Origin of the sequence: Solemya velesiana gill symbiont, assembly GCF_002020805.1 — a bacterium.
Classification (GTDB): domain Bacteria; phylum Pseudomonadota; class Gammaproteobacteria; order Chromatiales; family Chromatiaceae; genus Sedimenticola_A.
Genome location: NZ_MPRJ01000023.1, coordinates 1 through 48,604, shown reverse-complemented (window position 1 = coordinate 48,604; position 48,604 = coordinate 1). Strand labels below are relative to the sequence as shown.

Here is a 48,604-nt window from a genome sequence, read left to right as displayed (position 1 = left end):
CTGGAAAAAGAAAGTAATCTCAGGCCATAATCCGGCTATCTAGGCGGGTCAATATTAGATGCAAAACCTGGGTCAGTTTTAACTGCAAATCAACAGATAGGTGTCTTCGTCGACTTTTACGGTTGAACTGTCGCCAGTGCCGACAGGCCAAAAAATAAAACCTTGGGATGGGAGGTCAATGGACATTGGCAGTTCCTTTTCAATGCGCTAACCCCACCATATATATGGAATTGTTTTAGAATTTAAAGGGGTATTCCTGAATTTTATCGCTCACGAAAGAATAATTCCCAAAATACAATAGGTTACGAGTATCTTGCTCTAGACTCGGTCTCTTATTCGCCTCTTTATACCTTAAAATGCAACATATTGATCTGACCCTTGTTCGCGGTGCTCGCGAACAAGGGTCAGGTTATTTGTGACGTTACTGAATGGCCGTTTCGGGGCGTCAACTGTCTATTGCGTGCGCAAATCAAACGTCTGCTTTGGAGTGTTCGGATACTCCAGCCATAAGGGCTTCGAATTTCCGCTCCTGGCCGAAAATAGCAATAAAACCTGAGCTCATCTAACACTCACTGTGAGGACAAATCACGATCTCTACAATTTATTCGTATTCTGTTCAGTGCTATCAACTGTGCTTGAGCCAGAGACTTATCAATTTCCAAGATAGTCCAATGACTCCCAGGGTGGTGGCAATGAGCATGATGCCAACCAGCCAGTTCCATCCCCACGCGATAGCTGTTTTCAATTTTTTGAAGAATCCTTTCTGTTCACTTGGATGTTGCGGGATCTCCTTGAAGCAGTCGATGAGTGCATAGATACTCAAAAACCAGAGAAAGGCAACGATCAGGGGGTAGAGGTAGTATTCTGTTTCATTGGGCTGAAGTGCCAGAACAATGATGAGCACCGCAATGATTGAGACGACTGAGAAGAGCAGGGCGATACCCTGGTAAGGTAGAAGAAGCAGGGCCAGTCTGTTCAGTCTTTCCAGCATGTTTGAGAAGCGGCCTTATCCATTTATACCTGTTGTCGCTTATCCAATGATCCTGGAAAGAATCACTCTGAACTCTTCAAGATCATTAGGTATGTTTTCAGTGAACTCTGAAATCATCGAGCGGTAATGATCGACGGCTGCGCCCCCCACAATTACCGGCATCTCTTCGGGAAGAATCATTTTTATCTGTCTCAACTCATCCGAGAGAAGCGCTTCGTCGGAAATGCACTGCAGACTGAGTCCTACAGCACTGGCGTTGGATTGAATGGCAATTGCGGCAATTTCTACGGCAGGGAGGTTTGGTCCCAGGTAAATTGCATTCCATCCTTCGGACTCTGCAATGATGGCAGCCATCAACGCCCCCATTTCATGGTCCTGTCCGGTAGGGGTGGTCAGTATCATGACGGGGCCTGACTTGTTCAGTCCCTTTAACATGCCAAGCAGGTGGTGCCGCACAATGACGCTTGTCATATGCTCCTGGGATACCCTGACTGTTCCTTTTTCCCAGGCTTGGCCAATCTGTTTCAGAAAAACCGATACAACCTGATCCAGAAAAACCGGTAAAGACAATTCCGCTTCGGCTACAGCGAGTGTGCACCGCAACAGCGCCTGGTCGAGGCTGCGAAGGGCCTGAAAACACTTCTCCACGTGCCCTGCCGGGCCTTGCGCACCGGTGGGTGATACCAGCAGATCGGTTATGCTGCTCTCATCTTCCTGGACAAGACCACCCAGGGCCTCGTCATCAAGTTCAGACACCTCGCTGATTCGCCTGCCGGCACTGGTGACCTTCTGCAGCAGTGCAAGGCGCTTGATGTCACTGTCGGTATAGAGCCGTCTCCCTCCGCTGACCCGGGTGGGGCTGACCACGCCATAGCGCCTTTCCCAAACCCGTATTACATCAGCGCTGAGCCCTGTTCTCCGGGACACTACCTGGATTGGGTGCCTTGCCTCTTCGGCGCTGTTTTGTGGGGATTCGATATCCATCATGATTTTATTGTAATCCAACTTTTGTCTAAGACAAGTCTTGACAAAAAATAATTGTCGGCTATTGTCTAGGGCAGGAATTAGACAAATGTGCCTATTTTTCATCTAATTTTGAGAGGAATGGGATTATGAAAACGCACACTTTTCCTGGAATTAAGCAGCTTGGCGTTCTGGCGGTAGCACTCCTGTCTCTGTTGGTTATCGGTTGTCAGTCAACCGGACATGCGCGTGCTCAGAAAATGGATATTGTGGAAACGGCAATGGCGGCGGGTGACTTCGATACCCTGGTCACTGCTGTAAAGGCCGCGGGTTTGGTAGAGACACTTAAAGGGGATGGACCATTTACCGTCTTTGCCCCGACGGACGAGGCCTTTGCCAAGATACCATCAGACCAATTGAATGCACTGATTGCCGACAAGGAGGCCCTTGCCAAGGTACTGACCTACCACGTGGTTGCCGGAAAGGTAATGGCATCCGATGTAGTTAACCTGTCATCTGCAAAATCTGTTCAGGGACAGTCGATCTCCATCGATACGAGCAATGGCGTCAAAGTGGACAACGCCAACGTAATCAAGACCGATATCCTGACAAGTAACGGCGTTATTCACGTCATTGACTCTGTGATACTTCCTATGTGACAGGTGTAACAAGAAAGGCCGGGTGATTGCCCGGCCTTTTCTTTTATTGATACGGGTAGTGAGTACTGCTAAGGCTTGGTTTTTGTCCAGACCAGGATGCGGTTGTTCACCGGCATTTCGATGTCTTCTTCAAGTCGCAGACCTGACTCAGCCGCAATTTCTTCCAGCCAGTCCACGTCACGAATGCCCCGGTGGGGCTCGCAGGTTCTTAGCCATTGGTCGAAACGCCGGTTGCTTTCGCTGGTGTGCTCGCCGTGATACATGAAGGGACCGTAGATCAGAAACTGTCCCCCGGCATTCAAGCGTTTTCCGACACCTCTGAACATCGCTTCAACGGCTTCCATCGGCATGATGTGCGCCGTATTGGCACTGAACACGGCATCGTATTGTGCTTCGGGCCATTGATCGCAGGTGACATCCAGGTCCAGGGGAGGCTGTACATTGGGCAGGGCTGCTTCGTCCAGCCACAGTTGGATACCTTCATGCATATCCAACTGGTCACTGGTCTGCCAGGTGATGCCCGGCAGTTCGGCGCCAAAATGGACGGCATGCTGACCTGTGCCGCTGCCAATCTCCAATACCCTGGCATTAGTGGGCAGCCTGGCCTTCAGCACCGCCAGGATGGGTGGGCCGTTTTCATCACAGGCCTCGGCGTGGGGTTTTCTTGTTGCTTGGGTCATCTGGCTGGAATTCTAGTTCAGACCGCCGCGCGCTTTCCAGGCGCTGTAGATCTCGTCGTTCCAGAAGTTTTGCAAATAGGCAATGGCAGCATACTTCTCATCGTCATTCAGCACGGCTTTGAAAAGGGGCATCTTTCCACCCAGGGGGATGCCGCCGTTGTCCACGGTGCGCTTGAGCATTTTCAGGGGGTGGTGCCGTTGAGTGGAGGAGGTGGATAGGAGCCGTCGGGCAGGCTCTTCCGCCAGTCGGCTGCCAGCCCCTGGGCCTTTTGACCGTGGCACACGGCGCAATTGTTCTGGAACACCTTGCTGCCCTGCTCAACCTGGGACTGGGTGTACCAGCGTCCCAGAATCATTGTGTCCCCGCTTTGTTGCGCACACCCTGCAAGCAGTAACAGGCAGCCGGCACTTAACAGTACAGTTCTCATGATCAATCTCCATCCGCGATTTTGTTTTATTTTGTTGGCCGCAGTGTAGCAACCGGTACTGCGTTAGCTGGTTTTACATGTGACAGTCGTGTGGACTGAAAATTCAACGCCGAATGTTGATCAGGCGGTAGACCGAAGGTACCAGTACCAGGCTGACCAGGGTGGAGAAGAGCAGGCCGGAGACGATGGTCACGGCCAGGGGCTGAAGCATCTCGGCGCCTTCACCCAATGCCAGTGCCAGGGGCATCATGCCCACCACGGTGGTGAGCGTGGTCATGAGGATGGGGCGCAGGCGAAGCCGTGCCGCCTGGATGATCGCTTCGCCTACCGCCAGGCCGGTACGGCGCTGTATTTCGATGTACTCCACCAGCACGATGGCATTGTTCACCACGATACCTGCCAGCATGATCATGCCGAGCCATATGGGCATGGAGAGGGGGAGTCCGGTGACCTGCAGGCCGATGGCCACGCCGATCACGGCGAAGGGCACACTGAGGATGATCACGACCGGGTTGCGCAGGGACTCGTACTGCACCGCCATGACCACGAAGACCAGGAAAATGGCCAGGCCCAGAAGCTGGTAGCTGAGACTGCGCCCCTCTTTGAGCGTCTCCAGGCTGCCTGCTTCGTAGACGGTGTAGCCCTTGGGTATCTCCATCTCCCTGACGATCTGTAGGGCGGCCTCGATGGTTTCGTTTAGGGTCTTCTCGCCGCTGAGGGAGGCGCTGACCTCGACCATGCGCTGCTGGAGATCACGCATGATGGCCGACGGGGTGGGGTGCAGGTCCACCTGGGCGATGTCGGAGAGGTGTACCGGTACCCTTGGCGTGGTCTTGCTGAAGAGAATGATGTTTTCCAGGTCGGCGGGATTGGCAATGTCCTCTTCCGCCAGGCGCAGCAGCACATCGATGGAACGGTCCTCGGTGATGAAGTCGGTGACAGTGCTGCCCTGGAGTGCGAAGCGCAGGGCCTTGCCTGCGTCTTCCACTGTCAGTCCGTAGCTGGTCGCCCGGTCCCTGTCCACCTGGACCGAAAGCTCCTGGTTCTTCTCTTCGGCAGAGTGTTGCAGGTTGCTCAGGCCATCCACCGCGCTCACTTTGTCCATTACCTTGTTGGCCAGGGACTCCAGAACCTCTAGATCGGGACCCTTTATCCGCAACGCGAAGTCGCCGTCGCTGCGATTGAGGCGGATACCCCTGATGCCCCGGCTGAAGATGCGTACCTTGATACCAGCCATGCGCTCTTTTGCTACCAGTTTCTTAACACGGCCGATCCAGGCCTGGGTGGGCAGGGCATTGCGCTGGGCCAGGGGTTTCAACTGCACCTTGATACTGGAGCGGTTGGCAGACTCGTGCTGGGAGCGGCCGAATACGTGACCGCCCACGGTGGTGAAGAGCGTCTCTACCTCCGGTTGACCGGAGAGAATGGCCTCGATCTTTTCGGTGATGCGGTTCATGCGGGCGACGCTGGTGCCGCGGTCCGCGCTGATACTGACATAGACCCGTCCCTCGTCCATGCTCGGCAGAAAAATCTGCTTACTGTCCAGAAAGCGGGGGGCAGCAAACGCCAGGCCGGCAATGAACAGGGCAAGAATCAGCCAGTGTACCTTGAGCAGCCACTGCAGCAGCCAGGCGTAGCCGTTCTGCAGGTGGGTGAGGGTGTTGTTGCCCCCCCGGCGCAGCAGCCCTTCACGACCTGCGGGGATGCGCCCGGCCAGGGCCGGAACCAGGGTGAGGGCCACCAGCATGGAGGCGACGATGGCTGCAGAGATGGTGAAGATCAGTTCCCGGAAAAGCAGCCCCACCAGGCCGGTGATGAAGAGAAACGGCAGTACCGCGGCAAGGTTGGTGGAGGTGGAGGCGACAATGGCGCTGTTGACCTCGGAGGCCGCCTCCCGGGATGCCTGGTCACGGTCTTCGCCCTTGCGCTGATGGCGATAGATGTTCTCCAGCATGACGATGGTGCTGTCTACCAGCATGCCGATACCCAGGGCCAGGCCGCCGAGAGTCATGATGTTGAGCGTCAGGCCGGCGCTGCTCATGAGGATGAAAGTGACCAGGATGGCAATTGGGATGGCGCTGCCGATGATCAGGGTGCGGCGCAGGCTGCCAAGAAAAATGTAGACCACCAGCATGGCCAGCAGGGCGCTGCTGCCTGCAGCGGTGATGGCGTTGTCCAGTGAGCGGCGTACATATTGTGCCTGGTTGTCGACGATACGGATCTCCATGTCGTCGGGGATCAGGCCGTCACTTTCCAACTCTTCCAACTTGAGGTTGACCGCGTCCACCACGGCCACGGTGTTGGCCTGGGGCTGCTTCTGGATCGAGAGCTTGATGCCCGGCAGTCCATTGAGACGGATGCGCAGTCGTTCGTCCTCGGCCCCGTCCACCACCTGGGCGACTTCACCCAGGCGCAGCAGTCGGGTCGGGCCGTCTTCGGTTTCCACGGAGATCGGCAGGTTGATGATCTCGTCGACACTGCGGAAACGCCCGGCGGTGCGGCCGCTGATCTCGGCATTGTCCATCACCAGGCGTCCTGCCGGGGTCTCGATGTTGCCGCTCTCCAGCGCTTCGGAGATATCCAGTACGTCCAGGCCAAGGCCGGCGAGGCGGTTCTGATCAGCCAGCACCTGGATCTCCCGCACCAGGCCGCCGCCGACTTCGGCCGCCGCGACCCCGGGTATGTTGAGCAGCCACTTGCCGAGACTGTAGTCCACCCAACTGCGCAGCTCCACCGGGTCGCGCAGACTGGAACTGACCACGTACTCCGCAATGGGAATCTGGGAAGGGTCACGCTTGTAGATCACCGCCGGTTCCACGGTGTCGGGCAGAAAACGCTTGGCCCGGTCCAGCCGGGTGCTGGCGTCGCGCAGGGCGATGTCGATGTCCTTGCCATATTCGAATGAGAGGGAGACGGCGCTGCGCCCCTCGCTGGTCTGGGACTCGATATGAATGGCGTCCTCGGTGATTGCCAACTGCACCTCGAGCTGGCGTGTGATTTCGTCCTCCATGATGGTGGCAGGCACACCGGGGTCCATGATGCGCACCCGGACATCGGGGTAGATGATATGGGGCAACAGGTCGATGTTGAGCCGCTGCAGGGCAAACAGCCCCAGCACCATGATGGCGAGGGTGATCATCACCACCCCGATGGGGTGGCGCAGGGACCAGGCGGCAAGGCCACCGCCGATTGTTTTAGCGGGCTGTTTCATCAGTTTGTCTGAGCAGTGACTGTAGGAGCCCGGTCTTCCGGGGGAACAGCTATAAGCTGAGGGTTATCGCCGAGAGGACTCGGCTCCTACAGTTTTGTTTATATTTACCGCTTTAACCTTCTTGCCCTCGGAGATGCCGAGGAAGCCCCGGGTGATGACCTGCTGTCCGATCTTCAGGCCCTCCAGGATTTCTATTTTGTCCGCGATGCGGATGCCGCTTCTTACCCGGGTCATCCGAGCTTTCTGCTCCGGGCCCATCAGGTAGACATATTCGCCGCTGCGGTCCCGGCGGATAGCGCTGAAGGGTACAAGCAGCCGCTCGGTCTGCGCGGTTTTCAGGGTGACGCGGGCGAACTGCCCGGCACGGGCGCCTTCAGGGACGGGCTCCAGCAGCACCTCGACGACGCCCTGGCGGGTAAGGTTGTCCAGTTCGGGATGGATACGCAGAATGCTGCCGGCAAATTGGCGGTTGCCCAGGGCGTCTATGCGCACCTCCACCGGGTCCCCGATCTTCAGGTGGGGCAGCAATAGTTCGGAGACATGGATCTCGGTGACCAGGGATCCGGGGTCGGTGACGGTCAACAGGTGGCTGTGCTTGGAGACCACGTCGCCGGGCTCTATCTTTCGCTCGCTGATCACGCCGCTGAAGGGGGCGCTGATGTGGGTATAGCCGATCCGCGTCTCCAGCAGTTTCTGTTCAGCCCTGGCCACATCCAGGGCGGTCTGGGCGCGGGTCAGTTCATCTTCAGAGGCAGCCCGTTTTTTCACCAGGCCACGGATCCTTTTCAGATCGATACTGGCCTGGCGGGTGGTGGCCCCGGCTTTCTCCAGTTCCGCCTGAAGCAGGTCGTCTGCCAGCCTGACCAGGGTATCGTCCTGATTTACCTTGTCACCCTCGTAGAAGGGAACAGCCGTTATGCGGCCCTCTTCCTGGTTATGGATGCGAACGGTGCGCCGGGCGCGCAGGCTGCCGGTTCGTTCGTGGGCGCTGTAGCTCTGCTCCTGCCGGACGGTGATCACCTCTACCAGGTGGTCGCTGGCGGGGCGCTTCTTTCCCGTGGGGCCCGCCGCCGGTTTCTCATCACAACCGGTGATGCCCGCTAGAAGCAGTACCGTGATGATGAGAGTGAGGCGGCGGGATATGGTCATGTGCGGCTACTGCAGGGGTATTTCGTTTTCGCCATTGTTGGGCTGGTAAGGCTGGTAGTGCTTCACTTCGCGCTTGATGTTGCGCTGGACGATGACGCCCTCGATTTTGAACGAGGTACCGGTGAGATCGATCTCCGGGTAGGTGCCATTGAGGGCAACCAGCTTCTCGCCACCCTGGCCGTCGCGGACATACAGGCGGAACCAGCGCTCGCCATTTACCGTGGCCACCACGTAGGCGCCGGTGGCGCAGATTTCCGAGGGTTCGATCACGATCACGCAACCGTTGGGAAACTCAGGCTCCATACTGTCGTCCAGTGCCTGGAGGGCGCAGAGTTCGTTGTAACTGCAATCCTGGGTCATAAAAACTACTCTCAAATTTTCGCATCACGGCGATCAGTGAATTCATATAGAATCCGCCGGGTTGCGAAAGTTTCAAACAATTGACACGATTCTAGCATGTCACACATCACTCACGCCCATACCCGTCCCCATGAAGACCGTAGGGATTGGCAAAATCTAAGGGGCATGACGCCCTATCTCTGGGATTACCGTGGCCGGGCCCTGCTTGCCCTGGCCTGCCTGGTGTTGGCGAAAATGGCCAATGTGGGCATCCCCCTGGTCCTCAAGGAGATTGTGGACAGCCTGGAGAAGAGCGAACAGACCATGCTGGTACTGCCGGTCTTCCTGCTGGTGGCTTACGGTGTCCTGAAGGTCGGCAGTTCCCTGTTCAACGAGTTGCGGGACGTGGTCTTCGCCCGGGTGCGCTACCACGCCATGCGTCGACTCTCCACACAGGTGCTGTCCCATCTGCACAACCTCTCCCTGCGTTTTCACCTGGAGCGCAAGACCGGGGCCATCAGCCGGGACCTGGAGCGGGGGACCCGCAGTGTCAGCACCATCCTCAACTACATGGTCTTCAGTATTCTGCCGATGCTGGTGGAATTTGCTTTGGTGGCCGGTGTTCTGCTCATCCAGTACGACATCGTCTTTACCCTGGTCACCTTCGGCACGGTAGCGGTCTACGTGGTCTTCACCCTGGCCGTGACCGAGTGGCGCATGGACTACCGTCTGCAGATGAACCGCCTGGAGTCACAGTCCAGTGGGCAGGCACTGGACAGCCTGATCAACTACGAAACCGTCAAGTATTTCGGCAACGAACAGCTGGAGCTGGAGCGGTTCGACGGCACCCTGGGCGAGTGGGAGGGCAAGGCGGTGATGAGCACCACCTCCATGTCCATCCTCAACTTCGGCCAGGGGGCGATTATCGGCATCGGGGTGATGATCATCATGTTCTTCGCCGCCAACGGCGTGGTGGAGGGCAGCATGTCCATCGGCGACCTGGTGCTGGTCAACGCCTTCCTGCTGCAGCTGTTCATTCCCCTCAACTTTCTGGGCATCGTCTATCGACAGATCAAGTACTCCCTGGCGGACATGGACCTGATCTTCAAGCTGCTGGAGCGTGAACCGGAGATCCAGGACAAGCCTGATGCCTCACCCCTGGATCTGCAGGAGGGAGAGGTGCGGTTCGAACAGGTGGACTTCTCCTACCAGCCCGACCGGGCGATTCTTCACGGGGTTGATTTTACGGTTCGTCCCGGCGAGAAGATCGCCGTGGTGGGCCATAGCGGTGCGGGCAAGTCCACCCTGTCCCGGCTGTTGTTCCGTTTCTACGACGTTAGCGGCGGCAGGGTGACCATCGATGGACAGGATCTGCGGGAGGTGACCCAGGAGAGCCTGCGCGAGGCGATCGGCATCGTGCCCCAGGATACGGTGCTGTTCAATGACACCATCTATTACAACCTGGCCTACGGTCGTCCCGAGGCGAGCCGCGCCGAGGTGGAGGCCGCTGCGGGCATGGCCCATATCCGTGAGTTCATCGAATCCCTGCCACAGGGGTACGAAACGGTAGTGGGTGAGCGGGGCCTGAAGCTCTCCGGGGGCGAGAAGCAGCGTATCGCCATCGCCAGGGCGATCCTCAAGCGGCCGCGCATCCTGGTGTTCGACGAGGCCACCTCTTCATTGGACAGTAAAACCGAGCAGGCAATCCAGAAGACCCTGCGGGAAGTGGCACAGGATCGCACAACCCTGGTCATCGCGCACCGCCTCTCCACCGTGGTGGATGCGGATCGCATCCTGGTCATGGACCAGGGTCTTATCGTGGAGCAGGGCAGTCACCGGGAACTGATGGCGAAAGAGAGGATTTATCAGCACATGTGGCTCCTGCAGCAGGAAGAGCGCGATCTGCTCAGTGAGGACGAATCATGAAGATCTACCGGGTGGGAGGTGCTGTGAGAGACCGTCTGCTGGACCTGCCGGTGAAGGATGCCGACTGGGTGGTGGTGGGTGGCTCCGAGGAGGAGATGCTGGCCCAGGGATTCAAAAAGGCCGATGCGGATTTCCCTGTTTTTCTGCACCCGGATACCGGAGAGGAGTACGCCCTGGCGCGCAGGGAGACCAAGACAGGTCCGGGGTACAAGGGATTTGAAACCGATGCCGGCCCTGATGTGACCCTGGAAGAGGATCTGTATCGCCGGGACCTCACCATCAACGCCATCGCCCAGGATGAGGAAGGCGTAACCATCGACCCTTTCAATGGCAAGGATGATCTTGCAGACGGCATATTGCGTCATGTCAGCCCCGCTTTCGTGGAAGATCCGGTACGACTGCTGAGGGTGGCCCGTTTTGCGGCCCGGCTGGGACGCTGGGGGTTCAGGGTGGCCTACGGCACCCATGCATTGATGAAGAAAATGGCTGCATCCGATGATCTCAGGCACCTGAAGCCGGAGCGGGTGTGGCAGGAGATGAAACTGGCGCTGGATACGGAGCAACCCTGGCGCTTTTTCGAAGTGCTGCATCGCTGCGGGGCGCTGCAGGTGATCATGCCCGAACTGGCCGGGAGCATGGGGGACCCCGATGCTCATCAGAAGGAGGGTGATAGCGAATCCATTGCGGCACTGAAGTGGGCAACCGACATCAGCGGGGATCCCAGGGTGCGTTTTGCCGCTGTCATGTTTCAGAGTGTCCAGGCAGGGGGAGACTTCCTGTCGGCGCTCAGGGCGGAGAAAGATTTCATCGAACTGGTTGAGCTGGGGTTGGATCTGGCGTCCGGTTTCAAGGCGCCACTATCCCGCGACGCAGCAGGTGTGGTGCATTTTCTGCATCGCTCCCGCGCCCAGCAGCACGGCGAGCGTTTCGAAGCGCTGCTCAGCCTGCTCTCCGCTCTTTTTCCGCAGGATGCGGAAAAGGCATGCTCACTGCTGAGGCGATCACTGGAGGCTTCCAACGGTGTCTCGGTACAGTCGCTGAAGGCTCGGGGCATCGATGGCGCCCAGCTTGGGCAGGCCCTTGCATTTGAGCGGGTCAAGGCGGTGAGCGGGGTGCTGGCCGGTTGATTCTTATCCCGACTGGAAGACTTGGTTTTTGTGTTAGAATCAGTCTTTTACATTCAGGGTGCCGGTATCTTTGTACCGGTGATTGTCCCAACAGATAACCGATGACTGATATCCAGGAAGAGCAACAGAGCCCGGGCGGCAAAGTGTGGGAGGGTTTTCTCCCATCGCTGATGAACCGCTCATCGATTCTGCGCATCCTAGTGGTAGGGCGCCTGCTCGGTCCGCTTGGAGCACTGGCATCGACCCTGGTGTTCAATCTCGTACTTACCGTCCTGTTGTTTGCCGGCGTGGGCAAGGATCAGAACCTGCCGGTGCTTATGATCCTGGTGGGCTTTCTCTCGCTGGTGGCTGGCCTGGTGGGAGCGGGTCGTCTGCGCAGCCAGCTTCTGAAGCTCCTGGTGGAGCTGGAGCAGTCGGTGGCAGATGTGTGCCAGGGCGACCCCTGGTCCTCGCTGCCCCTTGAGAGCGTGGGTGTGCTCGGTTCAGTTGCCCGTGACCTGGACAGTCTGAGCGGCGAATTGATCGATCTCTACGAAGATATGGATAACCGTGTGGCCCGCCAGACCCGGCGCCTCGCCCAGCAGACCTCTGCAGTCAACATCCTGTACGACGTCGCCTCCAGTATCAACCAGGTGGATGATATGGACAGCCTGCTTTTGCGCTACCTGGTGGTGCTTAAGGAGATCGTCCACGGCAAGGCGGCCACGGTACAGTTGGCGACCAACCAGGAGCAGATGCGCCTGGTGGGAAGCGTGGGCCTGGACGACGTGCCCATGACAGAGCAGGAGCAGCTGCCGGTGCCGTTGTGCCAATGCGGCAAGGCGCTCTCCAGCGGTGATGTGCTTTGTGAACACGATGCCAGGGAGTGCTCGGTTCGCAACAACCGACGCATGTACAGTACCCAGGAGATGGCCGTGGTGGAGGTGCCCCTGGCCTATCACGGTGATCAACTGGGCCTCTACCGCATCTATGTCAAGCACACTGACCTCAAGGGACGGGAGGATGTCCAGTACCTGCTGGATACCATCGGCAATCACCTGGGCATCGCCATCGCCAAGCAGCGTTCTGACGAAGAGGCCCACCGGCTCTCCATTATCCAGGAGCGAACTGCACTGGCCCACGAACTCCATGACTCTCTCGCCCAGACACTGGCGAGCCTGCGTTTCCAGGTCCGCATGCTGGAAGAGACCCAGGAGCAGGAGAATGCCGGCCACAGAAGCCGAAGCGAACTCGATAGGATCCGCAACGCCCTGGATGAAGCGCACAATGAACTCAGGGAGCTGTTGAACAATTTCCGGGCGCCCGTGGATCAGCGGGGGCTGGCTCCTGCACTGGAGAAGCTTGCCCAGCGTTTTCGCCAGGAGACAGGTATTCCGATCTTCTTTCAGCGCAGCTGCCGCCTGATCAACCTGGGGGCCAGCGAGGAGATGCAGATCCTGCGTATCGTCCAGGAGAGCCTGGTGAATATACGCAAGCATGCACAGGCGCACACGGTCCGCGTTCTGCTGACATGCCATGGTGACAACGAATACAAGATCCTGATCGAGGATGATGGTGTGGGTTTCGAAAATGCCAGCCCCAGGGGTAATCCTGGTGAGCATATCGGTCTCTCCATCATGGAGGAGCGGGCACACAGGCTGGGGGGCAGCCTCAGGATCGAGAGTGAGCCCGGTGAAGGCACGCGCGTGGAGTTGATCTATAATGCCGGTTCCCGGCTGGCTGACGAACAACAAGAGGCCGTTTGATGCGCATACTACTGATTGACGACCATGCCCTGTTTCGCATTGGACTGCAGGAACTGCTGCAGCGTCGAGGCATTGATGTGGTCGGTGCGTTGGGGGACTGCCAGCAGGGCATAGACATGGTGGCCCGGGAGCAGCCCGACGTGGTGTTGCTGGATATGCGTATGCCCGATATGAATGGCATCGAGGTGCTCCAGGAACTGCGCGGGCGCAATCTCTCCATGCCCATTGCCATGCTCACCACCAGCCGGGACGAGAAGGATGTGATCAACTCCCTGCAGAACGGTGCGCAGGGCTACCTGTTGAAAGACATGGAGCCCAATGAATTGATCACCGCGCTGGAGGAGATTGTTGCCGGTTCAACTGTCGTGGCCAAGGAGTTGACTGGAATCCTGGCCAAGGCGGTGCAGGGTGAATCTGAGAGCGCTGCGGCCCAGGATGCTTTCTCTGATCTGACCCCCCGTGAGCGCGAGATCCTTTGTCACCTGGCGGACGGTCAGAGCAACAAGGTAATAGCACGCAACCTGGGGATTTCAGATGGCACGGTGAAACTCCACGTGAAAGCGATCTTGCGCAAGCTCAATGTCCATTCCCGGGTGGAGGCGGCGGTAATTGCCGTGGAACAGAGTCTCTGTCCACGTGGATAATTCTCAATGCAGTGACAGTGACTTATCAGTATAACGCTCTCATTTCCGACTTTATGACAGATTAATCGAGGCTGAAGCAGGCGGCCCAAAGTAGTAACAGGAATCGAAATTATGATTAGGTTTATTGAACAGATCCGCAGTTGCATGACCGATGTAAAGGAGATCATGCCCTGGGACCTGGAAGAGCGCATGGAGGCCAACCCGGATCTATTGATCCTCGATGTGCGTGAACCCTACGAGTTCGATGCCATGCATATTGCAGGCTCCATGAACGTGCCCCGGGGAATCCTGGAGTCGGCGTGTGAATGGGATTACGAAGAGACCGAGCCGGAACTGGTCGAATCACGCAAGCGGGAGATCGTGGTGGCCTGCAGATCCGGGTACCGCAGCATTCTGGCAGCTCACTCCATGCAGGTGCTGGGTTACGAGAACGTCTGTTCCCTGCAGACCGGTTTGCGCGGCTGGAAAGATTACGACCAGCCCCTGGAAGACAAGGATAGCACTGACGTGGATCTCGACGACGCCGATGTCTACTTCGCGCCAGTGCTGCGCGAAGATCAGAAGCGCCCTGCTGACTGGGTCGACGGCTGACCCATGGCCTGCTGACAGGCCCTTGCATAAATGGCAGCCGGTCAGGCTGCCGTTCATATCCAAATTACACCCTCCTCAAAATGCTGGTTGTCTGCTATTAGTCTGTAACGGTGCAAACTGATTTCTGGGCAATTCATGAGACAGAAGGTGAAAAAATGCTTGCTAGGGCTGTTTGCTGCTCCTCTCATCATGTTGGGGTTATGCAACTGATCTCCCCATGGGGGATTGCGCTAAGCCTGGGCCCAAAACCGATCTCCGGCATTGCAGTTTCGCTGGACGGGTCGCGCCTGCCATCGATCTCAGGGGGGGCTTTGCTTGACGGGGTCGATCTCACCAATGCCTTTATTCCCGGATGCAATCTGTCCGATGCCAGCCTGGTGAAGGCTGATTTACGCTGGGCCAATCTCGGTGAGTGTACGGTTGCCAACGCTGATTTTTCCGAGGCCGATCTTTTTCACACTACCTTGGATCTGGGTGTTCTGGATGGTGCTCGTTTTGTCAGGGCCAACATGTTTGGTGCAAACCTGAACGAGGTCAAATCCACCGGAGCGGATTTCACCAAGGCCTACATGAAGGATATCGCCATGGAGGAGGGTGACTTCAGGGGCAGTATCTTCAGCGGCGGCTTCATGATGCGCGCGGTGCTGATCGATTCAAAACTGAATTATGTGGATATGAGGCTTGCGGTACTCACAGGTGCAGCACTGGAAGGCGCGGTTCTGGACAATGCCAATATTCAGGGTGCGCTGCTCAACGGGGCCCAGCTTACCGGCACCTCATTCAGGAAGGCGGATTTGGAAAATGTCCGTTTCACCAATGCCAGGGTCGAAGATACCGTGATAGAGGGTGCCTTGAATGTGCCTGATCACCTGATGCAGATGATCGCAGAATAGTTTCAGGGGATTAGAGTCAGAAAATTCACGTGTAAAGAGTGGGGAAATTACTTCGTTACGTTTTTTAGCCGGCATTGATTAAAATAACCCCTCAGGGGGAATTTGGTTGGTTTTTCGCAGTAAAACGCTTGGTGCTTTTCTGGGGATCGTGATGTTGGTTCCCGTGCTGGGAACTGCAGCGCCCGCCCGTGCATTTGATGAACCCATTACCCCAATTCCCCAGCAACATGGTCAGGACCCGGACAAGGTCGCCCTGGGTGACAGGCTTTTCCATGATGTCAGGCTCTCCCGCGATGATTCGATCAGCTGTGCCCACTGCCACCGTCTTGAGCAAGGAGGGACAGATCGATTGCCACGTTCAATAGGGGTCGATGGCGCTCTGGGCGGTATAAAAGCACCGACAGTCTATAACGCACGCTTCAACCTGGCCCAATTCTGGAACGGCAGAGCGGCAAACCTCCACGAACAGGCTGGCGGTCCGGTCGTCAATCCCATCGAAATGGCATCAACCTGGAAGCAGGTGATTTCCAAGTTGAGCCAGGACAAGGCTTATCCCGAGGCTTTCAACGCCCTTTATGAAGATGGCATCACGGAACAGAATATTCTGTGATGCCATTGCCAGTTTCGAGCGCACCCTGATTACGCCTGACAGCCCTTTCGACCGCTGGTTGCGCGGAGATGAGGACGCACTGAATGAAAGGGAGAAAGAGGGCTACCGTCTGTTCAAATCCTATGGCTGTATCGCCTGTCACCAGGGTGTGAATGTGGGTGGAAACATGTTCCAGAGGATGGGTGCCATCGGTGACTACTTTGGCGACCGGGGGTCGGAGATCGTGGATGCTGACAGGGGGCGCTTCAACGTAACCGGCAAGGACGAGGATCTCTACTTTTTCAAAGTACCCAGCTTGCGACTTTCGGCAATCAATTCACCCTATTTTCATGATGGGAGTGCGAAGGATCTTGCTGAGGCAATCAGGGTGATGGGCAGTTATCAACTGGGGCGCAGAATACCCGAAGCCCATGTTTCATTGATCGTTGCATTTCTTGAGTCCCTCGTGGGTAGTCATCCGGGGCTGCGGCCATGACATCGAGGCGCTTTGTTTTTCTGCAACTCTTTCTCCTGCTGGCAACGCTGGTGCTGGTGGCTTTCTTTATGCAGACCCGATCTGTGGATATCCATCAGCACAACAAGCGCCTCGATCTTCTTTTCAGGATTCAGCAGATAGAGGGTGCGCTCGACAGGGACGTATTACGCGTCACATCCTACATCCTGGTCCAGTTCGATCCTTTGGTGGAGGATTCAAAAAAACTCTACGGACTGCGCCAGAAGATCACCTCTCCGGATGTACAGATAGAAGGAACTGAAGGCGAGCGGTTTCGCCGCCACCTGGATGCGTACATGGCATCACTGGATGAAAAACTGGCCCTGATGGAACACATCAAGTCAAAGGTTGCTCTCGTACGTAATGGACTGCAGTACCTGCCAATGCTGGCCCGGGAGTTGTCAGGAAAAGAGCATGAGGCCGGTGACCAGGTGCTGGAACTGATCACGGAACTCTACAGGTTCTATCAATTCTCTGCAGTTTCCGAAGCGGACAGTTTGGAAAAGAGAGTTGAGGAGATGGCAAACCTGGGATTTTCCGATGCGGATACCCAGTCCCTGGTTGAAAACGTACTGTTTCACCTCAGGGCCAACCTGAGATTGTCGAAAGAGTTGGGCAGCCTTCGTGCAAGATATGTCGCAGTGCCAAGCAAAGAGGCCTTCAACAATCTGTATCAAGCGTATGAGAGTTACTATCGCTGACCGCCATGGAAGGTATCATGATCACCGATGCGAATAACCGGATTAAGTCGGTTAATCCGGCATTCACGCAGATCACCGGTTTCCAGTCAGAGGAGGTGATCGGTGAAGATCCCAGTATGCTCAATTCCGGGCGCCATGATGCTGACTATTACCGTGATATGTGGTCAACGTTCTATACAAAGGGATACTGGAGTGGTGAGATCTGGAACCGACGCAAGGATGGTACCGTTTTCCCTGAATGGCTCTCCCTGGCAGTGATCAGGGACGACACGGGTAATGTAAAAGAACATGTGGCCGTTTTTTCGGATATCACTCGAAGGAAAGCGGACGAAGAGCAGATACGCCGACAGGCCAATTATGATCCCCTTACCGGGCTTCCGAACAGGAACCTTCTTGTCGACCGCCTGAACCAGGCGCTGCTCGCGGCTCACCGTGAGGAGGAACAGGTTGCGCTGCTTTTTATCGACCTGGATGGTTTCAAACGGGTCAACGATAGCTGGGTCATGTAGTGGGTGACGAACTTCTGCAGAAGGTGGCCGGCAGGTTCAATACGGCGGTTAGAGAGAGTGACATCGTGGCTCGGTTCGGCGGGGACGAATTTGTCATCGTTTTGCCGGATGTTCGTAAGGCCGATGATGTGGGTGAAGTGGCCAAGAAGGTCATCGATGAGATTAATGTGCCTTTCCATTTGAATGGGAGAGAGGTCTTTGTTGGGGCAAGCATCGGCATTACCCTCTATCCTGATGATGCCGTGGATGCCGGCGTCATGCTCAGTAATGCAGACATGGCGATGTATCTTGCAAAGGAGAAAGGGAGAAACCGCTACCAGTTTTTCACTCCTTCAATGGATGACGAAGTGAAGCGCCACATGGAACTGGAGAGGGAGCTTCGCTGGGCAATGGACCGCAGGGAACTGGTGCTCAAGTACCAGGCGGTGATAGACCTGGATACAGGACGCATGAATGGTGTGGAAGCGTTGGTCTACTGGAATCATCCTGACCGGGGTTTGATTTCTCCGGATGTTTTTATTCCCCTGGCAGAGGAGACGGGATTGATCGGGGCCATCGGCACCTGGGTACTCTCTACTGCTGCAATTCAGGCCAAAGCCTAGCATGACCAGGGTTTGAAGCTGAGGGTAAACGTAAATCTCTCCAGTAGGCAGTTGGCTTTGGGGCTTACCACCAACGAGGTGAAATCGATACTGGAGGAGAGCGGTGTCGATCCAAACCTGGTGACGCTTGAAATCACAGAGGGCATGATGCTTGAAGGGGGTGAGGAAACCCTGGATTGGCTGGCCGAGATGAAAGAGATGGGTTTGGGGTTGGCCATCGATGACTTTGGAACAGGCTACTCCTCTTTGAGTTATCTGAAGCGTTATCCCATGGATATTCTGAAAATAGACCGCTCTTTCATCAGCGGCATACCCAGCAGCAAGGGTGATGCGACACTGGTCGAGGCGATTGTGTCGATGGCTCGGAGCCTAGGCCTGAAGGTTGTTGCTGAAGGTATTGAGAGCGCTGAGCAGCTGGAATTTCTCCAGCGGCTTGGTTGTGAACTGGGGCAGGGGGTACCTGTTCAACAAGCCGACCTGGAACGAGGCGATTGCAAAAATGGCAATGACGCTCCTCAAGTTGAATGAACTGATATCGGAAAACGAGTCCGCAGGTTCAGGAAAGTCAGTTCATTGAACGCGCTTCAACCCCACCGGTTGGATGACTAACGGTATTGCCGCAGGTACCACCACTCGAACAGTCGCTTGAGCCAGTGAAATGCCGCCATCTGTGGCATCACCAGGTTGTGCTTCTCTGTACGGGCCACCAGCATGCCCGTGGTCTGGCTGTCGACGATACAGACCAGTTCCACCTTGAAGGTCTTGTCAGGCACTTCGCCATTGAACTCTGCAACCAGGTTGCTGGCGGCGGTCTCTGCCTGCAGGTCGGCCATGTGAGCCTGCTTGGGCATCCAGTCCGGACCGGGGAAACTGCCGGAGTCGCCGGCAACATACACATGGTCCATACCCTCGACACGGCACTGGCGGTCTGCCCTGATCAATCCCCCCTCTGAACGGGGAAGGGCCGTGTTGTCAAACCACTGGTTGCCGGTCATGCCGGGCATGAAGAGAATCAGGTCTGCCTCGAATTCCCCCCCTTCGGTAGTCACCTTGTTGTCGGTGAAGCCTTTCATCTTGTGTCCGAGGTGGGTGCGGATGTTGCGCTTCTCCAGTTCCTTGAGCAGGCCCTTCACGGCTTTGGGGCCAAGACGGTTGCCGGGGCTCGGTGCCGGGGTGAAAAAGATCAGGTTGAACTTGTCACGGCGCTTCTCGAGGCGCAGCTGCCGATCAATGCCGAACAGGAACTCGAACATGGGGCCGCCGCGCATGGCGGAGGGCTCCTTGGGGTTGCCGGCAAAACCCACGGCGATGGTGCCGCCCTGCATCTCCTTGAGCCTTTCGCGAATCTTCATAGCCGCGGGTATGCCTTCGCAGGGGGTGATGCTGTGCTCGATCCCTGGCAGTTTCTTGATGAAGCGGCCGCCGGAGCAGATGACCAGGCCGTCGTTGCTGATCTCGCCGTTGTCGGTTTCCAGGATACGGCCGCCCTCTTTCAGACCGGTGGCAGACCCCTGGTGAAAGTGGACCCGGTGCTTTCTGAAAAAGTGCTCCAGGTTGATCAGCAGGTCTTCGGGTTCACGTATACCCGAAGGTATCCAGATGGTACCCGGCAGGTAGCTGAATTCGGGCTTTGGGGCGACCAGGGTGATCTCCATGTCCGGATCCAGTTTGCGCAGCTTCTGGGCGGAGGTGAGGGCAGCGAAGCCTGCTCCGACAATGGTCACTCGTTTCATGGGGTCCCCTGAAAAATATGTTTTTCTGATGATTCGCCATTATAGCGGGGAGGGCGTTGGATGCTACAGCACGCATCCACGACATATTTGAGGTTACTTGGGTCCGCTAACAGGCCCGGGTCTCTTTAAACCGGTTTCAATGGCCCCACCTTAGCCGATATGATGAACAATTGGATTGGACTGCAGAAGAAGTACCTATGAGCGCGTTGTGCATACGTGGCCTGCGCAAGGTTTACGGCAATGATTTCGAAGCCCTGAAGGGCATAGATCTTGAAATTCAGCAGGGGGACTTTTTTGCCCTGCTGGGGCCCAATGGCGCCGGTAAGTCCACCGCCATCGGAATCATCAGCTCCCTGGTCAACAAGACCGAGGGCTCAGTCGAGGTATTCGGTCATGACCTTGACCGGGAGCCCGAGGCGGTCAAGGCCTGTATCGGCCTAGTACCCCAGGAGTTCAACTTCAATGTCTGGGAACCGGTGGCCGAGATCGTGGTGAACCAGGCGGGTTACTACGGAATTCCCCGCAAGGAGGCCTGGCAGCGGGCTGAACAGAGCCTGCGCCAACTGGACCTTTGGGACAAGCGTACCGTCATGGCCCGTAACCTCTCCGGCGGTATGAAACGGCGCCTGATGATTGCCCGTGCCTTGGTCCATGAGCCAAGGCTTTTGATCCTGGATGAGCCTACCGCTGGGGTGGATATCGAGATCCGTCGTTTCATGTGGGAGTTTCTGACAGACATCAACAGCCGGGGAACGACGATCATTCTCACCACTCACTACCTCGAGGAGGCGGAGAGTCTCTGTCGAAATATCGCCATCATCAACCAGGGGGAAATAGTCGAGCACAGCAGCATGGGTGGTCTGCTGCAGCGGCTGCATACAGAAACCTTCGTGCTGAATCTGAAAGGTACCATTGCGGAACTGCCCGAGCTTGGCGGCTACGTTCTCGACCAGCTTGACGATTGCACACTGGAGGTGGAGGTGACCCAGGACCAGGGCATCAACGGCCTGTTCCAAGCGCTTTCCCGTAACGGCATCGAGGTGATCAGCATGCGCAACAAGCAGAATCGCCTGGAGCAGCTTTTTATCGACATGGTGGAGAGCACACGCAAGGACGGTGAGGCATGAACAACCTCTCCCGTTACTGGATCGCCTTCAGCACGATCATCACCAAGGAGTTTCTGCGCTTCATCCGCATCTGGGTGCAGACGGTACTGCCGCCGGCGATCACCACCATCCTCTACTATGTCATTTTCGGTACCCTGATCGGAGAGCGTATCGGCGAGATGGATGGATTTCGCTACATCGATTTCATCGTGCCGGGCCTGATCCTGATGGCGGTGATCACAAACTCCTACTCCAACGTGGTCTCCTCCTTCTACAGCAGCAAGTTCCAGAAACATGTGGAGGAGCTGTTGATCGCACCTGTGCCCCACTGGGTGATCCTGGCAGGGTATGTTGGCGGCGGCGTTGCCCGTGGGGTGGTGGTAGGTATTGCCGTGACCGGCGTGTCCGTCTTTTTTACCGACCTCAACATCCACAATTACGCCTGGACGCTGCTGGTGTTCGTGCTCACCTCCATACTGTTCGCACTGGGCGGTTTTATTAATGCTGTCTTTGCCAAGAGCTTTGACGATATCTCCATCGTTCCCACCTTTGTGTTGACACCGCTGACCTACCTGGGCGGGGTGTTCTACTCTATCCAGATGCTGCCCGAGTTCTGGCAGTCTGTTTCCCTGGCCAACCCGATACTCTACATGGTCAACGCATTCCGCTATGGATTGCTGGGGGTATCGGATATCGGCATGGGCCTGGCCATATCCATCATACTGCTCTTTATCCTGGGCCTGAGCAGTTTCGCACTGCACCTGCTGCGTAAGGGTGTGGGCATAAAAACCTGATCGAAGAACCTGTTGGCAAACTCTAGAAGCGCTTGAAGAACTTCATGCGCTCCTTTCGATTCTCGGGATCGTCCATGTTGCTGGACTTGCTGTCCTTGCCGGCGAGGAAGATGGCCAGTACACCAATGCCGAGCATCAGGAGCAAGGAGAGTGCGATAAATGGGGCGGGGTCCATCGGTTATTGTTCCATGGGTATTTGAATAGTAAATTTGACACCCTCTCCTTCGGAGAGGTTCCCTGCCCATACCTTGCCTCCATGGAACTCTGCAATCAACCGTACAAGATACAGGCCTAACCCGAGATGAGGCTCATCTCCCTTCTCATTACGGACCGATATCATGGAGCCGAAGATCTCCTGGGACATGTCTCCAGGCAGTAGCGGGCCCTGGTTGACCACGCTTACCATTGCATCTGTTTCCTTGTTTTCCAGCTGCAGCAAAATAGCTGAGCCGGGTTCATGAAAATCCACGGCATTGGCCACCAGTTTGTCCAGGGCCTGGCCGACCAGGTCCGGAGCCCCATGGACCTTTACCGGCTCCTGGGGAACAGTGATTTCGAAGCGGCAACCGGGGAATGCGGTGCTGTAGCCTTCGGCACTGGCAGAAACCAATGCCTTCAGGTCGAATGTCTCAAACTCTGTCTGCTGCAGCAGTTGTTCCAGACGGGTGGCTTCCCGCATGCGGTGCAATATCAGGCCAAGCCGCTCACTCCCCTCCTTGGCCCGCATGATGCACCGGTCGCGCTGTTCGGCCGAGTGCTCGGATTCAAGGTTTTCGAGGGATGATTTTACGACAGTCAGGGGCGTGCGCAGTTCGTGGGCGAGGCGGGAAGCCATGGCCTCCAGGTAGCGGTTGTACTCCGAGAGACGATTCAGCACACTGGCAAAACTGCGGTTGAGATCACCGATTTCATCTTTTGTCCGGTCTGCAGTCAGTTCACCCTTGATGCGGCCATCCGGCGTGACGGCACTCTCCACGCGGTTGCGCAGTCTGCTGATTCGCCGGGTGAGCAGGGTGGCGAAGCCCAGGAGCAGCAGGATGGTGATCACGAACAGCAGGGCTGTTGTCCCGAACAGCCGTTTCAGTGCCTCGTTCTGCAATGCCAGGATCTGGTTGGTACTTTGTTCCACCAGTACTACGCCGACGATGCCGTCGGCGGAACGTATTGGCCAGGCCGCGGAGAGAATGGTTGCCTCGCCATCGGGTGTGATGCGTCTGCGGGTTTCTGGCGTTCCGGTAAGAGCGGCGTCGAGTTCGGGGCCGGACAGTTGGCTCTTGCCTGAGAATTCATCCAAAAACTGTTCGCTGGGCTGATCCACGATCAGTCGGAGCAGGGCGTTCAGTACCCGGGGAAAGAGCTGGTCCTGCTGGGCAGTCGCTTCAGCCGTTCTCAGTACGCCCCTTTTGGCCAGTACCTGTCGATTGCGATTGAGGACCCAGATACGTGCGTTCTCGTGTTCCAGGCCACCGATGATGCGCGCCATATCCGGGTTCGGCGTGACCAGCCGTCCCGGCAAGCGCTCTGGATTGCCTTGCCTGGTGCGAACCGTGTTTACCAGTTGACGGCTGTCGGTAGCGTCCACATCCCACACACTCAAATCCAGGCGGTCTCCAATGAGATAGTGTGGGATGCGCAGTTCCACAGCATAGCCATTGGCGGTTTCAGTCCACTCACCCTGGATTCTGGGCTCGCTCTCGGTCAGTATCCTTCGTCCAGCCCGGGTAATAACCCTTTCTGCAACGATCCATCCGGGGGCTATGGTGCTCAACCCGTAATCGATGATTTCGCCGGAGGACTCTGTCAGTCGCAGGCTGATGAAGTCGCTCTTTTCGAGCGCGCGCTCTCCAGGTGCCTGGTAGACGATGCGATCATCCTTAACCTGTACAAGCAGGTAGAGGTAACCCTGGCGCTCACCCAGCAGGGCTTCGAAGGCAAGGTCTCCGTCTCCTTTGTAGCGCCACAAGTTGCGCAGATGTGGCTCCCAATCTTCTGTATAGCCGTCCAGTTGGATTGGGCTGGTGAGAGGATGTACGTATAGAAAGCTCTCGCTTTGACCAGGCTGTGTCGGGCCTGAGACAAACATCTCTTCATGGTTGTGCAACAGGGCGCCCACCGTTTGGGCCGTGCCAAGCAGCATGGTCTCCTGTGCGTTGCGCAGGAAGCTTTCAGTCTCCTGCACATAACGGTATCCGGCCCAGGGAATCACCAACAGGATCAGGGATACCAACAGAAGTTTGAAACGAATACTGTGTCGGAACGGTTGAGACATGGAGGGAGTTTACACCTTCCAGCGATAGCCCATGCCGTAGACGGTCTCAATCGCATCGAAGTCGGGGTCGATCTGTTCGAATTTGCGCCTGATGCGCTTGACGTGGGTGCTTATGCTGGTGCTGTCCACCAGGATATTGGCCGCTTCCATCAATTGCTCCCGGCTACGCACATGGCATGGATGGTTGGCCAGTGCATGGACGAACCAGAGTTCGGTCACAGTAAGCTCTACCGGGTTGTCGCGCCACGTCACCTGGAGGCGATCCATGTCGATACGCAGTGGCCCCCGTTCAATGATCTTCTCCTGGGCAACGGGTTGCTGCATGACTTCCAGGCGGTGGAAGAGTGCTGCAATGCGCGCAGTCAGATGGGCCAGGCTGATGTCCTTAGTGAGATAGTCGTCTGCACCCAGGCGTAAGCCAGATACCGTGTCCAGATCGCTGTCCCTTGCGGTAAGGAAGATAATCGGCAGGGTGACTGACATGGCCCTGAGTTCACGGCAGAGCTCAAAGCCGCCATCAACGTCATCACCCAGGCCGATGTCCAGGACCACCAGGTCGGGCAGCCTGATTCTGAATGCACCCAGTCCTTCATCGCGATTGGAGTATCCATTGACCTGGTATCCCTGGCGGGTCAGGGCATCGGTGTAGTTCGCGAGTATGGCGGGTTCATCCTCGACAATGGCTATCTGCTTGCTCATGGCGTGATGCTAAGCCGGGATCGGGGTGGATGCAAATATGCAGGGTATATGGATACCCTGCAGGCTTTACGAGATGCAGCCTGCATTGCCAAGGCGTGCAGAGCTCAGGGAAGCTCTGCCAAAGAGGGATGGATCCGGCGAGATCAGAGAGGCGTCACGTTTTCCGCCTGGGGGCCTTTTTGTCCGTCGACGACTTCCATGGTCACCTGCTGGCCTTCCTGCAGGGTCTTGAAACCACTTCCGTTGATGGCGCTATGGTGTACAAATACATCTTTGCCGCCTTCGCGTTCAATGAAGCCGTACCCTTTCTTGTCATTGAACCACTTTACGGTGCCTGTGACTTGATCTGACATGACGCTCTTGCTCTCTTGAAATAAACCCAAATACCTAACCGGGCCGTGAATCATTAAACCCACCGTCAGGTTGAGGTAAATAGTAGTACCAAGTTATCCATTTGTGCAAATTCGTTTGTGACAATAGTCAAAAAATCACTTCAGACCATTTTCTGTGCATTATGCCAATGGTCTTCAGTTCAGGCGTGAATCACGGTAACTATCACGTTGCCACATTGTTGCTAGAATCTGCCATCAGATTGCCCCTTTGTTGTTAGCTCCAGGCCATTCCTCTTTTGTGTAATCAGTTTCAAGAACCTTATCCGGCGCAGGTCAGGAGAACCGGGTCTGTTGACAGGACACAAGCCAGGGATGGCGCGCTGGGCCAATTAAACAGGAGTGCGAAATGGGAAAAAGATGGGCGTATTTGATGCTGGCCAGCCTGCTGACGACCAATGCGGCTTATGCATCGGATGAGACAGATTTCCTTCAGGAGGTAAGACAGCAGGAGTGGAAAGGCCTCGGCGGGGGGCAGTGATCGGTGCCATTGTCGGGGGTCCTCCGGGGTTGATTCTGGGTGCGGCCGGGGGTGCTTTGGTCGGTCGGTCGGTCGAGTGGGCTGGAAGCCGGCCTGGATGCAGCCCGGAAAGAGATAGATGAGTTGGAAGGAGAACTTCAGGCGAATGCTGTCAAGGAGCAGCAACTCAATCGGCAACTCGAACAATCAGAACAGCATCGCATGCGTCAACTGGCTGCTATCGCCAGGGGCTTTATCCTGAGTGTTTATTTTCGCACCGAAAGCGTGATCCTTGAGCCGCGCTATTAGCACCAGCTGAGTAAGCTGGCTGAGAGTTTGTCCGAGTTTCCTGAATTCACCATTCACATCGATGCCTTTGCAGACCAGAGAGGCGGGGATGATTTCAACCTGTCCCTCTCGTCTCGGCGTGCGGAAACCGTTGCCCGTCACCTTCAGGCACTCGGTGTGGATGGCGCTCGCATCCGCAAGACCTCCCATGGTGAGCGGGCCGTTGAGTATGCATTGAATGACCGGGAAGGACTCGGTTTTGAGCGCCGTGTGTTGATTTACTTCTGCCTGGAGAAAGCGTGAAGAACCGTTTAATTCTGCCCCTGAGTGAAGAGTTTATCTACGCCTCGCCAGAGTATGTCAATCGCGTATGCTACCGGTTGCTGATGAGAGAGGAGATGAAGTTGTTGGACTACCCAAAGAACAACAGGAAGGAGGCTGTCCGCCATGTTAAGAAACCCACATGATCACACCTTGTTGAAGGATATTCTCTCTATGTCGCTCTATTCGCTGCTGAGCAGTTTGGGAGGTGCCCTGTTGCTTGCCTTGCTGGTACTTCTCATGAGTTCAGCAGTCCAGGCGCAAACCGATAGTGCCGCTGGGCTGAAGCATCTCCCCTCCATGGCAGTGGACGAAGTGAAACGCGGCAGCCTCCTGTTGAAACTTGCCAGTGGCGGTATCAGTGTGGATGCCCCCATGCTGAACACCGATATGGATATCAACGGCATGATTGCCCAGGTATCTGTTCAGCAGCGTTTCAGAAATCCCGGCCAGGATTGGGTGGAAGGGATCTATGTCTTTCCACTCCCTGAAAAGGCTGCTGTTGATCGCATGAGGCTGAGAATCGGTAAGCGGGTCATCGAAGGTGAGATTCAGGGGAAGGCCCAGGCGAGAAAAACCTATGAACAGGCAAAGCGGGCAGGCAAGAAAACGAGTCTCCTGAGTCAGCAGCGCCCCAACATCTTTACCACCTCGGTGGCCAACATCGGTCCAGGGGAGGATGTGCTGGTGGAAATCGAATATCAGCAGGATCTGCGTTATGAACAGGGCCGTTTCGGCATCCGGTTTCCGTTGGTGGTGGCGCCCCGTTATATCCTCGGGTAGCGTTTTGGGCAGGGAAGAAGTCACCACTTTCAGCGGTACCGGGTGGGCCATGGATACCACCGATGTGGCAGATGCATCCCAGGTCACGCCGCCGGTGATCGATCCATCCGACGCTGACCGCCATGGAAGGCTGAAAGCCGAGGCGGTTAGTCCCCGGACCAGGACGTCCGGGGCACTAATAGGCTGTCGAAGGCCGAGTCGATTTTGGGGACTTGGATGTCCCAAAATCTTTCACGAGGTCGAAGACTCGCTTAAGGCGCTGTAAACAAGGTGCGTATCAACATAAAACTGGCGGCCGGTTTTCCCCTGTCTCGACTGGAGAGTACCTTCCACGGTATTGAAACGACCCGGGATGAGAACAATACCCATACTGTGAGGCTCACTAAGAGCGAGGTAACCGCAGATCGTGATTTTGAACTTACATGGTCTCCGGTACCCGGCAATGAGCCCCATGCCGCCCTGTTCAGTGAACAGTGGGCGGGTGATAACTACTCGTTGATGATGGTGATACCGCCTCACCAGGAGGGGCAGGGAGGGGCGCTGCCCCGTGAAATGGTTTTCGTGGTCGATACTTCCGGCTCCATGCATGGGGCATCCATGGGGCAGGCAAAGGCTGCCTTGAAGATGGCGCTGAGCCGCCTGGCGCCGGATGACCGGTTCAATATTATCCAGTTCAACAGCTCAACCCAGGCGCTTTTCGGCAGGGCAGTTGGTGCAAGCCCCCGTAACCTGGCACGGGCAGAAGATTATGTCGATTCGCTGACAGCGAGCGGAGGCACAGAGATGCTTCCTGCACTGCGCAGGGCGCTCACCGGTGAGAAAGAACTCGATAGGCTGAGACAAGTCGTGTTCATGACCGATGGCAGTGTAGGTAATGAAGCACAGCTGTTCGAGGTGATCGAACAAAAGCTCGGTGCCAGCAGGCTCTTCACCGTCGGGATCGGTTCTGCACCAAACAGTTTTTTCATGACCCGTGCGGCCAGGTTAGGTCGGGGTAGCTTTACCTATATCGGCAAGGTGTCTGAAGTGCGCAGCAAGATGAAGGCGCTTTTCAACAAACTGGAGTCACCGGTGTTGGCCGATGTGGAGATTGATTGGGGTGAAGATGTGCAGGTCGATATGTGGCCACGACGCATTCCCGATCTCTACATGGGTGAGCCCCTGGTGTTGGCGGTAAAGGGCGAGGTGGATGGAAAAACAGTGGTGATTCGCGGTCGCTCCGGCGATAAACCCTGGCAGCAAAGGGTGACGCTGCATGGAGGTGGCAGTAGAGGCGGTATTCGCCTGCTGTGGGCCCGTAAAAAGATTGCCGACTTGATGGATCAGAAGGCGCGCGGCCGTACAGAGGACGAGGTTCGTCACGAGGTGCTGGTGGTGGCGCTTGGGCACAAGCTTGTAAGTAAATACACGAGCCTCGTGGCTGTGGACAAGACGCCATCGCGTCCTCTTGACCAGGCGCTCATCGGCAAGAATGTGCCTGTTCAACTACCCAAGGGCTGGAGTGCTGAGAAAGTGTTTGGCAGCATGCCACAGACAGCAACCCCTGCGCTGCTGAACCTGTTGCTTGGTGTTCTTGCGATGATCGGCAGTTGGATGGTGAGCGTATTCGGAAAACGCAACAGGAAAAATGTGGCGGACGAGGTACGGCACCTGAATGGAGAGATGTACCGATGAAATGGCACCGCTACCTGGCTGCCGGCCTGCTGCTGTTTGGCGGTTGGCAGTTATCAGAAGGTATTTATATCGAGGCCAAGGCTGTAGTTGCCCAAATGCTGCTGCAGCAGGCGTGGCAGGAGACCAGGCAGGGGGGATCCCAGGTGATCCCCTGGCCATGGGCGGATACCTGGCCCGTGGCGCGTCTGAAAGTGGCCCGATTGGATATTGACCAGGTAGTGCTTGCCGGGGCAAGCGGCAGGACCCTGGCCTTTGGGCCGGGGCATCTGTTTGGGTCGGCCCCGCCGGGGGAGGAGGGAAACAGTGTAATCAGCGGTCACCGGGATACCCATTTCCACTTCCTCAAAACCTTGAAGAGTGGTGATTTGATTGAGCTGGAACGCCGGATGGCGCAATAGCGACCTATGCTGTTTTTCGTCGCAGTGTGCAACACAAGGATAACGTCGATGTACTGGTGCAGGATGTCCACCGGTTGACGCTTATCACCTGTTATCCCTTTGATGCCCTGGTGCCCGGCGGAGATGAGCGCTACGTGATCGAGGCGCAACCGGTAGTGATGTAGCGGTGCTTTATTTGCGTTTTTTCAGAAAGGCAACAATGTGGCTTCGGATCTCTTTCAGCCCAACGGGTTTGCTCAGGTAGTCGTCCATGCCGGCTTCCAGGCAGCTCTCGCGATCACCTGGCATTGCCTGTGCCGTCAGGGCGATGATGGGTGTTTGTGTAAAACCTGGTATCTCCCTCAGCTGGCGGGTGACCTCTCTGCCATCCATGTCCTGGAGTTGGGTATCCATCAGGATGATATCGGGGCGCATCGCCTGGGCCTGCTTCAGGACGTCACGGCCGTTCTGAGCGATGGTTACGTTGAAGCCCTGGCTGCGCAGGAATTCGCTGATCATGAGGCGGTTGTTGGGGTTGTCCTCGGCGAACAGCAGTTGGAGACCCTTGATGTCGTCGCCGGATATCTCCTGGGTATCGGCGGTCATGGAAACCGAAAGCTGTTTTGGTTCGTTGTCGCTGGCACTCCAGGGCAGGCTGAACGTAAAACGGCTGCCCTTGTTAAGTTCGCTCTCAACTTTGATGCTGCCACTGTGGAGTTGGGCCATCCTGTTGACCAGGGTCAGCCCGAGGCCGGTACCGCTGTATCGGCGGGTCGCTTCGTTGTCCAGCTGAATGAAAGGCTGGAACAGGTGTGCCTGATCCTCTTCGCTGATGCCGATTCCGCTATCCCAAACAGTCATATCGATCGATTTCCTGTCCTCGGACAGCGTGACATCAAGACCGATGCGCCCATCTTCAGGGGTGAATTTCACGGCATTGCCGAGAAGGTTGACGAGCACCTGCTTAAGACGTCTGCTGTCCCCATGGATAAGATTGATATCCGGATCGATCATGTACTCGATCTGCAGATGTTTTCGCTGGGCGGTCTGATGCATCAGTCGCAGGCTTCCCTCCACCAGTTGTACGGCGGGTATATAGTCCCAATTCAGCTCCATCTTGCCGGACTCGATCTTGGCTAGATCCAGTATGTCGTTGATCAAAGCCAGGAGATGGCGTGAGCTCTCATCGATCGTGGCCAGGGATTTCTCCTGGTTCGGATTGATCGGGCCGTAGAGCTGATCCTTGAGCATCTCGGTAAGGCCGAGAATAGTGGTCAGGGGTGTGCGCAGTTCATGGCTCATGGTGGCCAGGAACAGATCCTTTGCCTGGGCTGCCCGCGCCAGTTCTTCATTGGCGATATTGAGTTCCTGGGTGCGCTCCCTGACGCGCTGGGCCAGCAAGTCCTGCTCCTCCTTGAGTTTGTTCTGTGACGCCTGGAGATTTGAGCTCATGGTGTCCAGGGCGCGCAGCAGTTGTCCAGGTTCGTCATTACCCCCTTTGGGAATGTCCCCGGAGAAATCGCCACTGGAGATTCTACGGGCGATTTCGGTAGCCGCCTGTATGGGGCGTGCGATCTGGTGATTGGCGAGCACCAGGAAGACAAGTATGGTCAGGCCAAGCAGTACGACGAGAATGACGAGGATACGGCGTTCGATGGTTTTGAGATCATCGTTAACTTTTTCCAGCCGTGCCTTTTTGTACTCCAGTGTCGCTGTCACCACCTCGTCGATCAGGTCGGTGGGTTCTCGGTCGATACCCTGTACCTGCTTGTCCACCTCGAGGTGTGAAACAAGGCTTGTGCGGTCGAATTTCTCAAGGGCAGAGCGGTATGCAAACCCCAGACGGTGGTGAGCTGGGAGAAAGGAGTTGGCGGTCATGTGAGAGGCTGTATCCTGCTCCCCCAGCATCGATATCAACTGTCTGATCAATGAGCGGGTGATGGCCTCTTCCTGAAGAAACTGCCGGTGGTATTTCTCATAGGCTTCGGAATCGTGGCCGCGCAGCAGGATGTTCTTCCACTCCTGGACCTGCTTTTTAAAATGCACCTGGGCCGAGAGCGCGGTATTGACGACCTGGGTGAAGGTCTCCCTGATCGATGCAGCTTCCATATTCGCATGCTTGTACTGGAGCGCGGCATAGTGGCTTACGGCAAGATTGATTGCCAGGGCCATGGTGATGGTCAGAAATAGTTTCCAGCGTATTGTCATGAAGGGGACAGAAATGCCTTTGCCAGTATCGGGTCAATGATAAGGTAACAGCTTGACTATGAATACTGGCAGCTCAGGAATTGGCGTTGCGTAGCCGGGCTTCCACACGTGCGGTATCAAGAAATGCCGGGTCAATGATCTCTGGATAGAGCTGCCAGTTGGCGTCCACCTCCAGGGTATATTTCAAAGCTGACCGCTCCAGGCGGTGCCGGGTGTCCCTGGAGAGCTGTTGGAGTTCAAGCAGCAGGGGGGGGGGATCCAATCAAGATAGCCGGCTACCAGTAATTGGTCGTGACAATCGCTCCGCTGCTCACGCAACAGTAGTTCAGGGAACTGCTCATTGGACAGAATCCGTCCCTCATGCTCCTTGTGGTGGGTGTGGGTAAGGCCTTTGCCGTCACCGCTGGTCAGGCGTTCAAACCATTGGCTCAATCCATGACCGGCTTCGGTTCTGGCCAAGTGTTCAAGTGAGCTGGCATGGGGGTGGGGATTGGTGTCCTTTGGCTGGGCCGGCCGCGCCTCATCAATATCCGGGGATGGGAAATCGCCACGCAACTTGTCTGCACACTCCCAGATGTGCGAGATGCTGCGGTTCGTCTCCGGAGGGTTGGTGGCGCTGGCCAGCAGTGCCAGGGGCAACTGTTGCTTCTTGTCGAGCAGCCACAGTTCATAGCGATCTGCCAGCGGGTAGGGAATCGGGTATGCGTCAGCCGTCAACAGCTCGATGAGCTTTTCCGCCTCCCGGAGCATGCTGGTGAGATCCAGAAACGGGTGGGCAGGGACCTTGCGCAGGCCGGAGGTTTTCGACTAGGTACCGAAGCGAAGATACGCGAGGACAGGCTCGCCGGGACTGTCTGCTCCCCACAGGTCATCAGGGCGCTTGGACTGGATCTGTAACTCCCAGTGAAAGCCATCGAGGCTGATTGCACGACCACTGGGGGTGTGGAGCATCTGGATGACACCCTGAAACGGGTTGAGGCGTCTCACCGAGTAATTTCTCACCACTTCTTCAGAGTTGCTCATGCCGTGAATTTTAGCGCTACCTCACATCCGCCGCATTAACCGCTGCAGAAGTATGGAATAACCAATAATTAGCCAAATTATTTGTATATTTGATAAATGTCTGTCTTTTCATGCTCATAATTTGTTTACAATATGCTTCCCGGATGATCATATTCCCGGTTCATTGGAGTGATGGGTAGCAACTGGAGGTGGGTTTTGTCACCAAAACGTCTTCTCACCGGCGCACTGGCATGCGCCTTGGCCCTGACGGGCGGTACACTTTTGGCCTCTGGTCATGAGGATGCGGCAGGGGAATTGGATGCTGCACTTCATCTGACGCCGAATCTCGATAATGGCCGCAAGGTGTTTCAGCTTTGCAACGTCTGCCATACGCCTGAAGGCTGGGGTAACGAATCGGGCATGTATCCGCAAATTGCCGGGCAGCTTGCCAGCGTGACCGTCAAGCAGCTGGCGGATATTCGTGCGAGAAATCGCGATAACCCCACCATGCGGCCCTTCACCTCGCCCCAACAGTTGGGTGGCGTACAGGAGATTGCCGATGTGGCAGCCTATATTGCTGCGCTGCCCATGAATCCGAGTAACGGTGTGGGTGCTGGCAATGACCTTGCTCATGGTGAGCAGCTCTACAAGGATAATTGTGTTGACTGTCATGGTGACAGGGGGCAGGGTGATGAGAAGGATCATATCCCGCTGATCCAGGGTCAGCACTATCGCTACCTGGTACGCCAGTTCGACATGATCCGCAGTGGCCAGCGTCGCAATGCCGACCCGAAGATGGCCAAGCAGATTCGCCGTTTCAGCCCCAGGGATGTGGCTGCGGTAATGGATTATGTCTCACGCCTGAAGCCGCCGGCAGACAAGTTGGCTGAACCGGGCTGGCAGAATCCCGATTTTCCGAAGTACTCGCGCAAGCCCATGCCGCACACGCCCATCTATGGCAGGCCGCAGCCTCCAAGGCCTCAGCGCTGATTGTTTCTATGGTTCGAAAAAAGCACCCCGTTTCTGCATAGATGCGGGGTGTTTTTTATGTGATTGGTGCATTTTGCTTTGCCTCTATCCCTGTGGGAGCCGCGCCTTTATACCTTCCAGGCCAAGTGCCCCGAGGGTGCTCGCGGCGAAAGGGCCGTTGTACGGCTGTTGCTTCGATCAAGGCCGCTATCGGGGCGGGGGCGCCCCTCCCACAATAAATACATCCAGGTATAAAAAAACGGGGCCCGAAGGCCCCGTTCTGTTCTGGCGTTACGAGAACGATCAACCAAAGATATCGTGGGTGATGTTCTGGAACCAGCTGTGGGCGTAAGCCACTTCACGCTTGAACACCTCGGGATCTGCATCGCCGGGGGTCAGACCACCGGATACCTTGGTGATCTTGGAGCCGTCCTCAGCCAGGCGATAGACCGCGGCAACGGAGAAGCCGTGTTCCTTGGCTGCGATGGAGTAGCAGGTGTTGACGTAAGAAGGCGTACCGGGCTCCTGACCGTTGAGCATGGCAACGATAGCCGTCGCACATACCTTGGCCTGGGAGTTGCCAGCATAGCCGGACTTGGGCATGCCGGTGGCAACAGAGGCGTCACCGATGACATGGATGCCTGCGTGAATGGTGGACTCGAAAGTACCCAGATCCACAGGACACCAGCCCTTGTCGTTGGTCAGGCCCGCAGCGGATGCAATGCCACCTGCCTTCTGAGCCGGGATCACGTTGACAACGTCACCCTTGACCTCGTCACCGAAAGCGGTGGTCGCGGAGTTCGCACCCGCGTTGACCTTGACCACGCCAGCCTCTTCCTGGGCACCGTGCCACTCGATCATGGCATTGTCGGTCTCATAGCCATAGAACTTCTTCCAAGCGCCGGTGAACAGGCCCATCTTGGAGAACTTGGACTTGGGATCCAGCATGATGATCTTGGACTTGGGCTTGTGCTGCTTCAGGTACATGGCGATCTGGCTGGCACGCTCGTAGGGGCCAGGAGGGCAGCGGAAGGGGTTTGGCGGCGGTGCGATAACCACGGTGCCACCGTCCTTCATCGCCTCGAGCTGCTTGCGCAGGGTGGTAGTCTGGGGGCCGGCCTTCCAGGCATGAGGGATGCTCTCGGCAACCTTCATGTCGTAACCCTCGATGGTCTCGTACTTGAGGTCGATACCGGGAGCAACCACGCAGCGGTCGTAGCTGAAGCTCTTGCCGCCGGCGGTCTTGACCATGCGAGCCTTGGCGTCGATGCCGGTGACCTTGTCATTGACGACTTTTACGCCGTGCTTGCCAAGGCCGGTGTAACCGAACTTGATGGAATCGATAGAGCGGCAACCACCCAGTACCTCGTTACTCATGTAACAGGTGTAGTAGTGCTTGTTGGCTTCGATGAGGGTCACATCGACGGTGGGATCAGCCATGCGGATGTACTTGGCTGCAGTCGCACCGGCGGTACCACCACCGACAACAACAACTTTCTTGCTTGCGCCCAGAGCAATGTAGGGGACGCCAACCATGCCGGCAGCGGTAGCTGCTCCAGCGGTCTGGATAAATCCACGACGAGTAATTTTCATGTTGACTTGCCTCCTGCCTTATTGCTGGCTTGCGTAGAAGTTCAGCAGGGCTTCAATACCCTTGCTGCCATCCTTGTTAAGCATTTTCTTCATCTGCTTCTTCATCTTCTTGGGTGCGTCACGGGTGCCGGCCTGGAAGTTGGCCAGCTGCCAGTTGGTATAGGGGACCCACTGGCCAGCCATTACGCCAGCATCGTCTTCAGCGGACTGGCCGCCATCGCCGTGGCACTTCTCGCAGTACTTGTCGTGCAGCTTGGCACCCTTCTTGGCCATTTTGGCGTCAAAGTTCTGCTTAGCCTTTACAAATGGCTTGCCACCGTAGAAGTCAGCCATCTGGCCGATTTCATCATCGGTGTAACCCTTTGCGATGCGGCCCATGATGGTGGACGGGATCTCGCCACTGGCAAAACCCTGCATGGTTTCAACGAAGTAGTCTTTTGAAAGACCGGAAATGGTGGGAGCTGCGGGACCCTGGCTTGCGCCGTTGGTGCCGTGGCAGCCTGCGCAGGTGTTGGACAGCATGCTGTCGCTTGCACCCATCTTCAGTTTGGGCGCGTCAGCAGCAAACGCAGTCGAGCCAGCAAGGGCCAGACCGGCGGCCAGAACGGCCGTGGTAAACGTTTTATACGCCATGATACCTCCTTTGGTTTTCAGGCTTTTGCGATCATGAAGAGGATAAACCTTCTTCTTCTTCACAATGCACCGTACTCCTGTGCATTGATTGGAGCAGGCTGCATCTTCTCTCCATACGCGCGTCACTGCGCATCGGTGAAAATCCCTGTAATTCTTTTGCAGACCAGCTTAAGGTACGGTCTGCCGATTTTTATTTGGCCAGCGCGTTTTCCAACAGCGAAATGACCTTCTTGTTTCTTTTCTTGGCGGCGATATCCATCGCCGAGCGTCCGCGCTTGCTCTTGATGGTTGGGTCTGCGCCGTTTTCCAGTAGCAGTTTGACCAGGTCCTCTGAACGCACGGAAGCGGCTTCCATCAGGGTGGTGACGCCGTCGGCGTCCTGTTTGTTGACATCCGCGCCGTGGCGTATCAGACGCTCGGCCGCTTCGATGTGATCCTGGCCAACTGACCAGATCAGGGCGGTTGCACCATCCGTGTCAGTTGCCTCTATGTCGGCGCCGCTGTCCATCAGCACATCAATGACTGCATCGTGCCCCTTGTCGGCAGCAATGATCAGGGCAGTTGATCCGTGCTCATCTCGGAGGCTGTGGTTAGCCTTTCCCTTGATCAGCATTACAACAGTTTCGGCATGCCCTTTTTCAGCGGCGTGCATCAGGGCAGTGCGACCATGCTTGTCGCCTTCATTGGGATTGGCGCCCTTGAAGAGCAACTGGTCAACCATGTCGATCAGGCCGTAACGTGCTGCGATGGTCAATGCATCCCAGCCAGCCCGTGTTCTGGCGCTCAGGTCAGCCCCGCGCTCGAGCAGGAGGGCGGTCAAGGCGTCGTGGCCATTCTCTGCTGCGAAGGTGAGGGCGGTACAGCCGGCAACGGTTACAGCATTGACGTTAGCTCCCCTGGAAAGGAGCATTGCTGTGGCTTCCATGCTGTCGCTTTCAATGGCCATCATGAGGGCGGTCTTGCCCAGTTTGTTGGCACTGTTGACGTCGACGCCCTTGCCCAGCAGTTGAATAATGACCTCTACGTCTCCGATGCTGGCGGCCAGTCGGAATTCTTTCTCCTGAGCTGTATCCCCGGCGTAGGCGTTGATGCTAAGTGCGGCGCCGAGGATCAGGGCGAAGATCTTTTTCTGCTTCATGAATATCTAAACCTTGCTGCGGTTCTTGATAAGAAGCCCTGGATCAGGCTTCGCCCTCTTCTTCTTCAGGCTCGTCCGGTTCTTCGTGAGCGATGCCCTTGTGGCAGTCGATGCAGGTTTTGCCTTCATCCATTGCCCGGCCGTGGCGCTTGCGGGCACTGCGGTCCTGTTCGCTGAGATCCATCTGCTCGTAGTCGTGGCAGGTGCGGCATTCGCGGGAGTCGTTGGCCCTCATCTTGTCCCAGACGCGACTGGCCATGTCCCAGCGATGCGCTTCATATTTCTCCGGGGTGTCGATGGTACCCATGATCTCGTGATAGACATCTTTTGCGGCCACCACCTTGGCGATCATCTTGGGTACGAACTCTTTGGGTACATGGCAGTCAGCACAGGTCGCTCTGACGCCAGAAGCACTCTTATAGTGGGGCGTCTCTTTGTACTCCTTGAGATTGATCTTCATGGAGTGACAGGATGTACAGTAATCCATTTCATTGGTCATGGACAGACCAACGTTGAAAAGGCCTGTAAAAATGATGCCTGCTACGAATACAAGAATAAGGATAAGATAGGTTTTCTTGCGGGAACCACCATTGCCCAAGGGACTACTAGCCATACATCCACCCTCATTTTATTTTTGTCCACGCTGCTTCATGTCATTTCGTTTGCCCTGTGAAATCGGACATGTATTTATTGTTGTAACGAAGCGACAAGGTCCGTAAAGGAGGGCAATTTTAATACTGCTTACTTCTTTTCGGCTCACAAGCGAAGCATGGGGAGGTGCTTATTACTTTTATGTGGCGAATGTTAAGGCAAACTGTCCATTTATGTAAAGTGATTAAAAAGAGATTTTTAACAGAGTTTAATCGGATTCTTAAATACTAATTCACTGTGATTCCGCTGATTGCCACAAGCGTTGCCAGGACCGCAATTTTTCTTATAGAAGTCATGAAACCCTGTAGAATACGCCACTTTGACGTTGGTCAAGGCGTTTGCTAGGCAGGCTATGCACACTGCACTGCACCATTTCTATTCATACATTCAGGTCCGAAATGACAGCTATTACAGAGACACTCTCAGGCGATCACCGTCGATGCGATGAAATCTTCGCCCAGGTGGAAGAGTGGATATCGAAAGATGACTGGACCAGGGGTGAGCCCGGTTTCGCCGAATTTCACGAGGCGATGGAGCACCATTTTGCAATGGAAGAGGGTGTGCTGTTTCCCGCATTCGAGGCCCGAACCGGGCAGGCCATGGGGCTGTCAGAAACCCTGATGATGATCATGCAGCAGCACAACATGAAAGAGGAGCAGATGCTTTACCGCATGGCAGACCAGGTACTGGCGGCTGATGCTGAAGCCGTCATTCAGCAAATGAACGAGGTATGAGCCCAGGTGGTATAAGGGTGTATGAGCCCGTGGTGTGATGGAACGTTTACTCGATGTCAGCGAACTCGAACCCTGTGAGCCCATGGAGCAGACGCTGCAGGCTGTCGATACCCTTGAGCAGGGGGAGTACCTCCGGGTAATCCACCGCCGGTAGCCGCATTTGCTCTACCCCCTGCTTGAGGAAGCGGACTGCGCCTGGTCATGCCAGGCAGGTGGTCCCGCCGGGTACGAAATCTTCATTTGGCGACAGGCTGACTCGGTTGCTGAAGAGGCTGCCCGGAAGGCAATCGCCAAATGCTGAACACCGCCAATCTTTCCCTTGAACAGGCACCCCCCATTTCGGTGCCGTTTCGCTTTTTCCTCACTGCTCCCCTGTTCGGTATAGGTGCAGGCTTGTGCCTGCTGGTCTTTGGCCCTGATGTTTTATTGTCGCGCTGGAACTCGGTCACGCTCTCTGTGAGCCATCTTATCACCCTGGGAATGCTGGCCATGGTGATGTGCGGGGCGATGTTGCAGATGCTGCCGGTGCTTGCCGGTTCTCCAGTACCCGGTGTCGTTCTGGTGGGTACAGCAGTTCATCTGCTGTTGGTCCTGGGAACGGTTTTTCTGGCGGTGGGGTTTCTGCGGGTTGATACCCTATGGATGTTGCTGGCCATGGGGGCGCTGGGGGGAGGTCTCGGCCTGTTCATCCTCGGTATAGGTATTGCCTTGTGGCGAGTACGCTTTCCCAATTTTACAGTGACAGGTATGCGCCTGGCAGTCATCGCACTGGTGGTTACTGTCTTTCTTGGAGTGACACTCGTCGGCGGGGTGTCAGGGTTGTGGAAGATGGATTTCCTGATGCACATGGCGGATGTTCATCTGGGATGGTGGCTGCTGGGCTGGGTTGGCCTGTTGCTGATTGGTGTTTCGTACCAGATCGTGCCGATGTTTCATATCACGCCGAAATATCCGCTATGGATGCGCAAGGGACTGGTCCCGCTGCTTTTCTTTGCTATTGTCGCCTGGTCGACCTTCGAGGTGCTTGCCTGGGAATCTGCCGAAATCAGAGTGTGGCGTGATGGAATGCTATTGATCCTGGCAAGCGCTTTCATCCTCTTTGTAGTAACCACCTATCTTTTGATTCGACAGCGCAAAAGAAAGGTGCCCGATATCACCCTGATGTTCTGGCGACTTGGCCTGCTCGCTGCAGTCGCCGTATTTGAGGAGGGAGATGAGGCGACCCGCTTTTTTGTGGTGATGGACGGGCAGATGAAACTGACCCGCACATCTATCGGTGGTGATGAGAAAGTTATTGAATTGATACGCGCTGGCCAGACTTTCGCAGAAGCACTGATGTTTTTAGAGGTGCCTGCCTACCCGGTAAGAGCCAGTGCCATAGAGAAGACACAGCTCATCGCGTTCGACAACAAGGCATTCCTTGACCTGTTGCGGGAGTCCGTGGATACCTGTTTCAGGATCATGGCGGATATCAGCATGCGCCTGCGCAGCATGGTGGACGAGATCGACCGGCTCACCATGCAGTCTGGCAGGGAGCGGGTGGCCCGTTACCTCTACGGCCAGTATCTTTCCGTGGGTGAGAGTGATTTCAAGCTGGATGCACCGAAAGGCGTTCTCGCATCGCGTCTCTCGGTGAAGCCGGAGACCTTTTCGCGAATCCTGCACAAGCTCTTGGATCAGGGGCTGGTGAGGGTGCGGGGAGGTAATATCGAAGTCCTCGATCCCGGGCGGCTATGCGATTCTGTCGGCCTGGGCGGGCTGGCAGGGCAGTGTTTTCCCAGCCACTAGTGCCTGTATACAATCCTCGGTTGCCAGAATTTCTTGAATCCGGGAAAATTTACCCCATTTAAGTCCCTGCATCCCTGCTGGGATGGCAGGTAATTCCTTTTTTATCCAAATTCCATGACCGGAACATCCTTTCGAGTTGTATTGCCATGTCCGTATCAGTGATCCAAGAGCGTTTCGTCGATATCAGGAACAACAAGTTCTTCGAGTATTTCGTTATCGCTGTCATCATTTCCTCGGCCCTCATTATCGGCGCCAAGACCTACCCGATTTCGCCCGGGATCCTGGAGCTGTTCCAGGTGCTCGATTTCGCGGTCACGCTCTTCTTTCTGACGGAGATCATCATCCGGATGGTGGCTGAGAAGGACCTGAAATCATTCTTCTCCAAGGGCTGGAACCTGTTCGATTTCATTATCGTGGTGGCCAGCCTGGTTCCCGTGGATGAGAGCGAAATGGCTCTCCTGGGTCGTCTGCTGCGCATCTTCCGGGTATTGCGACTGGTTTCAGTGATCCCTGAGCTGCGGGTGATGCTCAACGCCTTCGTCAAGGCGATCCCGCGGATGGGCTATGTCTCCCTTTTGATGTTCATTATTTTCTATATCTATGCCGCCATGGGCAGCATGTTCTTCAACGAGATCAATCCCGAGTTGTGGGACAACATCTCTATCGCCATGCTGACCCTGTTTCGGGTGGCGACCTTCGAGGACTGGACCGATGTCATGTACGAGACCATGTCGGTCTACCCTCTGAGCTGGATCTTCTATCTCAGTTTCATCTTCATGGTGGCCTTTGTTTTCCTCAACATGATGATCGGCATCGTGCTGGAGGTGATGCAGAAGGAGCACGAGGAGTTCGATAGGATAAATGGTGAAGGGGAGGCCGGTGAGGTCCACTGGATCCGCGAGCATACCGAGGCCATAGAGCAGCGTATGGCGCGCATGGAGGGGCTCCTGGAGCAGCACATCGAAGAGCAGTGGGCGCTGCGGGAGAGATGATTATTGGCGCGGCAGCATTGATGCCGTGCTAATTGTTGGCCCGCTTGAGGGCGAACTCCACTACCTGTGTTGAATTCAGGCTGCCCTTGCAGTAGTCCATCAGTGTATCTGGTTTGTGCAGGTAGATGGTTCGGCGCTCGATGCTGACCAGTCCGCTGTTTCCCAGGGCATGGAGTTCCCGGGAGAAGGTCTACGGAGTGAGGTGGAGCATCGATGCAATGATCTGCTTGCTGGTGGGCAGGTTGACCTCGAGGGCCTGTGGATCATGCCGGCTCTGTTCTGCGTTCTCTATCAGGTAGCAGGCGACACGCTGTCTCACCGGGCGGGTGCAGCACACTTCCAGGTTGTCGATCAGGCCCATGACGCATCCACTCATTCTGCCCAGTAGATGCAGGGTAAAATCCGGGTAGGCCTGGGCGATCTCCAACACCTCCTGCTTGGGAGCAAACAGCACTTCACTGGATGTGATGGACTGGGCACAGATCGGAGACGGTTTGTTGATGAATACGTTCGCCTCTCCGAAGCTGCTTCCCGGGCCGATAATGTCGAGTACCCTGTCGTGGCCACTGCAGGACGGAATGGCCAGCTTCACCTGGCCTGCCGCTATCAGAAAGATACCGTCCAGGGTGTCACCCTTGTTGAAAATAATGGCGTTTCGCTCAAATCGCAGATGGTCGATCTTCTTCGAGATCCCTGCCAGGAGCGGATCCTTGGATGGGTTCCTGCCCTTTACGAGAGGTGAGAAAAAACTGCTGATGGCGTTGAGTCTTGCGCTGTCCATATCTGCCCCTAACGCTAAACATCGGTTGAGAGCCGTTTGGTAGCCATTTCTTGTGGTCGAAGGTTATGTTTCGCTACCGGCATTCTCCATACTTAATCTAGTTAGTGCAGCTATGTAACGCGGCATCAATTAAAAAGTGCGTTCTGCAGGGTCGCCTTGTACAGCAGCGCATGTCTCAGGTCTGCACCTGCTAGGTTGGCTTCACGCAGGTCGGCATGCTTCAGGTTGACCCCTTTGAGATCGCATCCCGGGCAGTTGCCTTTTTCCAGAAGCTGCTCCAGGTCGCCTGCCTGGGTGAGCAGGGGCAAGGATAAGAACAGGGCGGCAGGAAAGTTAATGAAAGAGTTGTTCATTTTTATCATCTACTTGTTCCCCTGGACCCTTTTCGGGCATTGCCCCTGATCGTTTATGCGTTGCCCTTGTTTTTCATGCCGATGCCCTGTTCCTTGGCGAAGTCGAGCATGCGCTTGATCGGTATTACCGCCTTCTCCCTGGTCTCCGGATCGATGTGAATCTCGTTGGCGCCGCTCTCCAGTACTTCCAGCAGGTTGAACAGGGAGTTCATGCCCATCCAGGGGCAGTGGGCGCAACTCTGGCAGGTAGCACCTTCACCGGCGGTAGGGGCCTCGATCAGGTGCTTGTTGGGCGCCATCTCCTTCATCTTGTGAAAGATGCCCCCATCGGTGGCCACGATGAACTCCTCGTTGTCCATGCTGGCAACCGCATTGATCAGGGCAGTGGTGGAACCCACCACATCGGCTTGCTCGATCACCTCTTCGGGGGATTCGGGATGCACCAGGACGGCAGCGTCGGGGTGCAGTCGCCGGGTACCCTCCAGGGCCACGGATTTGAACTCCTCGTGCACCACGCAGGAGCCTTGCCAGAAGATCATGTCTGCGCCGGTAAGCTTCTGGACATAGCGTCCCAGGTGCTTGTCAGGAGCCCAGAGAATCTTCTTGCCCTGTTCTGTCAGGTGCTTCACAACAGGCAGTGCAATGCCAGAGGTGACCATCCAGTCCGAGCGCGCCTTTACTGCCGCACTGGTATTGGCATAGACCACCACGGTGTGGTCCGGGTGCTGGTCGCAGAATGCGCTGAATGGGTCAGCCGGGCAGCCCTCGTCCAGGGAACAGGTGGCGTTCAGATCGGGCATCAAGACCTTTTTTTCGGGGTTGAGGATCTTTGCGGTTTCTCCCATGAAACGGACACCGCACACCACCAGGGTGCTGGCCTTCTGTTCGCTGCCGAAGCGGGCCATCTCAAGGGAGTCGGCCGCGCAACCGCCCGTCTCGTCAGCAAGGTCCTGCAGGTCGCCATCGGTGTAGTAGTGGGCCACCAGGACCGCGTTGCGTTCCTTTAGCAGCACCTTGATCCGGTCTTTGAGTTTCTCTTTCTCTTCCGGTGTCAGGGTCGGCCACTGGGGATGTGGCGGAACCTCTATGGGGCGCTGGGCTATCTCTTCGGGTGATACGGTATCTGTCATCTGGTTTCTCTTGCTATCCGCTCAGCGGATGATCTCAACCCGGTTCGGGTGTTTCATACGATAGACTTTAGCAGGCCGGTGTTGTCCGGTGCGGCGCTGCTCGCCGGTTTCTTCGACTTGGTCGAGGGTGGATATCCATTTTCTGAAGTTGCGCTTGTCCAGGGGTTCGTTACGCAATATCTCGTAGACGCTTTGAAGTTCGCTCAGGGTGAACGCTTCCGGCATGAACTGAAAGGCGATAGTGGAGTAGCTCAATTTGGAGACCAGGCGCTCGTGGGCGATGCGGATCACCTGGTTGTGGTCGAATGCCAGCTCAGGGAGTTCGTCCAGGGGGAACCAGTCAGCATCGGCGGCGTCGCTGGACGCCTTTAGCTCAAGCCTGTCCGATGGGATCAGGGCGTAATAGGCGACGCTGATTACCCGTTCGCGGGGGTCACGGTCGGGTTTTCCAAAGGTGAACAGCTGTTCGAGGTAGACGCCACTCACTCCTGTCTCCTCCTGCAACTCCCGCTTGGCACAGCTCTCCAGGTCCTCGTCGATATCCAGAAAGCCACCGGGCAGCGCCCAGCTGCCCTTGAAGGGCTCGCCGCCTCGTTTCACCAGCAGCAATTGCAGGCGTTCATCACGAAGGGTGAAAACCACAACGTCGGTGGTGACCGCGGGGTGGGGGTACTGGTAGCAGTATTTCTGGCTCATGCACGATACTAAGTGTCTGGATTACACAAAGGATAGTGTGGTCAGTAAACAAATGTCAATGTGCCGTTGCCTTTATGAGCTAACCCTGGCTGTGCCTGAGAGGGTGGTTCAGGTTAGGTGGGATGGGGCCAGAGCCAAGCCGCACCCCGTACGCCACTGGAGTCTCAGTGGAGCGGCGGTACCAGGTGGGTCGTAACGGCATCTGAGAAGACATACTTTTCCCAACGCTGAGGGATATTGCGATAGAGGCGTTGTATATTCGCCAGGCCGCCCCCAAGGACAATCACCTGCGGGTCCAGGACGTTGATAATGCTCGCCAGGCCACGGGCGAGGCGATCTTCATATAGCTCCAGGGTCTGCTCCGCATTCTCGTCACCCGTTTCGGCTCGCTCACAGATCTGCCTGGCCGTCAGTTGTTCATTCGCCTGGGCGGCATGGCTCCTGGAGAGCCCGGGACCCGAGAGAAAGGTCTCGACGCAGCCCTGCTTTCCGCAATAACAGTCAGGACCTGGAAGCTCTGCCGGGATAGGCCAGGCGAGTGGGTTGTGGCCCCATTCGCAGCCACGCCATTGGGTCTTGAGACCAACTGGCCGCTGATCACGATCCCGTCCCCTGTGCCAGTACCGATAATCACGCCAAACACCGAATGAGCACCTGCCGCGGCACCGTCAGTTGCCTCGGACAGGGCGAAACAGTCTGCGTCGTTGACGATGCGCACCTGTCGGCCGAGCAGACCCTCAAGGTCCTGGTGCAGGTGTTGGTCGTTGAGACAGACAGAGTTGGAATTTCTGAGACGCCCGCTGGTGGGAGAGATGGAGCCCGGGGTGCCGATGCCGATAGTGCAGCGGGCAGAAACCGTGTTCTCTATCTCACCAATCAGCGACGCAATGCTGTTCAGGGTGGCACGGTAATCCCCGGAAGGTGTATCCCGCCGCACACGGGTTACGATCTCGCCATCCTCATCCATGGCGATGCCTTCGGTCTTGGTACCGCCCAGATCGATACCTATGCGCATGACATCAAACGTTTTCCGGTTTCTGTTCTGATGTCTCTTTGGTTTCGGCTTCGATCGTTTCGGCCTGGGTGGGCGCTTCTGTCTTTTCTGGTGTATCGCTTGTATCTTCCGGCTCTTCGGCCAAATGATGCTGAACGGTCATCAGGTCTTCCCCGGAAGGATTGGTGAAGCGATCGTTGAGGGTCTGGACGTAGTTGTTGGTGTCTTCAAGTACACCCTTGAGCCTTTTCCTGGCGCCGCGTTCCCAGCCCGCAGGGGAGTTGGAGAAGATGCTGCGCCAGGGGCGAGTGTTGCGGCGGAAGGCGCCGGCCAGGTCACCACGGATCCCTGCCTTTTGGGCCAGCCTCCGAATGTAACGGCTCATGCTGCGTGCTGCCAGGGTGCGCACCAGGAAGTGCAGCCCAAACAGCATCACGGCAATCAGGATTGCACTTGTATAGAGGTAGGGTGGGCTTGAGACGACCTTGTTGAGCCAGGGTGGTGCAAAAGAGAGCCCATCCCAGTAGTCCGCCTTGATGGTCAGTCCGATGAGCAGGGCGAAAAGCAGCCCGAACACCACGCCGTCACCCCACAGCACCCGTTTCTTCCAGCTCTCGATGGCTTGCTGAATGGCGGGTACTGCGCGCTCTTCAATATCCCGGGCGGTTTTTTCCAGGGCGCCTACGATACGATAGGCGCGCTCGATCTCCACCTCTTTCATACGGGAGTGGATTTCTCCAAGATCCGCATCGCGTTTGCCCTCGAAACGCTCCCTGCGGTTGTCGTCTTCGATGGGGACTGCGGCATCCGGGTTGTAGATGGTGTAAAAACGCCCGGCTGTCAGGCCCCTTTCACCCAGTGCACGCTGCCAGGCGGCCACAACCTCTTCAGGATTGTCCTCCCTGGCCGTGGTGTCGATCTGGTTGAGGATATAGAGAAACTTTCCGGCGTCAGAGCGCTTGATGGTGTTGCTGACTAGGTGATCCAGGGTGTCGTTCATGGCGCCCGGCTCAGGATGGCGGGCATCGAAAAACACCAGCACCAGGTCTGAGAGATCGATGATGTGGTCCGTGATGCGCAGGGTGGAGGTGCGCTGTGCATCGGCGTCGAATCCGGGAGAGTCGATGATGATCTTGCCGCGAAGCTGTTCGCTGGGGCAGGTCTTGAGCTGCAGGTAGGAGTCGATGCGCTGCCCCTCACCCTGGGCAACCTTTTCGATCTCGTTGCTCATCTGGTAGAAGGGAAAACGGGGGTCGGAGTCCAGGGCAACACCGGGCAGGGCGTGTGCGGTGCTCTCGTGACTGTAGCAGGTCACTGTGAACTTATCGTCCACTGCCTGGTTGCCGGTACGCTGCAGGGCGTACTCCAGGTAGTGGTTGATAAAGGTCGATTTTCCCGATGAAAAGGTCCCCAGTATCGAGATAAGGGGCCACCAGGGGATCTGCGTCGCATAGGATGTGTCCTGGTGCAGCAGTCCCATGCTGTAGGCAATCTTGTCCAGTTGCCTGAAGCTCTGGACTGTACTCAGGAGTACGGGATTCTCCTGTTCCAGGTGGGTTTCGAGGTGCTTGAGTCTGCCTTCGATCACTCTGCCGGCCATTGCCATCTGCTGCTCCCTTGATAACGCCGATTGCTGGCTGAATTTTTATTCTACCTACAGTCTACCTCGGGCTCGGTTTCCGGCATAGCCCAAGCTGCAATCGGTAGTGGATACTGAAGGTATGGAACCCGTAGTTTTTCTTTGTTTTACGGGGTATTTCCAGAATGACTGCTTTGAAAAAGCAGAAAAATACGAATATGCCCAAATATTTATAAGCGGATAGTGAATTGATTTTGGTCTCTACAGTTTGTTGCAATAGAAGTGCCCTTAAGGGATACTGCGAGTCTTATGAAAATGGTCCTACAAGACCCTGCTGTTCAGGTGAATGGCAGAAAATAAAACACAAAAACCAAGATACAAGCGTGGAGGTTGTTATGGCAGACCTGTTTTTCGATGAGTGGATGAAAAGCTTTATGGAACAGTGGAATGCCGAGCCTGAACTGAGCGATGCTCTGGCACAGATCGGATTCAACAGCGTAATCGGTTACGGTTTTGACGGGGAAGATCAGCCGCGTGGCGTGATTGCCGTTGAGAATGGCAAGGCAACCAGTGCCGGTGCATTCAACGGAGAAGAGTTGAACTGGGATATCCGCTGCAGCGATGCCCAATGGCAGAAATGGATCAGCAAGCCCCCCGGAATGATGGGACTGGGTATGGCATTCACTTCTGGCAAGATGAAGTTCAAGGTTGGAGACTACGGTGCCATGATCAAGGATCCACGCATGGCTGGTCCGTTTATCAAGAGCTTTACTGTGATGGGGCGGTCATAACCCCCCCCCGTTTCACTTGTGAGTTCGTACGGTGAGGGCTTAGCCCTTGCCGGCAGTATCAATCAGCAGGTTAAACAATAAGATGGTTAGAAAAGCCCAAGCGCTCGTATTAGCGGCGGGCATGGCTGTCGCCGCAGCTCTGCCCGGCCAGGCTCTCTCTCAGACCGCCGGTGCCCAATATTTCACTGTTCAGCAGGCACGAGGTGCCCCAACGGTTTCCCTGGGCGGTACGGTCATACCTTATAAGGAGGTCACCCTCTCCGCGCAGCTGCCCGGTCGGGTGAAGTACCTTGCAGGTATCGAGGGGGATGCGTTCGAGAAAGGCGCGCTTCTGGTTTCCCTGGATGAATCGGAGCTGCTGGCAAAGCGCAATGCTGCTGTTGCCCAACTGGCCAATGCAGAGGCGCAACTGCGTGCTGCAGGCGTGCAGTACAGCCGCGAACTCTGGTCTCCCCAGTCCAAGCAGGCCATGGGTGGCATGGGCATGCCGAACCTGTTCGACCAGATGTTCACCCGTCCCATGGAGAGCTTTTCCGGCACCCGTAGTCAGGGTGTAGAGCGCCGGGCAGATCTCTACTCATCCGGCGTACAGATCCAGCAGGCCCAGAACTCCCTGTTGGCGGCCCAGTCCCAGATCCAAGCTATCGACGCAAAATTGCGTGACGCCAAGAGCATGGCGCCTTTCGATGGTGTGATCATGAAGAAATTCGTGGAAGAGGGTGACACCATGCAGCCGGGTCAACCCCTGTTGGTGTTTGCCGATGTGGAGTACCTGCAGATCGCGGTGGATGTACCCGCACGCCTGCGACCCGGTTTGAGCGAAGGCATGATGCTGCAGGCCCAGCTGGATGTCGGTAACCAGGTGGTACCGGTACGTGTTGCCCAGATCTTCCCCATGGCAGATGCACAGCGTCATACTGTCAAAGTGAAATTCGATCTGCCCCAGGGTGTATCCGCGCCGGGTATGTATGCCAAGGTGCTGGTGCCGGACTTCACTGCCCCGGCAAGGAACTACCCGGTTATCCCCACAAGTGCGATCCGTTATAACGGTAGTCTGCCCGGGGTTTACGTAGTGGGTGCAGAAGGGAAGCAGGAGCTGCGCCTGATCCGCGTTGGCGAGAATTTGGACGGTGGCTATACCAGCGTGCTGTCAGGGCTCAGCGAAGGTGAAAGAATTCTCCGCAACCCCGGAGTCGGTGTCACTTCCGGCTGGTCAACCCCGAACACTGGCGCAAACCGCTGATTACAAAGGCGGCTGCCCTGCAGCCGCCTTATCAGATCATTGGTCCTTTCACATAGACTGAAGCGTAATAATAAGACGCGGATTCAACTCGCTAGAGCAACAGGTGGGTTGATCCCGAAAAATACCTGATTAGGTGTTTTAATGCCAAGGCATTTTCGAGGGCGATTGTTCAGTT

Annotated in this window: 50 protein-coding genes and 3 pseudogenes; 27 read left to right on the top strand and 26 right to left on the bottom strand. The window is 56.2% G+C overall.

The window, feature by feature from the left end; translation table 11 throughout:
• Positions 1-625: 625 nt before the first annotated feature.
• Together BOW53_RS05145 and BOW53_RS05140 are read right to left on the bottom strand one after the other, a co-directional pair.
• Positions 626-991, bottom strand: coding sequence for a hypothetical protein (locus tag BOW53_RS05145; protein ID WP_078486434.1), 366 nt, complete (start codon positions 989-991; stop codon positions 626-628).
• A 39-nt stretch (positions 992-1,030) separates the two neighbouring features.
• On the bottom strand, positions 1,031-1,978 hold the full coding sequence (locus tag BOW53_RS05140; protein ID WP_172838779.1) for a MerR family transcriptional regulator: 948 nt from the start codon (positions 1,976-1,978) through the stop codon (positions 1,031-1,033).
• A gap of 236 nt (positions 1,979-2,214) precedes the next feature.
• Here BOW53_RS05140 and BOW53_RS05135 point away from each other — a divergent pair, with 236 nt between their 5' ends.
• Positions 2,215-2,613 (top strand): fasciclin domain-containing protein, encoded by a 399-nt coding sequence (locus BOW53_RS05135; protein ID WP_078486431.1) that lies wholly within the window; start codon positions 2,215-2,217, stop codon positions 2,611-2,613.
• Positions 2,614-2,681: 68 nt separating this feature from the next.
• Here the strand turns inward: BOW53_RS05135 and BOW53_RS05130 are convergent, their stop codons facing one another.
• From BOW53_RS05130 to BOW53_RS05110, 6 genes are all read right to left on the bottom strand, one after another.
• Entirely contained in the window at positions 2,682-3,293 is a 612-nt protein-coding gene (locus BOW53_RS05130; RefSeq protein WP_078486430.1) for a DUF938 domain-containing protein, read from the bottom strand.
• 12 nt (positions 3,294-3,305) lie between these two features.
• A complete protein-coding gene (locus BOW53_RS13125) occupies positions 3,306-3,473 on the bottom strand; it encodes a hypothetical protein (RefSeq protein ID WP_245832006.1) in 168 nt (55 codons plus the stop codon).
• 2 nt (positions 3,474-3,475) lie between these two features.
• On the bottom strand, positions 3,476-3,721 hold the full coding sequence (locus BOW53_RS13120; RefSeq protein ID WP_245832005.1) for a c-type cytochrome: 246 nt from the start codon (positions 3,719-3,721) through the stop codon (positions 3,476-3,478).
• Between the two features lie 103 nt (positions 3,722-3,824).
• Positions 3,825-6,932, bottom strand: a complete 3,108-nt coding sequence (locus BOW53_RS05120; protein WP_078486429.1) for an efflux RND transporter permease subunit — start codon at positions 6,930-6,932, stop codon at positions 3,825-3,827.
• Between the two features lie 63 nt (positions 6,933-6,995).
• Positions 6,996-8,081, bottom strand: coding sequence for an efflux RND transporter periplasmic adaptor subunit (locus BOW53_RS05115; protein ID WP_078486428.1), 1,086 nt, complete (start codon positions 8,079-8,081; stop codon positions 6,996-6,998).
• 6 nt (positions 8,082-8,087) lie between these two features.
• Positions 8,088-8,441, bottom strand: a complete 354-nt coding sequence (locus tag BOW53_RS05110; RefSeq protein WP_078486427.1) for a S24 family peptidase — start codon at positions 8,439-8,441, stop codon at positions 8,088-8,090.
• 96 nt (positions 8,442-8,537) lie between these two features.
• Here BOW53_RS05110 and BOW53_RS05105 point away from each other — a divergent pair, with 96 nt between their 5' ends.
• From BOW53_RS05105 to BOW53_RS13100, 10 genes and pseudogenes are all read left to right on the top strand, one after another.
• Positions 8,538-10,346 carry an ABCB family ABC transporter ATP-binding protein/permease gene (locus BOW53_RS05105; protein WP_078486426.1) on the top strand — a complete coding sequence of 603 codons (1,809 nt, stop codon included), beginning with the start codon at positions 8,538-8,540 and terminating at the stop codon, positions 10,344-10,346.
• Complete coding sequence (locus BOW53_RS13495) at positions 10,343-11,473, top strand: tRNA nucleotidyltransferase/poly(A) polymerase-related protein (protein ID WP_078486425.1); 1,131 nt, start codon at positions 10,343-10,345, stop codon at positions 11,471-11,473. The genes BOW53_RS05105 and BOW53_RS13495 overlap by 4 nt, the downstream gene beginning before the upstream one ends.
• A gap of 101 nt (positions 11,474-11,574) precedes the next feature.
• The gene (locus tag BOW53_RS05095; protein ID WP_245832004.1) at positions 11,575-13,218 is read left to right on the top strand and encodes a histidine kinase; all 1,644 of its coding nucleotides are present in this window, start codon (positions 11,575-11,577) and stop codon (positions 13,216-13,218) included.
• Positions 13,218-13,862 carry a response regulator gene (locus BOW53_RS05090; protein ID WP_078486424.1) on the top strand — a complete coding sequence of 215 codons (645 nt, stop codon included), beginning with the start codon at positions 13,218-13,220 and terminating at the stop codon, positions 13,860-13,862. The genes BOW53_RS05095 and BOW53_RS05090 overlap by 1 nt, the downstream gene beginning before the upstream one ends.
• A 111-nt stretch (positions 13,863-13,973) precedes the next feature.
• Positions 13,974-14,453, top strand: a complete 480-nt coding sequence (locus BOW53_RS05085) for a rhodanese-like domain-containing protein (protein ID WP_078486423.1) — start codon at positions 13,974-13,976, stop codon at positions 14,451-14,453.
• Positions 14,454-14,653: 200 nt separating this feature from the next.
• Positions 14,654-15,346: a pentapeptide repeat-containing protein gene (locus BOW53_RS05080; protein ID WP_078486422.1), complete on the top strand. Its 693-nt coding sequence runs from the start codon at positions 14,654-14,656 to the stop codon at positions 15,344-15,346.
• Between the two features lie 151 nt (positions 15,347-15,497).
• Complete coding sequence (locus tag BOW53_RS13110; RefSeq protein ID WP_245832007.1) at positions 15,498-15,956, top strand: cytochrome-c peroxidase; 459 nt, start codon at positions 15,498-15,500, stop codon at positions 15,954-15,956.
• On the top strand, positions 15,922-16,431 hold the full coding sequence (locus tag BOW53_RS13105; RefSeq protein ID WP_245832003.1) for a cytochrome-c peroxidase: 510 nt from the start codon (positions 15,922-15,924) through the stop codon (positions 16,429-16,431). The genes BOW53_RS13110 and BOW53_RS13105 overlap by 35 nt, the downstream gene beginning before the upstream one ends.
• Complete coding sequence (locus tag BOW53_RS05070; RefSeq protein WP_135607012.1) at positions 16,428-17,150, top strand: DAHL domain-containing protein; 723 nt, start codon at positions 16,428-16,430, stop codon at positions 17,148-17,150. Before BOW53_RS13105 ends, BOW53_RS05070 begins: the two co-directional genes overlap by 4 nt.
• A 5-nt stretch (positions 17,151-17,155) precedes the next feature.
• A pseudogene (locus tag BOW53_RS13100) lies at positions 17,156-18,789 on the top strand (putative bifunctional diguanylate cyclase/phosphodiesterase).
• Positions 18,790-18,866: 77 nt separating this feature from the next.
• On the opposite strand, the gene BOW53_RS05050 reads toward BOW53_RS13100, so the two are convergent.
• Positions 18,867-19,994 (bottom strand): NAD(P)/FAD-dependent oxidoreductase, encoded by a 1,128-nt coding sequence (locus tag BOW53_RS05050; RefSeq protein WP_078486421.1) that lies wholly within the window; start codon positions 19,992-19,994, stop codon positions 18,867-18,869.
• Between the two features lie 197 nt (positions 19,995-20,191).
• On the opposite strand from BOW53_RS05050, the gene BOW53_RS05045 reads away from it, so the two are divergent.
• Both BOW53_RS05045 and BOW53_RS05040 read left to right on the top strand, forming a co-directional pair.
• Entirely contained in the window at positions 20,192-21,121 is a 930-nt protein-coding gene (locus BOW53_RS05045) for an ABC transporter ATP-binding protein (RefSeq protein WP_078486420.1), read from the top strand.
• A complete protein-coding gene (locus tag BOW53_RS05040; protein WP_078486419.1) occupies positions 21,118-21,894 on the top strand; it encodes an ABC transporter permease in 777 nt (258 codons plus the stop codon). Before BOW53_RS05045 ends, BOW53_RS05040 begins: the two co-directional genes overlap by 4 nt.
• A gap of 22 nt (positions 21,895-21,916) precedes the next feature.
• On the opposite strand, the gene BOW53_RS05035 is transcribed toward BOW53_RS05040, so the two are convergent.
• From BOW53_RS05035 to BOW53_RS05020, 4 genes are all read right to left on the bottom strand, one after another.
• Positions 21,917-22,069: a single-stranded DNA-binding protein gene (locus BOW53_RS05035; RefSeq protein ID WP_135607008.1), complete on the bottom strand. Its 153-nt coding sequence runs from the start codon at positions 22,067-22,069 to the stop codon at positions 21,917-21,919.
• A gap of 3 nt (positions 22,070-22,072) precedes the next feature.
• Positions 22,073-24,163, bottom strand: a complete 2,091-nt coding sequence (gene pdsS / locus BOW53_RS05030; protein ID WP_078486418.1) for a proteobacterial dedicated sortase system histidine kinase — start codon at positions 24,161-24,163, stop codon at positions 22,073-22,075.
• A 9-nt stretch (positions 24,164-24,172) separates the two neighbouring features.
• The gene (gene pdsR, locus BOW53_RS05025; protein ID WP_078486417.1) at positions 24,173-24,862 is read right to left on the bottom strand and encodes a proteobacterial dedicated sortase system response regulator; all 690 of its coding nucleotides are present in this window, start codon (positions 24,860-24,862) and stop codon (positions 24,173-24,175) included.
• 143 nt (positions 24,863-25,005) lie between these two features.
• Positions 25,006-25,215 (bottom strand): cold-shock protein, encoded by a 210-nt coding sequence (locus BOW53_RS05020; protein WP_078486416.1) that lies wholly within the window; start codon positions 25,213-25,215, stop codon positions 25,006-25,008.
• A gap of 385 nt (positions 25,216-25,600) precedes the next feature.
• On the opposite strand from BOW53_RS05020, the gene BOW53_RS13490 reads away from it, so the two are divergent.
• From BOW53_RS13490 to BOW53_RS04995, 7 genes and pseudogenes are all read left to right on the top strand, one after another.
• Complete coding sequence (locus tag BOW53_RS13490; protein ID WP_281254024.1) at positions 25,601-25,732, top strand: hypothetical protein; 132 nt, start codon at positions 25,601-25,603, stop codon at positions 25,730-25,732.
• Positions 25,733-25,783: 51 nt separating this feature from the next.
• On the top strand, positions 25,784-26,020 hold the full coding sequence (locus BOW53_RS05015; protein ID WP_078486415.1) for a hypothetical protein: 237 nt from the start codon (positions 25,784-25,786) through the stop codon (positions 26,018-26,020).
• A gap of 6 nt (positions 26,021-26,026) precedes the next feature.
• A complete protein-coding gene (locus BOW53_RS05010; protein ID WP_078486414.1) occupies positions 26,027-26,302 on the top strand; it encodes an OmpA family protein in 276 nt (91 codons plus the stop codon).
• Positions 26,299-26,466 (top strand): hypothetical protein, encoded by a 168-nt coding sequence (locus tag BOW53_RS12745; RefSeq protein ID WP_172838776.1) that lies wholly within the window; start codon positions 26,299-26,301, stop codon positions 26,464-26,466. Before BOW53_RS05010 ends, BOW53_RS12745 begins: the two co-directional genes overlap by 4 nt.
• A complete protein-coding gene (locus tag BOW53_RS05005) occupies positions 26,447-27,103 on the top strand; it encodes a VIT domain-containing protein (protein WP_078486413.1) in 657 nt (218 codons plus the stop codon). The genes BOW53_RS12745 and BOW53_RS05005 overlap by 20 nt, the downstream gene beginning before the upstream one ends.
• Positions 27,104-27,373: 270 nt before the next feature.
• Positions 27,374-28,777, top strand: a complete 1,404-nt coding sequence (locus BOW53_RS05000; RefSeq protein WP_078486412.1) for a marine proteobacterial sortase target protein — start codon at positions 27,374-27,376, stop codon at positions 28,775-28,777.
• A pseudogene (locus BOW53_RS04995) lies at positions 28,774-29,339 on the top strand (class GN sortase). The gene BOW53_RS05000 and the pseudogene BOW53_RS04995 overlap by 4 nt, the downstream one beginning before the upstream one ends.
• Positions 29,340-29,346: 7 nt before the next feature.
• Here BOW53_RS04995 and BOW53_RS04990 read toward each other — a convergent pair.
• The 3 genes from BOW53_RS04990 to BOW53_RS04980 form a co-directional block, all read right to left on the bottom strand.
• Positions 29,347-31,362: an ATP-binding protein gene (locus tag BOW53_RS04990; RefSeq protein WP_078486411.1), complete on the bottom strand. Its 2,016-nt coding sequence runs from the start codon at positions 31,360-31,362 to the stop codon at positions 29,347-29,349.
• A 183-nt stretch (positions 31,363-31,545) separates the two neighbouring features.
• Positions 31,546-32,112: a hypothetical protein gene (locus BOW53_RS04985; RefSeq protein WP_078486410.1), complete on the bottom strand. Its 567-nt coding sequence runs from the start codon at positions 32,110-32,112 to the stop codon at positions 31,546-31,548.
• A 57-nt stretch (positions 32,113-32,169) separates the two neighbouring features.
• Positions 32,170-32,385, bottom strand: a complete 216-nt coding sequence (locus BOW53_RS04980) for a hypothetical protein (RefSeq protein ID WP_078486409.1) — start codon at positions 32,383-32,385, stop codon at positions 32,170-32,172.
• Positions 32,386-32,580: 195 nt separating this feature from the next.
• On the opposite strand from BOW53_RS04980, the gene BOW53_RS04975 reads away from it, so the two are divergent.
• Positions 32,581-33,354, top strand: coding sequence for a c-type cytochrome (locus BOW53_RS04975; RefSeq protein ID WP_245832000.1), 774 nt, complete (start codon positions 32,581-32,583; stop codon positions 33,352-33,354).
• A gap of 282 nt (positions 33,355-33,636) precedes the next feature.
• Here BOW53_RS04975 and BOW53_RS04970 read toward each other — a convergent pair whose 3' ends face one another.
• From BOW53_RS04970 to BOW53_RS04955, 4 genes are all read right to left on the bottom strand, one after another.
• On the bottom strand, positions 33,637-34,926 hold the full coding sequence (locus BOW53_RS04970; RefSeq protein WP_078486407.1) for an NAD(P)/FAD-dependent oxidoreductase: 1,290 nt from the start codon (positions 34,924-34,926) through the stop codon (positions 33,637-33,639).
• Between the two features lie 18 nt (positions 34,927-34,944).
• Complete coding sequence (locus BOW53_RS04965; protein WP_078486439.1) at positions 34,945-35,559, bottom strand: c-type cytochrome; 615 nt, start codon at positions 35,557-35,559, stop codon at positions 34,945-34,947.
• A gap of 190 nt (positions 35,560-35,749) precedes the next feature.
• On the bottom strand, positions 35,750-36,697 hold the full coding sequence (locus tag BOW53_RS04960; protein WP_078486406.1) for an ankyrin repeat domain-containing protein: 948 nt from the start codon (positions 36,695-36,697) through the stop codon (positions 35,750-35,752).
• Between the two features lie 43 nt (positions 36,698-36,740).
• Positions 36,741-37,310, bottom strand: coding sequence for a NapC/NirT family cytochrome c (locus tag BOW53_RS04955; protein WP_078486405.1), 570 nt, complete (start codon positions 37,308-37,310; stop codon positions 36,741-36,743).
• A gap of 436 nt (positions 37,311-37,746) precedes the next feature.
• On the opposite strand from BOW53_RS04955, the gene BOW53_RS04950 reads away from it, so the two are divergent.
• From BOW53_RS04950 to BOW53_RS04935, 4 genes are all read left to right on the top strand, one after another.
• On the top strand, positions 37,747-38,082 hold the full coding sequence (locus BOW53_RS04950) for a hemerythrin domain-containing protein (RefSeq protein ID WP_078486404.1): 336 nt from the start codon (positions 37,747-37,749) through the stop codon (positions 38,080-38,082).
• Between the two features lie 37 nt (positions 38,083-38,119).
• A complete protein-coding gene (locus BOW53_RS12740) occupies positions 38,120-38,236 on the top strand; it encodes a DUF2249 domain-containing protein (protein WP_172838775.1) in 117 nt (38 codons plus the stop codon).
• A gap of 140 nt (positions 38,237-38,376) precedes the next feature.
• On the top strand, positions 38,377-39,870 hold the full coding sequence (locus BOW53_RS04940; protein ID WP_078486403.1) for a Crp/Fnr family transcriptional regulator: 1,494 nt from the start codon (positions 38,377-38,379) through the stop codon (positions 39,868-39,870).
• Positions 39,871-40,010: 140 nt separating this feature from the next.
• Positions 40,011-40,862, top strand: coding sequence for an ion transporter (locus tag BOW53_RS04935; protein ID WP_078486402.1), 852 nt, complete (start codon positions 40,011-40,013; stop codon positions 40,860-40,862).
• Positions 40,863-41,052: 190 nt separating this feature from the next.
• Here the strand turns inward: BOW53_RS04935 and BOW53_RS04930 are convergent, their stop codons facing one another.
• From BOW53_RS04930 to BOW53_RS04905, 6 genes and pseudogenes are all read right to left on the bottom strand, one after another.
• Positions 41,053-41,643, bottom strand: a complete 591-nt coding sequence (locus BOW53_RS04930; protein WP_078486401.1) for a Crp/Fnr family transcriptional regulator — start codon at positions 41,641-41,643, stop codon at positions 41,053-41,055.
• A gap of 125 nt (positions 41,644-41,768) precedes the next feature.
• Complete coding sequence (locus BOW53_RS04925) at positions 41,769-41,996, bottom strand: pentapeptide repeat-containing protein (RefSeq protein ID WP_172838773.1); 228 nt, start codon at positions 41,994-41,996, stop codon at positions 41,769-41,771.
• 53 nt (positions 41,997-42,049) lie between these two features.
• The gene (gene nadA, locus BOW53_RS04920; protein WP_078486399.1) at positions 42,050-43,126 is read right to left on the bottom strand and encodes a quinolinate synthase NadA; all 1,077 of its coding nucleotides are present in this window, start codon (positions 43,124-43,126) and stop codon (positions 42,050-42,052) included.
• Between the two features lie 21 nt (positions 43,127-43,147).
• Positions 43,148-43,822: an NUDIX hydrolase gene (locus BOW53_RS04915; protein ID WP_078486398.1), complete on the bottom strand. Its 675-nt coding sequence runs from the start codon at positions 43,820-43,822 to the stop codon at positions 43,148-43,150.
• Positions 43,823-43,986: 164 nt separating this feature from the next.
• Positions 43,987-44,837 (bottom strand): annotated as a pseudogene (locus tag BOW53_RS04910) (ROK family protein).
• A gap of 4 nt (positions 44,838-44,841) precedes the next feature.
• Positions 44,842-46,422, bottom strand: a complete 1,581-nt coding sequence (locus BOW53_RS04905; RefSeq protein ID WP_078486397.1) for a dynamin family protein — start codon at positions 46,420-46,422, stop codon at positions 44,842-44,844.
• Between the two features lie 368 nt (positions 46,423-46,790).
• Between BOW53_RS04905 and BOW53_RS04900 the strand changes: the two genes are divergently transcribed.
• Positions 46,791-47,186: an SCP-2 sterol transfer family protein gene (locus BOW53_RS04900; RefSeq protein WP_078486437.1), complete on the top strand. Its 396-nt coding sequence runs from the start codon at positions 46,791-46,793 to the stop codon at positions 47,184-47,186.
• 82 nt (positions 47,187-47,268) lie between these two features.
• The gene (locus BOW53_RS04895) at positions 47,269-48,429 is read left to right on the top strand and encodes an efflux RND transporter periplasmic adaptor subunit (protein WP_135607007.1); all 1,161 of its coding nucleotides are present in this window, start codon (positions 47,269-47,271) and stop codon (positions 48,427-48,429) included.
• Positions 48,430-48,604 lie beyond the last annotated feature (175 nt).

What these genes read in the sequence shown, in the direction of transcription:
- BOW53_RS05145 (WP_078486434.1), bottom strand. Translation starts at nt 991, where the DNA reads ATGCTGGAAAGACTGAACAGACTGGCCCTGCTTCTTCTACCTTACCAG.
- BOW53_RS05140 (WP_172838779.1), bottom strand. Translation starts at nt 1,978, where the DNA reads ATGATGGATATCGAATCCCCACAAAACAGCGCCGAAGAGGCAAGGCAC.
- BOW53_RS05135 (WP_078486431.1), top strand. Translation starts at nt 2,215, where the DNA reads ATGGATATTGTGGAAACGGCAATGGCGGCGGGTGACTTCGATACCCTG.
- BOW53_RS05130 (WP_078486430.1), bottom strand. Translation starts at nt 3,293, where the DNA reads ATGACCCAAGCAACAAGAAAACCCCACGCCGAGGCCTGTGATGAAAAC.
- BOW53_RS13125 (WP_245832006.1), bottom strand. Translation starts at nt 3,473, where the DNA reads ATGCTCAAGCGCACCGTGGACAACGGCGGCATCCCCCTGGGTGGAAAG.
- BOW53_RS13120 (WP_245832005.1), bottom strand. Translation starts at nt 3,721, where the DNA reads ATGAGAACTGTACTGTTAAGTGCCGGCTGCCTGTTACTGCTTGCAGGG.
- BOW53_RS05120 (WP_078486429.1), bottom strand. Translation starts at nt 6,932, where the DNA reads ATGAAACAGCCCGCTAAAACAATCGGCGGTGGCCTTGCCGCCTGGTCC.
- BOW53_RS05115 (WP_078486428.1), bottom strand. Translation starts at nt 8,081, where the DNA reads ATGACCATATCCCGCCGCCTCACTCTCATCATCACGGTACTGCTTCTA.
- BOW53_RS05110 (WP_078486427.1), bottom strand. Translation starts at nt 8,441, where the DNA reads ATGACCCAGGATTGCAGTTACAACGAACTCTGCGCCCTCCAGGCACTG.
- BOW53_RS05105 (WP_078486426.1), top strand. Translation starts at nt 8,538, where the DNA reads ATGTCACACATCACTCACGCCCATACCCGTCCCCATGAAGACCGTAGG.
- BOW53_RS13495 (WP_078486425.1), top strand. Translation starts at nt 10,343, where the DNA reads ATGAAGATCTACCGGGTGGGAGGTGCTGTGAGAGACCGTCTGCTGGAC.
- BOW53_RS05095 (WP_245832004.1), top strand. Translation starts at nt 11,575, where the DNA reads ATGACTGATATCCAGGAAGAGCAACAGAGCCCGGGCGGCAAAGTGTGG.
- BOW53_RS05090 (WP_078486424.1), top strand. Translation starts at nt 13,218, where the DNA reads ATGCGCATACTACTGATTGACGACCATGCCCTGTTTCGCATTGGACTG.
- BOW53_RS05085 (WP_078486423.1), top strand. Translation starts at nt 13,974, where the DNA reads ATGATTAGGTTTATTGAACAGATCCGCAGTTGCATGACCGATGTAAAG.
- BOW53_RS05080 (WP_078486422.1), top strand. Translation starts at nt 14,654, where the DNA reads ATGCAACTGATCTCCCCATGGGGGATTGCGCTAAGCCTGGGCCCAAAA.
- BOW53_RS13110 (WP_245832007.1), top strand. Translation starts at nt 15,498, where the DNA reads ATGTTGGTTCCCGTGCTGGGAACTGCAGCGCCCGCCCGTGCATTTGAT.
- BOW53_RS13105 (WP_245832003.1), top strand. Translation starts at nt 15,922, where the DNA reads ATGAAGATGGCATCACGGAACAGAATATTCTGTGATGCCATTGCCAGT.
- BOW53_RS05070 (WP_135607012.1), top strand. Translation starts at nt 16,428, where the DNA reads ATGACATCGAGGCGCTTTGTTTTTCTGCAACTCTTTCTCCTGCTGGCA.
- BOW53_RS05050 (WP_078486421.1), bottom strand. Translation starts at nt 19,994, where the DNA reads ATGAAACGAGTGACCATTGTCGGAGCAGGCTTCGCTGCCCTCACCTCC.
- BOW53_RS05045 (WP_078486420.1), top strand. Translation starts at nt 20,192, where the DNA reads ATGAGCGCGTTGTGCATACGTGGCCTGCGCAAGGTTTACGGCAATGAT.
- BOW53_RS05040 (WP_078486419.1), top strand. Translation starts at nt 21,118, where the DNA reads ATGAACAACCTCTCCCGTTACTGGATCGCCTTCAGCACGATCATCACC.
- BOW53_RS05035 (WP_135607008.1), bottom strand. Translation starts at nt 22,069, where the DNA reads ATGGACCCCGCCCCATTTATCGCACTCTCCTTGCTCCTGATGCTCGGC.
- pdsS (WP_078486418.1), bottom strand. Translation starts at nt 24,163, where the DNA reads ATGTCTCAACCGTTCCGACACAGTATTCGTTTCAAACTTCTGTTGGTA.
- pdsR (WP_078486417.1), bottom strand. Translation starts at nt 24,862, where the DNA reads ATGAGCAAGCAGATAGCCATTGTCGAGGATGAACCCGCCATACTCGCG.
- BOW53_RS05020 (WP_078486416.1), bottom strand. Translation starts at nt 25,215, where the DNA reads ATGTCAGATCAAGTCACAGGCACCGTAAAGTGGTTCAATGACAAGAAA.
- BOW53_RS13490 (WP_281254024.1), top strand. Translation starts at nt 25,601, where the DNA reads ATGGGAAAAAGATGGGCGTATTTGATGCTGGCCAGCCTGCTGACGACC.
- BOW53_RS05005 (WP_078486413.1), top strand. Translation starts at nt 26,447, where the DNA reads ATGTTAAGAAACCCACATGATCACACCTTGTTGAAGGATATTCTCTCT.
- BOW53_RS04990 (WP_078486411.1), bottom strand. Translation starts at nt 31,362, where the DNA reads ATGACAATACGCTGGAAACTATTTCTGACCATCACCATGGCCCTGGCA.
- BOW53_RS04985 (WP_078486410.1), bottom strand. Translation starts at nt 32,112, where the DNA reads ATGCTCCGGGAGGCGGAAAAGCTCATCGAGCTGTTGACGGCTGACGCA.
- BOW53_RS04980 (WP_078486409.1), bottom strand. Translation starts at nt 32,385, where the DNA reads ATGAGCAACTCTGAAGAAGTGGTGAGAAATTACTCGGTGAGACGCCTC.
- BOW53_RS04970 (WP_078486407.1), bottom strand. Translation starts at nt 34,926, where the DNA reads ATGAAAATTACTCGTCGTGGATTTATCCAGACCGCTGGAGCAGCTACC.
- BOW53_RS04965 (WP_078486439.1), bottom strand. Translation starts at nt 35,559, where the DNA reads ATGGCGTATAAAACGTTTACCACGGCCGTTCTGGCCGCCGGTCTGGCC.
- BOW53_RS04960 (WP_078486406.1), bottom strand. Translation starts at nt 36,697, where the DNA reads ATGAAGCAGAAAAAGATCTTCGCCCTGATCCTCGGCGCCGCACTTAGC.
- BOW53_RS04955 (WP_078486405.1), bottom strand. Translation starts at nt 37,310, where the DNA reads ATGGCTAGTAGTCCCTTGGGCAATGGTGGTTCCCGCAAGAAAACCTAT.
- BOW53_RS04950 (WP_078486404.1), top strand. Translation starts at nt 37,747, where the DNA reads ATGACAGCTATTACAGAGACACTCTCAGGCGATCACCGTCGATGCGAT.
- BOW53_RS12740 (WP_172838775.1), top strand. Translation starts at nt 38,120, where the DNA reads ATGGAACGTTTACTCGATGTCAGCGAACTCGAACCCTGTGAGCCCATG.
- BOW53_RS04940 (WP_078486403.1), top strand. Translation starts at nt 38,377, where the DNA reads ATGCTGAACACCGCCAATCTTTCCCTTGAACAGGCACCCCCCATTTCG.
- BOW53_RS04930 (WP_078486401.1), bottom strand. Translation starts at nt 41,643, where the DNA reads ATGGACAGCGCAAGACTCAACGCCATCAGCAGTTTTTTCTCACCTCTC.
- BOW53_RS04925 (WP_172838773.1), bottom strand. Translation starts at nt 41,996, where the DNA reads ATGAACAACTCTTTCATTAACTTTCCTGCCGCCCTGTTCTTATCCTTG.
- nadA (WP_078486399.1), bottom strand. Translation starts at nt 43,126, where the DNA reads ATGACAGATACCGTATCACCCGAAGAGATAGCCCAGCGCCCCATAGAG.
- BOW53_RS04915 (WP_078486398.1), bottom strand. Translation starts at nt 43,822, where the DNA reads ATGAGCCAGAAATACTGCTACCAGTACCCCCACCCCGCGGTCACCACC.
- BOW53_RS04905 (WP_078486397.1), bottom strand. Translation starts at nt 46,422, where the DNA reads ATGGCAATGGCCGGCAGAGTGATCGAAGGCAGACTCAAGCACCTCGAA.
- BOW53_RS04900 (WP_078486437.1), top strand. Translation starts at nt 46,791, where the DNA reads ATGGCAGACCTGTTTTTCGATGAGTGGATGAAAAGCTTTATGGAACAG.
- BOW53_RS04895 (WP_135607007.1), top strand. Translation starts at nt 47,269, where the DNA reads ATGGTTAGAAAAGCCCAAGCGCTCGTATTAGCGGCGGGCATGGCTGTC.